This window comes from Campylobacter corcagiensis (assembly GCF_013201645.1).
Lineage (GTDB): Bacteria > Campylobacterota > Campylobacteria > Campylobacterales > Campylobacteraceae > Campylobacter_B > Campylobacter_B corcagiensis.
Genome location: NZ_CP053842.1, coordinates 1 through 57,671 on the forward strand (window position 1 = coordinate 1; position 57,671 = coordinate 57,671).

Annotated in this window: 57 protein-coding genes, 2 tRNA genes, 1 other RNA gene and 2 pseudogenes (1 of these 62 running past the window's edge); 42 read left to right on the forward strand and 20 right to left on the reverse strand. The window is 31.9% G+C overall.

What is annotated here, in order from left to right; all coding sequences use genetic code 11:
• Positions 1–9: 9 nt before the first annotated feature.
• The 6 genes and pseudogenes from dnaA to CCORG_RS00030 form a co-directional block, all read left to right on the forward strand.
• Positions 10–1,335: a chromosomal replication initiator protein DnaA gene (gene dnaA, locus CCORG_RS00005; protein ID WP_034971359.1), complete on the forward strand. Its 1,326-nt coding sequence runs from the start codon at positions 10–12 to the stop codon at positions 1,333–1,335.
• A 120-nt stretch (positions 1,336–1,455) separates the two neighbouring features.
• On the forward strand, positions 1,456–2,529 hold the full coding sequence (dnaN, locus tag CCORG_RS00010) for a DNA polymerase III subunit beta (RefSeq protein WP_025802199.1): 1,074 nt from the start codon (positions 1,456–1,458) through the stop codon (positions 2,527–2,529).
• Between the two features lie 10 nt (positions 2,530–2,539).
• The gene (gene gyrB, locus CCORG_RS00015) at positions 2,540–4,849 is read left to right on the forward strand and encodes a DNA topoisomerase (ATP-hydrolyzing) subunit B (RefSeq protein ID WP_025802201.1); all 2,310 of its coding nucleotides are present in this window, start codon (positions 2,540–2,542) and stop codon (positions 4,847–4,849) included.
• On the forward strand, positions 4,849–6,255 hold the full coding sequence (locus CCORG_RS00020; RefSeq protein ID WP_025802203.1) for an EAL domain-containing protein: 1,407 nt from the start codon (positions 4,849–4,851) through the stop codon (positions 6,253–6,255). The genes gyrB and CCORG_RS00020 overlap by 1 nt, the downstream gene beginning before the upstream one ends.
• Positions 6,256–6,277: 22 nt before the next feature.
• Positions 6,278–6,655 (forward strand): annotated as a pseudogene (queF, locus tag CCORG_RS08880) (preQ(1) synthase); the annotation flags it as partial.
• Positions 6,656–6,899: 244 nt separating this feature from the next.
• A pseudogene (locus tag CCORG_RS00030) lies at positions 6,900–8,114 on the forward strand (HD domain-containing protein); the annotation flags it as partial.
• A 6-nt stretch (positions 8,115–8,120) separates the two neighbouring features.
• On the opposite strand, the gene ffs reads toward CCORG_RS00030, so the two are convergent.
• An RNA gene (gene ffs, locus CCORG_RS00035) (signal recognition particle sRNA small type) lies at positions 8,121–8,218 on the reverse strand.
• Between the two features lie 48 nt (positions 8,219–8,266).
• On the opposite strand from ffs, the gene CCORG_RS00040 reads away from it, so the two are divergent.
• From CCORG_RS00040 to CCORG_RS00060, 5 genes are all read left to right on the forward strand, one after another.
• Positions 8,267–8,689, forward strand: a complete 423-nt coding sequence (locus tag CCORG_RS00040) for a hypothetical protein (protein ID WP_025802209.1) — start codon at positions 8,267–8,269, stop codon at positions 8,687–8,689.
• A gap of 2 nt (positions 8,690–8,691) precedes the next feature.
• Positions 8,692–9,042 carry a rhodanese-like domain-containing protein gene (locus CCORG_RS00045; RefSeq protein WP_025802212.1) on the forward strand — a complete coding sequence of 117 codons (351 nt, stop codon included), beginning with the start codon at positions 8,692–8,694 and terminating at the stop codon, positions 9,040–9,042.
• 75 nt (positions 9,043–9,117) lie between these two features.
• The gene (gene typA / locus CCORG_RS00050; protein ID WP_025802214.1) at positions 9,118–10,923 is read left to right on the forward strand and encodes a translational GTPase TypA; all 1,806 of its coding nucleotides are present in this window, start codon (positions 9,118–9,120) and stop codon (positions 10,921–10,923) included.
• 228 nt (positions 10,924–11,151) lie between these two features.
• Positions 11,152–11,664: a pyridoxamine 5'-phosphate oxidase family protein gene (locus CCORG_RS00055; RefSeq protein WP_025802216.1), complete on the forward strand. Its 513-nt coding sequence runs from the start codon at positions 11,152–11,154 to the stop codon at positions 11,662–11,664.
• Positions 11,665–11,691: 27 nt separating this feature from the next.
• Complete coding sequence (locus tag CCORG_RS00060) at positions 11,692–12,357, forward strand: hypothetical protein (protein WP_025802218.1); 666 nt, start codon at positions 11,692–11,694, stop codon at positions 12,355–12,357.
• 504 nt (positions 12,358–12,861) lie between these two features.
• Here the strand turns inward: CCORG_RS00060 and CCORG_RS00065 are convergent.
• Together CCORG_RS00065 and purB are read right to left on the reverse strand one after the other, a co-directional pair.
• Complete coding sequence (locus CCORG_RS00065) at positions 12,862–15,237, reverse strand: ribonucleoside-diphosphate reductase subunit alpha (RefSeq protein ID WP_025802220.1); 2,376 nt, start codon at positions 15,235–15,237, stop codon at positions 12,862–12,864.
• A 96-nt stretch (positions 15,238–15,333) separates the two neighbouring features.
• Positions 15,334–16,665, reverse strand: a complete 1,332-nt coding sequence (purB, locus tag CCORG_RS00070) for an adenylosuccinate lyase (protein WP_025802222.1) — start codon at positions 16,663–16,665, stop codon at positions 15,334–15,336.
• 64 nt (positions 16,666–16,729) lie between these two features.
• Between purB and CCORG_RS00075 the strand changes: the two genes are divergently transcribed.
• Positions 16,730–17,632, forward strand: coding sequence for an RluA family pseudouridine synthase (locus tag CCORG_RS00075; RefSeq protein WP_025802225.1), 903 nt, complete (start codon positions 16,730–16,732; stop codon positions 17,630–17,632).
• 84 nt (positions 17,633–17,716) lie between these two features.
• Here CCORG_RS00075 and rlmN read toward each other — a convergent pair whose 3' ends face one another.
• The 3 genes from rlmN to hisF are packed head-to-tail and all read right to left on the reverse strand — an operon-like array spanning position 17,717 to position 20,054.
• On the reverse strand, positions 17,717–18,784 hold the full coding sequence (gene rlmN, locus CCORG_RS00080) for a dual-specificity RNA methyltransferase RlmN (protein ID WP_025802227.1): 1,068 nt from the start codon (positions 18,782–18,784) through the stop codon (positions 17,717–17,719).
• Positions 18,781–19,308, reverse strand: a complete 528-nt coding sequence (locus CCORG_RS00085) for a purine-nucleoside phosphorylase (protein WP_025802229.1) — start codon at positions 19,306–19,308, stop codon at positions 18,781–18,783. The genes rlmN and CCORG_RS00085 overlap by 4 nt, the downstream gene beginning before the upstream one ends.
• Positions 19,305–20,054 (reverse strand): imidazole glycerol phosphate synthase subunit HisF, encoded by a 750-nt coding sequence (gene hisF / locus CCORG_RS00090; protein WP_025802231.1) that lies wholly within the window; start codon positions 20,052–20,054, stop codon positions 19,305–19,307. Before hisF ends, CCORG_RS00085 begins: the two co-directional genes overlap by 4 nt.
• Positions 20,055–20,136: 82 nt before the next feature.
• On the opposite strand from hisF, the gene rsmA reads away from it, so the two are divergent.
• From rsmA to CCORG_RS00120, 6 genes are all read left to right on the forward strand, one after another.
• Positions 20,137–20,919, forward strand: a complete 783-nt coding sequence (gene rsmA / locus CCORG_RS00095) for a 16S rRNA (adenine(1518)-N(6)/adenine(1519)-N(6))-dimethyltransferase RsmA (RefSeq protein WP_025802232.1) — start codon at positions 20,137–20,139, stop codon at positions 20,917–20,919.
• Positions 20,906–22,906 carry a ribonuclease J gene (locus CCORG_RS00100; protein WP_025802234.1) on the forward strand — a complete coding sequence of 667 codons (2,001 nt, stop codon included), beginning with the start codon at positions 20,906–20,908 and terminating at the stop codon, positions 22,904–22,906. The genes rsmA and CCORG_RS00100 overlap by 14 nt, the downstream gene beginning before the upstream one ends.
• Before the next feature lie 10 nt (positions 22,907–22,916).
• Positions 22,917–23,879, forward strand: a complete 963-nt coding sequence (locus CCORG_RS00105) for a KpsF/GutQ family sugar-phosphate isomerase (protein WP_025802236.1) — start codon at positions 22,917–22,919, stop codon at positions 23,877–23,879.
• A gap of 1 nt (position 23,880) precedes the next feature.
• On the forward strand, positions 23,881–24,642 hold the full coding sequence (locus tag CCORG_RS00110) for a pseudouridine synthase (protein ID WP_025802239.1): 762 nt from the start codon (positions 23,881–23,883) through the stop codon (positions 24,640–24,642).
• 298 nt (positions 24,643–24,940) lie between these two features.
• Entirely contained in the window at positions 24,941–25,762 is an 822-nt protein-coding gene (locus CCORG_RS00115; protein WP_025802241.1) for a transporter substrate-binding domain-containing protein, read from the forward strand.
• A gap of 11 nt (positions 25,763–25,773) precedes the next feature.
• Positions 25,774–26,820 (forward strand): type II asparaginase, encoded by a 1,047-nt coding sequence (locus CCORG_RS00120; RefSeq protein ID WP_025802244.1) that lies wholly within the window; start codon positions 25,774–25,776, stop codon positions 26,818–26,820.
• A gap of 57 nt (positions 26,821–26,877) precedes the next feature.
• Here CCORG_RS00120 and CCORG_RS00125 read toward each other — a convergent pair whose 3' ends face one another.
• Both CCORG_RS00125 and CCORG_RS00130 read right to left on the reverse strand, forming a co-directional pair.
• The gene (locus CCORG_RS00125; RefSeq protein ID WP_025802246.1) at positions 26,878–27,600 is read right to left on the reverse strand and encodes a class I SAM-dependent methyltransferase; all 723 of its coding nucleotides are present in this window, start codon (positions 27,598–27,600) and stop codon (positions 26,878–26,880) included.
• Positions 27,587–27,931, reverse strand: a complete 345-nt coding sequence (locus CCORG_RS00130) for a Fur family transcriptional regulator (protein ID WP_025802248.1) — start codon at positions 27,929–27,931, stop codon at positions 27,587–27,589. Before CCORG_RS00130 ends, CCORG_RS00125 begins: the two co-directional genes overlap by 14 nt.
• Positions 27,932–28,052: 121 nt before the next feature.
• On the opposite strand from CCORG_RS00130, the gene CCORG_RS00135 reads away from it, so the two are divergent.
• From CCORG_RS00135 to CCORG_RS00150, 4 genes are read left to right on the forward strand one after another with little or no spacing between them, the layout of a single operon-like run.
• Positions 28,053–29,000, forward strand: a complete 948-nt coding sequence (locus CCORG_RS00135) for a metal ABC transporter solute-binding protein, Zn/Mn family (RefSeq protein ID WP_025802250.1) — start codon at positions 28,053–28,055, stop codon at positions 28,998–29,000.
• Positions 28,997–30,466, forward strand: coding sequence for a nickel/cobalt transporter (locus CCORG_RS00140; RefSeq protein WP_025802252.1), 1,470 nt, complete (start codon positions 28,997–28,999; stop codon positions 30,464–30,466). The genes CCORG_RS00135 and CCORG_RS00140 overlap by 4 nt, the downstream gene beginning before the upstream one ends.
• Positions 30,463–31,206, forward strand: coding sequence for a metal ABC transporter ATP-binding protein (locus CCORG_RS00145; RefSeq protein ID WP_025802254.1), 744 nt, complete (start codon positions 30,463–30,465; stop codon positions 31,204–31,206). The genes CCORG_RS00140 and CCORG_RS00145 overlap by 4 nt, the downstream gene beginning before the upstream one ends.
• Positions 31,191–31,997, forward strand: coding sequence for a metal ABC transporter permease (locus CCORG_RS00150; RefSeq protein WP_025802256.1), 807 nt, complete (start codon positions 31,191–31,193; stop codon positions 31,995–31,997). The genes CCORG_RS00145 and CCORG_RS00150 overlap by 16 nt, the downstream gene beginning before the upstream one ends.
• On the opposite strand, the gene CCORG_RS00155 is transcribed toward CCORG_RS00150, so the two are convergent.
• Positions 31,984–32,898, reverse strand: a complete 915-nt coding sequence (locus CCORG_RS00155; protein WP_025802258.1) for a DMT family transporter — start codon at positions 32,896–32,898, stop codon at positions 31,984–31,986. The two genes, CCORG_RS00150 and CCORG_RS00155, sit on opposite strands and share 14 nt — an antisense overlap.
• Positions 32,899–33,010: 112 nt before the next feature.
• Here CCORG_RS00155 and CCORG_RS00160 point away from each other — a divergent pair, with 112 nt between their 5' ends.
• Complete coding sequence (locus tag CCORG_RS00160) at positions 33,011–33,565, forward strand: manganese efflux pump MntP (RefSeq protein WP_025802259.1); 555 nt, start codon at positions 33,011–33,013, stop codon at positions 33,563–33,565.
• On the opposite strand, the gene CCORG_RS00165 is transcribed toward CCORG_RS00160, so the two are convergent.
• From CCORG_RS00165 to rpsT, 4 genes are read right to left on the reverse strand one after another with little or no spacing between them, the layout of a single operon-like run.
• Positions 33,541–33,774, reverse strand: coding sequence for a MarR family transcriptional regulator (locus CCORG_RS00165; RefSeq protein ID WP_025802260.1), 234 nt, complete (start codon positions 33,772–33,774; stop codon positions 33,541–33,543). The genes CCORG_RS00160 and CCORG_RS00165 overlap by 25 nt on opposite strands.
• The gene (locus CCORG_RS00170; protein ID WP_025802261.1) at positions 33,764–34,585 is read right to left on the reverse strand and encodes a universal stress protein; all 822 of its coding nucleotides are present in this window, start codon (positions 34,583–34,585) and stop codon (positions 33,764–33,766) included. The genes CCORG_RS00165 and CCORG_RS00170 overlap by 11 nt, the downstream gene beginning before the upstream one ends.
• 40 nt (positions 34,586–34,625) lie before the next feature.
• A complete protein-coding gene (gene prfA / locus CCORG_RS00175; RefSeq protein ID WP_034971333.1) occupies positions 34,626–35,687 on the reverse strand; it encodes a peptide chain release factor 1 in 1,062 nt (353 codons plus the stop codon).
• Positions 35,688–35,690: 3 nt separating this feature from the next.
• Entirely contained in the window at positions 35,691–35,963 is a 273-nt protein-coding gene (gene rpsT, locus CCORG_RS00180; protein ID WP_025802262.1) for a 30S ribosomal protein S20, read from the reverse strand.
• A gap of 158 nt (positions 35,964–36,121) precedes the next feature.
• Here rpsT and glmM point away from each other — a divergent pair, with 158 nt between their 5' ends.
• The 5 genes from glmM (at position 36,122) to CCORG_RS00205 (ending at position 39,738) form a co-directional block, all read left to right on the forward strand.
• A complete protein-coding gene (gene glmM, locus CCORG_RS00185) occupies positions 36,122–37,462 on the forward strand; it encodes a phosphoglucosamine mutase (RefSeq protein ID WP_025802263.1) in 1,341 nt (446 codons plus the stop codon).
• Positions 37,455–37,907 (forward strand): signal peptidase II, encoded by a 453-nt coding sequence (gene lspA, locus CCORG_RS00190; protein WP_025802265.1) that lies wholly within the window; start codon positions 37,455–37,457, stop codon positions 37,905–37,907. The genes glmM and lspA overlap by 8 nt, the downstream gene beginning before the upstream one ends.
• Positions 37,904–38,275, forward strand: a complete 372-nt coding sequence (locus CCORG_RS00195) for an NINE protein (protein WP_025802267.1) — start codon at positions 37,904–37,906, stop codon at positions 38,273–38,275. The genes lspA and CCORG_RS00195 overlap by 4 nt, the downstream gene beginning before the upstream one ends.
• A 123-nt stretch (positions 38,276–38,398) precedes the next feature.
• A complete protein-coding gene (nhaA, locus tag CCORG_RS00200; RefSeq protein ID WP_025802269.1) occupies positions 38,399–39,595 on the forward strand; it encodes a Na+/H+ antiporter NhaA in 1,197 nt (398 codons plus the stop codon).
• A gap of 67 nt (positions 39,596–39,662) precedes the next feature.
• Positions 39,663–39,738 (forward strand) — tRNA-Val (locus CCORG_RS00205).
• A 13-nt stretch (positions 39,739–39,751) separates the two neighbouring features.
• On the opposite strand, the gene CCORG_RS00210 is transcribed toward CCORG_RS00205, so the two are convergent.
• Positions 39,752–40,369 carry an MOSC domain-containing protein gene (locus CCORG_RS00210; RefSeq protein WP_051487247.1) on the reverse strand — a complete coding sequence of 206 codons (618 nt, stop codon included), beginning with the start codon at positions 40,367–40,369 and terminating at the stop codon, positions 39,752–39,754.
• Between the two features lie 9 nt (positions 40,370–40,378).
• A complete protein-coding gene (purM, locus tag CCORG_RS00215) occupies positions 40,379–41,368 on the reverse strand; it encodes a phosphoribosylformylglycinamidine cyclo-ligase (protein WP_025802273.1) in 990 nt (329 codons plus the stop codon).
• A gap of 68 nt (positions 41,369–41,436) precedes the next feature.
• On the opposite strand from purM, the gene coaE reads away from it, so the two are divergent.
• From coaE to CCORG_RS00260, 9 genes are all read left to right on the forward strand, one after another.
• Positions 41,437–42,024, forward strand: coding sequence for a dephospho-CoA kinase (gene coaE, locus CCORG_RS00220; protein ID WP_025802275.1), 588 nt, complete (start codon positions 41,437–41,439; stop codon positions 42,022–42,024).
• Entirely contained in the window at positions 42,021–43,220 is a 1,200-nt protein-coding gene (locus CCORG_RS00225) for a replication-associated recombination protein A (protein WP_025802277.1), read from the forward strand. Before coaE ends, CCORG_RS00225 begins: the two co-directional genes overlap by 4 nt.
• 97 nt (positions 43,221–43,317) lie before the next feature.
• Positions 43,318–45,144, forward strand: coding sequence for a threonine--tRNA ligase (thrS, locus tag CCORG_RS00230; protein ID WP_025802279.1), 1,827 nt, complete (start codon positions 43,318–43,320; stop codon positions 45,142–45,144).
• Positions 45,141–45,659 (forward strand): translation initiation factor IF-3, encoded by a 519-nt coding sequence (infC, locus tag CCORG_RS00235; protein ID WP_025802281.1) that lies wholly within the window; start codon positions 45,141–45,143, stop codon positions 45,657–45,659. Before thrS ends, infC begins: the two co-directional genes overlap by 4 nt.
• A 113-nt stretch (positions 45,660–45,772) precedes the next feature.
• A complete protein-coding gene (gene rpmI, locus CCORG_RS00240; protein WP_025802283.1) occupies positions 45,773–45,967 on the forward strand; it encodes a 50S ribosomal protein L35 in 195 nt (64 codons plus the stop codon).
• Positions 45,968–46,053: 86 nt separating this feature from the next.
• Positions 46,054–46,413, forward strand: a complete 360-nt coding sequence (rplT, locus tag CCORG_RS00245) for a 50S ribosomal protein L20 (RefSeq protein WP_025802285.1) — start codon at positions 46,054–46,056, stop codon at positions 46,411–46,413.
• 349 nt (positions 46,414–46,762) lie between these two features.
• The gene (locus CCORG_RS00250; RefSeq protein WP_025802287.1) at positions 46,763–47,140 is read left to right on the forward strand and encodes a hypothetical protein; all 378 of its coding nucleotides are present in this window, start codon (positions 46,763–46,765) and stop codon (positions 47,138–47,140) included.
• Positions 47,137–48,771, forward strand: coding sequence for an FAD-binding oxidoreductase (locus CCORG_RS00255; RefSeq protein ID WP_025802289.1), 1,635 nt, complete (start codon positions 47,137–47,139; stop codon positions 48,769–48,771). Before CCORG_RS00250 ends, CCORG_RS00255 begins: the two co-directional genes overlap by 4 nt.
• Positions 48,768–49,118 (forward strand): c-type cytochrome, encoded by a 351-nt coding sequence (locus tag CCORG_RS00260; protein ID WP_025802291.1) that lies wholly within the window; start codon positions 48,768–48,770, stop codon positions 49,116–49,118. Before CCORG_RS00255 ends, CCORG_RS00260 begins: the two co-directional genes overlap by 4 nt.
• Positions 49,119–49,147: 29 nt before the next feature.
• Here the strand turns inward: CCORG_RS00260 and ung are convergent, their stop codons facing one another.
• From ung to CCORG_RS00280, 4 genes are all read right to left on the reverse strand, one after another.
• On the reverse strand, positions 49,148–49,840 hold the full coding sequence (gene ung / locus CCORG_RS00265; protein WP_034971334.1) for a uracil-DNA glycosylase: 693 nt from the start codon (positions 49,838–49,840) through the stop codon (positions 49,148–49,150).
• 20 nt (positions 49,841–49,860) lie between these two features.
• Positions 49,861–51,027 (reverse strand): SGNH/GDSL hydrolase family protein, encoded by a 1,167-nt coding sequence (locus CCORG_RS00270; RefSeq protein WP_025802295.1) that lies wholly within the window; start codon positions 51,025–51,027, stop codon positions 49,861–49,863.
• The gene (locus CCORG_RS00275; protein ID WP_025802297.1) at positions 51,027–52,343 is read right to left on the reverse strand and encodes an MBOAT family O-acyltransferase; all 1,317 of its coding nucleotides are present in this window, start codon (positions 52,341–52,343) and stop codon (positions 51,027–51,029) included. Before CCORG_RS00275 ends, CCORG_RS00270 begins: the two co-directional genes overlap by 1 nt.
• Before the next feature lie 110 nt (positions 52,344–52,453).
• A tRNA-Glu gene (locus CCORG_RS00280) sits at positions 52,454–52,528 on the reverse strand.
• A gap of 55 nt (positions 52,529–52,583) precedes the next feature.
• Between CCORG_RS00280 and CCORG_RS00285 the strand changes: the two genes are divergently transcribed.
• The 5 genes from CCORG_RS00285 to CCORG_RS00305 all read left to right on the forward strand — a co-directional run bounded on the left by CCORG_RS00285 (position 52,584) and on the right by CCORG_RS00305 (position 56,665).
• The gene (locus CCORG_RS00285) at positions 52,584–53,045 is read left to right on the forward strand and encodes a hypothetical protein (protein WP_025802299.1); all 462 of its coding nucleotides are present in this window, start codon (positions 52,584–52,586) and stop codon (positions 53,043–53,045) included.
• Positions 53,042–53,884 (forward strand): deoxyribonuclease IV, encoded by an 843-nt coding sequence (gene nfo, locus CCORG_RS00290; protein ID WP_025802301.1) that lies wholly within the window; start codon positions 53,042–53,044, stop codon positions 53,882–53,884. The genes CCORG_RS00285 and nfo overlap by 4 nt, the downstream gene beginning before the upstream one ends.
• 1 nt (position 53,885) lies before the next feature.
• Positions 53,886–55,577, forward strand: a complete 1,692-nt coding sequence (locus CCORG_RS00295) for an AAA family ATPase (RefSeq protein WP_025802303.1) — start codon at positions 53,886–53,888, stop codon at positions 55,575–55,577.
• An 81-nt stretch (positions 55,578–55,658) separates the two neighbouring features.
• Positions 55,659–56,060, forward strand: coding sequence for a Rid family hydrolase (locus CCORG_RS00300; RefSeq protein WP_025802305.1), 402 nt, complete (start codon positions 55,659–55,661; stop codon positions 56,058–56,060).
• Between the two features lie 11 nt (positions 56,061–56,071).
• On the forward strand, positions 56,072–56,665 hold the full coding sequence (locus CCORG_RS00305) for a nitroreductase family protein (protein WP_025802307.1): 594 nt from the start codon (positions 56,072–56,074) through the stop codon (positions 56,663–56,665).
• A gap of 10 nt (positions 56,666–56,675) precedes the next feature.
• On the opposite strand, the gene CCORG_RS00310 is transcribed toward CCORG_RS00305, so the two are convergent.
• On the reverse strand, positions 56,676–57,671 hold the 3' portion of the coding sequence (locus CCORG_RS00310; RefSeq protein ID WP_025802309.1) for a coproporphyrinogen III oxidase family protein. It continues 300 nt past the right edge of the window; only the last 996 of its 1,296 coding nucleotides appear in the window; its start codon lies beyond the right edge, outside the window; it ends in the stop codon at positions 56,676–56,678.

Sequence of the window (57,671 nt, forward strand, 5' to 3'; positions counted from 1 at the left end):
TTGTCAGAGATAACTGTAGAGGTTTTTAAAGAGCTTGAAAAGAGCATTTTGCCAAATGAATTTAATAAATATATAAAAAAACTAGCTCTTGATAAAACTCTATCAAAACCAAGTTTTATAGTATTTAAAACTTCAAATTTATTGATGGCAAAATTTATTCAGACAAAATATGCTGAAACTTTAAGTGAAATTTATGCTAAAAAAACAGGTATAAAACCTGAAATAATCATAACAACTAATGAAAAAAAACTAAACTTAAAAGATAAAAAAACTGCTAAGAAAGATCTTGAAAAGCCAAATTCTACTATACTTATAGAATCATATAACTTCTCAAATTTTATAGTTGGTGATTCTAATCGTTTTGCTTATGAGTGTTCTAAAAGTGTAGCAAAAAACCCAGGCAAGGACTTTAACCCGCTTTTTATTTACGGTCCTAGTGGGCTTGGTAAAACCCACCTTTTACAATCCATCGGAAATTTCTGTATTGAAAATGGAAAAATAGTTATATGCGTAACAAGTGAGCAGTTTATGAATGATTTTCAGTTTCACATAAGAAATCAAACTATGGATAAATTTCGCCTAAAATATAGAAAAACAGATCTTTTATTAGTTGATGATATACAGTTTTTAGGAAATACAAAAGGTGAAAAAACTCAAGAGGAATTTTTTAATACCTTTAATGAATTAAGGCAAGCTGGCGGTCAAATAGTTATGACAAGTGATAAACCACCTAAAATTTTAAAAGGTTTTGAAGAGCGATTACTAAGCCGATTTGAAAGTGGAATCATCACTGATATTACTCCACCAGAGTTAGAGACAAAAATAGCTATTATTAAGAAAAAAAGCGAAGATAATAAAATCGTTCTTAGTTCTAAAATAATAGAATACATCGCAACAAATATGGGCGATAACATTCGTGAAATAGAAAGTGCTATAAACAAACTCAATGCATTTTCTAACCTTATGAGAAGTGAGATAACTTTAGAATTTACAAAAAGTGTTTTACAAGATCAAATTCGTGAGAAAAAAGAGAGCGTTACTATAAATGATGTAATTGAAACGATATCAAAAGAGCTAAATATAAAGCCTAGCGATATTAAATCAAAATCTCGCCGCAAAAACATAGTAGAAGCAAGGCGTATAGGAATTTATCTATCAAAAAAGTTAACAATCAACTCTATGCCAGCAATTGCTAGCTTTTTTGGACTAAAAGATCATAGCGCAGTTAGTCACAACATTAGAAAAATTAAAGAACTAATGGATGAAGATGGATTTTTAAAAATTCGCGTTGAAGAGTTAGAAAATAAAATTTTAAAAGGAAAAAACAGTGAATAGTTGTGAACAATTAGCTTTTTTTATAGCAAACAAAAAAAGCCATGTAGCGAGCTTTGATATATTTATTCACATAAAAAGCTCACCTACTACTAATACTACTAAATTAAAAAAGGATAATGTATGAAATTTGTCATAAGCAAAAACCTACTATCAAATATAATAACAAATGTAAGCTCATATATTGACAAAAAAGATATAAGCTCAATTACATCTCATATCTATATAGAAGCTAAAAATTCAAACCTTAGCATAAAAGCAACTGATTATGAAATAGGTCTAACTTACAATATAAAAACCTTAAATATAGAAAGCGAAGGTGCTGCAACAGCTAATGGAGCTACTATTTTAAATGTTTTAAAAGGTTTAAAAGATGAAGATATTATAGTTGAAACTATGAATGATTTTCTTTTTCTAAGACAAAAAAAGGCCAAATTTAAGCTTCCAATGTATAACTCACTTGATTTTCCAGAATTTCCAAGTACAGATGATAAGGCTAAATTTGATATAAACTCAAATCTTTTTAGTAGAAGTCTTAAAAAAATAATGCCAACAATTGATAATAATAACCCTAATTACGCTTTAAATGGAGCTTTTATAGATCCAAAAAATGGTTATATAAATTTAGTTGGAACAGATGCTAAAAGATTAGGTCTTTATAAATTAGAAACAAATTCACTAAATAGTGAAAATTCAAACATCATAATACCTAAAAAAGCTATATCTGAGATGCAAAAGCTTAATTTTGAAAATGCTGAAATTTACTACGATGATGCAGTTTTTATAATAAAAAGTGAAAATTTTGAGTTTTATACAAAACTTATAAACAAAAAATTCCCAGATTACACAAGAGTTATACCAACTGAATTTAAAGAAACAATTACTATTCCTAGAGATAAATTTGTAGATGGTATAAAAACAATAAGTATGATTTGTGATAAGATGAGTATTACTATAAAACAAAATTCAATTGTGTTTGAAAGTTTAAGTGATGATAATAACGAAGCAAGAACAGAAATAGAGTGTGAAACAAAAGTTATAAATGATATAGTTTTAAGAATTTCAAATAAATACATACTTGACTTTTTAAACTCAGTTGAGTCAAATAGTTTTGAACTAAATTATAATAATCAAGAGTCGGCATTTGTAGTTAAAACTGATAATTTAATAAATGTAATAATGCCTACGATAATATAGAAGGAAAAAAATGGAAAAACATTATGATGCGGGAAATATTAAGGTTTTAAAGGGTCTTGAAGCAGTTAGAAAACGCCCTGGAATGTACATCGGAGATACAAACGTTGGCGGACTTCATCACTTAATATATGAAGTTGTAGATAACTCGATAGATGAGGCAATGGCTGGATATTGTGATACGATAGATGTTGAACTAACAAGTGATGGTTCAGCTATCATAAGTGATAATGGTCGTGGAATTCCAGTAGATATGCACCCAACAGAAAAACTTCCAGCTGCTACTGTTGTACTAACAGTTTTACACGCTGGTGGTAAATTTGATAAAGATAGTTATAAAGTAAGTGGTGGACTTCACGGTGTTGGAGTAAGTGTTGTAAATGCTTTGTCAAAAAAACTAGTTTTAACTATCAAAAAAGATGGAAATACCTATAGACAAGAGTTTGAAAAAGGAATTCCAACTTCAAATTTAGAAGTTATTAAAACTACAAATAGAACTGGAACTACGATAGAATTTTATCCAGATGATGAAATTTTTGAAACAGTTGAATTTCAAAGAGAAATTTTAGAGAAGCGTTTTCGTGAAATTGCTTATTTAAACCCAAAAGTTAGGATAAATTTTAAAGATAACCGTGATGGTTATAAAGAAGTTTTTCACTTTGAAGGTGGTCTTGATCAGTTTGTAAATGATCTAAATAATAAAGAAGTAGTTGCAAAATCGGTTAGTTTTAGCGAAAAAGTAGATGATTTAGAAATTGACTTTGCACTTTTATATAACTCAGGTTATACAGAGAATTTACTATCATTTGTAAATAATATTAAAACTCCTGAAGGTGGAACTCACGAAGCAGGATTTAGAGCTGGATTAACAAGAGCTATAACTAGCTATATAAATGAAAATGCAAACGCTAGAGAAAAAGATATAAAAGTAACTGGCGATGATGTTAGAGAGGGTTTAATAGCAGTTGTTAGTGTAAAAGTTCCAGAACCTCAATTTGAAGGTCAAACAAAAGGAAAACTTGGATCAAGCTATGTTCGCCCACTCGTTCAAAAAATGGCTTATGATAATCTTGTAAAATACTTTGAAGAAAATCCAAATGAAGCAAAAGCTATAATGGGCAAAGCTTTAATGGCAGCTCGTGGTAGAGAAGCAGCTAAAAAGGCTAGGGATTTAACTAGAAAAAAAGATAATTTTAGTATTGGAACACTTCCTGGAAAACTGGCTGATTGTCAAAGTAAAGATCCTGAAATTAGTGAAATTTACTTAGTTGAGGGCGATAGTGCAGGTGGATCTGCAAAACAGGGTCGTGATAGAGTTTTTCAAGCTATTTTGCCACTTCGTGGTAAAATTTTAAATGTTGAAAAAGCTAGACTTGATAGAATTTTAAGTTCTGAAGAGATTAAAAATATGATAACAGCCTTTGGTTGTGGTGTTGGACCTGAATTTGATATAGAAAAGCTTAGATATCATAAAATCATAATCATGACAGATGCTGATGTTGATGGAAGTCATATTCAAACTCTACTTTTAACATTTTTCTTTAGATTTTTAAAACCTATGGTCGAAGCAGGGCATGTTTATCTTGCTCAACCACCTCTTTTTAGGTATAAAAAAGGTAAAAAAGAAATTTATTTAAAAGATGAAAAAGCTTTAAATGAATTTTTGATTGAAACAGGAATTGATGGCGTTAGTTTTGAAGGAATTGGAAATAAAGATTTAATAAGCTTTTTAAAATTAGTTGCTAGATATAGAACTTTACTAACTCAACTTAGAAAGCGTTATAGCGTTATTTCAGCTATAAGATATATGATAGAAAATGAAGATTTAGCAGGGTATGAATATAGTGAAATTTTTGAAAAAATAAAAGAATTTCTACTTAGCAAAAACTATAATATTTTAAACCACTATGTAAATAGTAGTGGCGTAACAATCTATGTTCAAACTGAAAATGGTTTAGAAGAGCTTGTTATTAATGATAAACTTTTTGAAAACTATATCTTTGAAGAGGCCCTTTATGTGTTTAATCAAATAAGATCTAGAGATTTGAAATTTGATAAAGATTTTATTGAAATTTTAAATGATATTGAATCAAATGCTAAAAAAGGTGCTTATATTCAAAGATATAAAGGTTTAGGTGAGATGAATCCTGAACAACTTTGGGAAACTACAATGAATCCTGAAAATAGAACTTTACAGCGTATTAAAATAGAAGATGCTCAATCAGCAAGTGAAACATTTAACCTTTTTATGGGTGATGAAGTTGAACCAAGAAGAAACTATATCCAAGATCACGCAAAAGATGTAAAGAATTTGGACATATAATGGCTATTTTATTTAGCGAAGAAAAAGAGCGTTCAAAGCGTTTTATGCTATCATTAAAGATAGCATTTCCTCTTGTTTTAGTTCTTACAACACTTATTTATACGATTGTTTCTAAAGATATGTATGAGTGGCAAGATACTATTTTATTTATAATTTTGATAGTATGTTATGTTTATTATATAGTTTATCTTATATATTTTGGATTTAAAAATAGCAGTATTGATCAAGTATCTGGAGCTTTTATTAGAAAAGAGATAACAAAAATTATAAAAAATGAGCTAAAAAAAGAGAATAATAAAAATATATCTTTAATTACTATTACAAATATCCAAGATATAAATTTAAGATATGGATATAGAAATGGCGATAGACTTCTTCAAAATTTTGTTTTAAGCTTGTCTGAATATTTTGAAAAAAATGGATATAAAGAGATTCCTATTGGGCGTTATAGTGGTGGAAATTTTATATTTTTAGTTGATGCTAAAAGCACTCATTTAAGCCATATGCTTAGAACTTTTGAAAGAAAACTATCAAATGAAGGCATTAATAATATAGAAGTTAAGATTAAATTTGCTACTGTTGAGACAACTTTTGATAAAAATATAGAAAATATTATGAACTATCTATTTTCTAAAATTTTATATGATGAAGATGAGATAGAAAAACCACAAACAATAAAACTTGATGTTTTAGATGAGATGGTATGTTATGCTATTGATAAAGCTAAATTTGAACTAAAAAGCCAAACTATAAAGAGCTTAAAAGATGACAAAGATATGCTAAATTTAAGCATTAGTATAGACTCTTTTGAGGTTGGAAATATAACTAAACTAAAAGTTATGGAGATAGCTGCTAGAAATAACTACGAGATAAGATATGACCTTCAAATCATAAAATTTATAGCAAAGCACTTTGATTTTAACTCTTTTGATGGAAAAGTTTTTATAGAAATTTTACCAGTTAGTCTTAGAAATCAAGAGTTTAAAAACGAAATTTACCGCCTTATAACTAATGGTATAATAGATCCAAAACGCATAGTTTTTGAAATTTTTGAAAAAGATATCTATGATGAAATACTTAGATTTACTGAGATTGTAAATCAATTTAAAAGCTATGGTTTTGAATTAGCGATTAATCAATTTTTAGGAAATAATGCTAGTTTTGAGTATTTTAAACATATAGATTTTGACTATGTTATTTATGATTTAGAGCTAAATAAAAATTTTAGTTCCCAAAATAAAATAAGAACTTTATTTGACATTATAAATGAAAATTCAAATAGATTAAACACTAAAACTATCGTTCGCTTTGTAGATAAGGCGAAATTTTATAATGAGTTAACTAATACAAATGTTGATTTTGTTCAAGGTTTTTATATAGATAAACCAAAAAAAGTTGAAATTTAAAGCTAAATTTAAAAGGAAAAAAATGTTAAGATATGGAGAAAAAGAGATACAAGAATTTGACCCACAAAAAGACCTTGAAATTTGGGAAAATAAAAACAAAAGAGATTATCTTATCAAGATGACTCTGCCTGAGTTTTGTTGTTTATGTCCTAGAAGTGGATATCCTGATTTTGCTACAATTTATATAGAATATACACCTGAAAACTGGGTTGTGGAACTAAAAGCTATAAAGCTATATATAAACTCATTTATGAATCGTCACATAAGCCATGAAGATAGTATAAATGAAATTTACACTATTTTAGAAGAGAAATTAAAACCAAAATATATGAAAATAGTTGGTGATTTTAATCCTCGTGGAAATGTTCATACTGTTATAGAGATTGATTCTAATAAATTGATAAAAAATAATGATAAAGTAGAAATTTCTGAAAAAAGTGATATTATTGAAGCTATTAAAGAGGAATTTAGAGTCCAAAAAGAGAGTAAAAAAACAAAAATAAAAGAAAATTTTCACAATAAAAGAGAATCTTTTAAAGATAAAAAAGAATTTAGCGATAAAAAAAGAGATGGTTTTAATAAAAAACGAGACTCTTTTACTAAATTAAATACAAAAGGTCTAAAGCCAAAATTGGTAAAAAAAGATGATAAAAGCTAGTTTAGTAGATCAAATTTTTAAAGCCGCTTCAATTGCAAGGTGGAATGATTACCCAAAAATGGTTGATTTAGTTGAGCTTGATAAACAAGCTCATAAATTTGTTATTGCATATTTTATCGCAAAATATGAGAGCGATGTAGATATGAAAAAAATCATCGAAGGTGGGATATTTGACTTTTTAGCACGCGTTGTTGTTACAGATATCCGTCCTGATGTTTACCACCAAATTCAAAAAACTCGTTCATTTGAAGTATCACAGTGGATGATAAGTCAGTTAGAAAATCAGATAAAAGATGTTGAAAATGGTGCATTTTTTGAGCGGTTTAAGGATTATTTGCTAAATCCAAATTTTAGTAAAGAAAAACTTATCTTAAAAGCTGCTTCATATCTTGCTACAAAGTGGGAATTTAATATCGTTTATCAAACAAGCCAGTTTTTAAGTGATATTGAAGAGCTTAAAAACGCAGTAGAAGAAGAGATTGAAGATTATTACGAGTTAATTGGTGTTCGTAAAATTATAATGAATAAAAAGCTCTCAAGAGTTGTTGATTTAGCAGGAAGACTTCGCTTTCAAAAACGCTGGGCTCAAACTCCACGAATTCCTGAAACTTCCGTTTTAGGACATATGTTAGTTGTTGCTCTTCTTGGTTATTTTTACTCTTTAAAGGTAAAAGCTTGTGATAAAAGGCTTGAGTTTAACTTCTTTTGTGCTTTATTTCACGATCTTCCAGAAAGCCTTACAAGAGATATAATAAGTCCAGTAAAATACGGCGTTACAGGGCTTAGTGAGATATTAAATGACTATGAGATGAGACTTATTGATGATAAAATTTTACCATTTGTACCAGCTCATATTAGAGATGAGTTTAGTTATATTTTAGGTATTAAAGAGAGTGATGGTTGTAAATTTGTCAAAGATGAGTTTGAAAATCGAACCTTTAAAGATCGTCCTAAATTTCATGAAGGAAGCCTTAGTAGCGTAAATAGTGATGAATTTAGAGCAATAGATGGCAAAGCACTTAAATATTGTGATAAACTTGCTGCGTTTTTTGAGGCTGGAATTTCTATAAGTTATGGAGTTAAAAGTAAAGAGTTAGAAAATGGTTTTGTTGGAATGCTTAAATTTTTTATGGAAAAACCAAAGATAGAAGGCGTTGATTTTAGTAAAATTTGTTTGGATTTTATGGATCATTTTAGTTTGAAAGACCCCTTCCCAGATGGCTGCGGCACACACAAGTAAAAAGTGCTCTGCTGTATTCCTACCCTGAAGCGATGCTTAAAACAAGCGTTGCACAGGTCTAAGAAGAGGCGAAATAGAAATATACCTAAAATTTACTTAAAAAAGGCTGATAGTTGGGCATAAGAGTTAAATTTTTATCATTTTTTAGAGAACTTTTTTTGTATCACTCAAGTTCACTTGAATTTAGAGCTAAAATTTATGCTGCCATTTTACTTCCAAAAGGTCAAATTAGCGATAAGGATTATAAAATTTTAAAGGAATTAGCTGATGAAATTTATCCTAAACAACCCCTTAGAGCTGACTTGTTAGTAAGCATTACAAAAGAGTATGTTTTTAGGGTTAATACCTATAAAGAGTACACGCTTGATAGGCTTTTAAAAGATATTGATTATGACCTTAAACACAATAAAAAATTTATCCAAAAGATAAATTTTCAAAGGTTAAGATGTTTGATAAATGCCGATAGTAAAGGTTATGCTTTAGTTCAACAAAGAGTTTATGAATTTTTACTAAAAGAGGTTGAAATTTACTCATAATTATGCTGTTTACTTTTGACTCAATAGATGCAACTTATGAAAATATCGTAGGCGATAAACAAATTATTGATGTAAGAACACATAAAGAATTTGATATTACAGGAACTTTAAAAGGTGCATATAAAATTCCACTTACAACAGAAGATCATAGTCAAATAAGAACTGAATTTTTAGATGATGTTTTAAGCAGTGGCATTGATAAAAATAAGCCTGTTTATGTTATTTGTAGAAGTGGGGTTAGAAGCAGATACGCAGCCCAAATTCTATCTAAAAATGGCTTTAAAAAGGTCATAAATTTAAATGGCGGTATATTAAAACTCTATATGGATGGATATAAGAATTTTGTTAAGTAGAAATTTATGACCATTTATTACCTATTTATAAGTGAAATTTCAGTATAATCAGCAAAATTTTTTACGGAGATAAATTTGGAAGATATTAGAAATATAGCAGTCATCGCACACGTTGACCACGGCAAAACCACTATGGTAAATGAACTCTTAAAACAATCAGGGACTTTTGATGAACATAAAGGTATAGCCGATAGAGTTATGGATAGTGGCGATATAGAAAAAGAGCGTGGGATAACAATTCTTAGTAAAAATACAGCGATTCGCTATAAAAATACAAAGATTAACATAATTGATACTCCAGGACACGCTGATTTTGGTGGTGAAGTAGAGCGTGTTTTAAAGATGGTAGATGGTGTTTTGCTTCTTGTGGATTCTCAAGAAGGCGTTATGCCTCAGACTAAATTTGTATTAAAAAAGGCACTCTCATTTGGTCTAAAACCAATAGTTGTTATAAATAAAATAGACAAACCAGCAGCCGATCCAGAACGCGTAATAGATGAAATTTTTGATCTTTTTGTAGCACTTGATGCAAATGATGAGCAACTTGATTTTCCAGTTATTTATGCTGCTGCAAGAGATGGTATCGCAAGAGAGTCTATGGATAGTGATAATATGAATATGAATCCACTTTTTGAGATGATTATAAATCACGTTCCAGCCCCAAAAGGAAGCGATGATGAGCCTTTACAACTTCAAGTTTTTACGCTTGATTATGACAACTATGTTGGTAAAATCGGTATCGCTCGTATATTTAATGGTAAAATTTTTAAAAATGAAAATGTTATGCTTATCAAAGCTGATGGAACAAAATCAACAGGTAGAATTTCAAAACTTCTTGGATTTTTAGGACTTGATAGAATGGAGATAAATGAAGCAGGACATGGTGATATCGTAGCAATTGCTGGTTTTGATGCACTTGGAGTTGGTGATAGTGTAGTTGATCCAGCAAATCCTATGCCACTTGAACCACTTCATATAGAAGAACCAACTCTAAGCGTTATATTTAGCGTAAATGATGGACCACTGGCTGGAACTGAAGGAAAAAGTGTAACTTCAAATAAAATCGAAGAAAGACTTGCTGATGAGATGAAAACAAATATCGCTATGAAGTATGAAAATATCGGCGAGGGTAAATTTAGAGTAAGTGGTCGTGGCGAACTTCAAATAACAATCTTAGCTGAAAATATGCGTAGAGAAGGCTTTGAATTTTTACTTGGGCGTCCAGAAGTTATCATAAAAGAGATTAATGGTGTAAAATGCGAGCCATTTGAGCATTTGGTGATTGATTGTCCAGATGATTGTACAGGAACAGTTATAGAAAAACTTGGTAAAAAAAGAGCCGAGATGAAGGTAATGACACCAACAGGCGATGGTCAAACAAGACTGGAATTTGAAATTCCAGCTCGTGGGTTAATAGGCTTTAGAAGTCAGTTTTTAACAGATACAAAAGGTGAGGGCGTTATGAACCATAGCTTTTTAGAATTTCGCCCACTTAGCGGAAGTGTAGATAGAAGGGCAAATGGAGCGCTTATAAGTATGGAAAACGGCGTTGCACTTGCGTATAGTTTGTGGAATTTGCAAGATAGAGGTGTGCTTTTTATTGATCCTCAAACAAAAGTTTATGTTGGAATGATAATTGGTGAACACAGTCGTCCAAATGACCTTGATGTAAATCCTATCAAAGGTAAAAATTTAACAAATGTTAGAGCAAGTGGAAGCGACGATGCTATAAAACTTGTTCCACCTAGAATTTTAACGCTAGAAAGAGCTTTGGAGTGGATAGAAGAGGATGAATTAGTTGAAGTAACACCAAAAAGTATCCGTGTAAGAAAACGCTACCTTGATCCAACAATGCGTAAAAGAATGTCTAAAAAAGACTAAATTTAAGTTGAGATTTTCTCAACTTAGGTAATATACTTCATAAAAGCGTTTTAAAGCCTATTTAAAAGCAAAACAGAATCAAAGTAAACCCATAAAAATATAAAACAAATATAATGGCTTTAAACGCTAAAATTTTGGCTTAGAGCTTATTTAAAATTTAGATATAAGGTTATAATCTATTTGAAAATATAATTTTTACAAAATTTATTATGAAATTTAAGGAAAAATATGCGTAGAAGTGATAGAAGACTAAGCGATGAAAGTGCGTATGAGATCATAGATGAGTGCGAGTATGCGACATTTTCCACTATTGATGATGATGAAATTTTTAGTGTGCCTTTGTCTATTGTAAGAAGTGGGGATTTTATCTACATTCATGGAGCAACTAGTGGAAGTAAAAAAAGACTTTTTCATAGTGGTAAAGAAGTAAGTATAGTTTGTGTATCTCACGCAAAAGTGCCAAATTTAAGCAAAGATGAGTTTTGCAAATTTGCACAAAATCCTAAAAAATTAGGAAGTAATGTTTTTACAACAGAGTATAAAAGTGCTATTTTAAAAACCCTAGCTTATGAGGTTTTAGAAAGTGATGAAAAGATAATGGCTTTAAGACTTCTTTGTGAAAAATACACACCAAAATATATGGAGGCCTTTGATGAAGCTGTGAAATTTAGCCTAAATAAAACAAATATCTATAAATTTAAAATAATTTCTATGAGTGCTAAGGCTAAAATTTTAAAGTAAATTTAAAATTTAACTAAAAGAGTGAAAATGATAAATAAAAATCAGACAAATTTAATTAATAAGAGAATTTTTTTAGTTAAAATTCAAGCTGTTATATTTTTAGTCGGTATGGCTTTGGCTATGTATTTTAGTTGGCTAAAATTTGATTATTTTAGTTACGAAGCAGTACAAATTCTTGCAATTCCAATAGGGGCTTTAGCTGAACCTATTTTTTATAAAATATATGTTTTACTTTTATCTTTGATTGTATTTTGTAAAATATTTTATTTTACAAATTTTTACAATAAAAAACGGCTTTTTTTATCATACATTTTTAATATTTTTCCATTATTTATAGTTTTTTTAGACGTGAATGAAAACAATTTACAATTTGCAAATATTTTATATTTTATCTCTATTTTAATTTATATTATCTCTATATGTCAAATTAAAAAATTTTATAAATTACTAAATGAAAAAGTGCTATATAAGGAGTTTTATTTTGTAATTTTTCCAGCAATTAGTATGTTTATATATTATAAATATAATTTGATACATAGTACTAATTACTCTGATAATATGACAGAAGATAATCCTTTTCATATATTTTATGTATTTTTTGCATTAGGTTTTGTTGTATATTTACCACTATCAGTCTGGTTATCAATACCGCTAAATCTAATAAATGAATATAGATATTTTAAAAAAAGTTAATTTAAATTTAAAAGAGTGTTGTAGGTTAATGTCAAAATAGGCAATGTTTACTAAAATTAATAATAGAAAATTCGCTTAAATTATCTTGTTTTTAGATATTTTTCTATAATTTGCATAATGGTTTTGACTATATCTATTTTTATTTAAAGTTATAAGTTTTTTATTTTATAAACTAAATTTTTTAGCAATTTATTAAGTAATATGGACAATTTAAGGGTATTTTGTTTATATATCTATATTTTTAGTTATGATATCTATTGTTTTGATAAGTAATTTTAGCAGTAAAAGGTATAAAAATAAAGGATTTTAAAATTTTAGAAATGATAATTATGGGGTATTTATCAAAATAGATAAGAATTTTTCTAAGCTTTAAATTTAGCAAAATTTAAAACCAAATGGAATAAAAACCTAAACATATAACCACACTTTAAGTCTCTTTTGTTAAGACTTAAAGTTAAAATAGTTATAAATTTAAAAACTTCCTAGTTTGAAAAGATATAAAATTTATTGACAACTAAAACACTCTATACTTCTATCCATTGCTGCTTTTTCGGCTTTTGATGTATCTGGGCTTTCACTCCTTAGATAGTATGTTGACTTTACGCCAAGCCTCCAAGCAAGAGTGTAAATTTGATTTAGCGTTCCACCAGTTGCCTTATCAAGTGTCATAAAGATATTTAAGCTTTGACCTTGATCTATCCATTTTGTGCGAACAGCAGCAGCTTTTACAAGCAGTCTTTGGTCTAACTCATAAGCAGGAATGTAGTAATTCCAGTTGTCGATGTTTAAATTTGGTACAACAACAGGAATCATTCCGCTAAGGTTGTGTTCAAACCATTTGCGTTTATAAACTGGCTCTATAGTTTGAGTGGTACCAACTAAGATGCTTATGCTTGAAGTTGGTGCTATAGCCATTAAATAGCCATTTCTCATACCATCTTTTTTTACCTTTTGGCGTAAACTTTCCCAATCACATGCGGCGTCATCAAACAAAGATCCTCTAACTACTAGTTTTTTTGCCTCTTCGTTTGCTGTATCAATTGGCATTATTCCTTGACTCCATTTTGAGCCGTCAAAATCAGGATATTTACCTTTTTCAAGTGCTAAATTTGAACTAGCATAAATGGCTTCATAGCTTATATTTTCCATGATTTTATCAATTAACTCTAAATGCTCATAACTTCCCCAACTTACACCTTTAATGGCTAGCATTTCACTCTCACCCATTATTCCAAGCCCTATTGAGCGAGATTTTAGATTAGTATGTTTAACTTTAGCGTGAGGATAGAAATTTAACTCTATAACGTTATCAAGCATTCTAATGGCTGTTGGCACAACTCTTTTTATATCTTCTTTATTGTTTATACGACCTAAATTTATACTAGCTAGGTTACAAACAGCTGTTAGACCTTCATCCATCTCTTTTTCAACGATAAAAATTTTTTTGTTATTTAAAGTATCAAGTGAGGTTATTTTTTTAGCTTTTTTGGTTATACCATTATCTGTTGTGATGATATCGCTTTCTTCATATAGCTCTATGCTGCCATCTTCAAAAACAACTTTAATTTTGTAGTAATTTGGCTCTGTATTTTGGAAAATCTCAGTGCATAAATTTGAGCTTCTAATTATGCCTGTGTGAGAGTTTGGATTTCTTCTGTTTGCTGTATCTTTAAAGCAAAGAAATGGCATTCCTTCTTCAAAGTAGCTAGTTAAGATCTTTTTCCATAAATCCTTTGCTAAAACGCTATTTTTAGCAATCTTTTCATCTTTTTCATACTCAAGGTATCTTTTTTCAAACTCATCACCATATAAATTTGGTAAATCAGGCGTATCATATGGATCAAAAAGAGTCCATCTTTGGTTATTTTCAACTCGCTTCATAAATAGATCATTTATCCACAAAGCTGGGAAAATTTCATGAGCTCTACGCCTTTCTTCGCCTGAGTTTTTTCTTAAGTCTAAAAAGTCGCTTATATCCATATGCCAAGGTTCTATATAAACAGCGATCGCACCTTTTCTAGTGCCTAGTTGATCAACGGCAACGGCGATATCGTTTGTGATTTTTAAAAATGGTATGATGCCACCAGCTGCGTTTTTATGCCCATCAATGCTTCCGCCCATTGCTCTAACTTTGCTCCAGTCCCAGCCAATTCCACCGCCAAATTTAGATAGTAATGCCATTTCTTTATAGCTATCAAAAATTCCTTCGATATTATCAGGAGTTGAGCCGATATAACAAGATGAGAGTTGGTGGCGAGTAGTTCTAGCATTTGATAGAGTTGGAGTTGCTGGCATAACTTCAAATTTAGAGATTAAATCATAAAATTTCTTAGCCCAACTTTGACAATCAAGCTCATTACTAGCTAAAAACATAGCAATCGCCATAAACATATGTTGTGGAAGTTCGATTGGTTTTGCGTCTTTATCTTTTAAAAGATATCTATCATACAAAGTTTTTACACCCAAATAGTTAAACTGTAAATCACGCTCTGGTTTGATGTATGAGTTTAAATCATCCAAATCATACTTCTCTTTTAGTCCTAAAACTATACGCCCAGCTTCTTCACCGCGTTTAAAATACTCCATTAAGGTGTTATATCCGCTAAATCCCGTGACTTTATGATAAAGGTCATATAAAAAGAGTCTTGCCGCTACAAATGTCCAGTTTGGGCGGTCTACATCTATCTTATCAACTGCTGTTTTTATTAAAGTTTGCTGAATTTCTTCAGTTGTTATCATATCACGAAACAGAATTTTAGCATCTACTTCAAGTTCGCTAAGACTTACATTTTCAAGCCCAGCAACAGCTTCAGTAGTGTATTTTTTAATTTTACTGATGTCTAATTCTTCAGTTCTACCACTTCTTTTAATTACTCTCATCTATTTCCTTACTTTATTATCTTGTATCTTATACTACTGTTAAATTTTTAATAAATTTTACTATACAAATTTATAGTTAAATTTAAGACATAGATTTTATTTATTAAACACTCTAACAAAAATTTTATCTACATTTTTAGTGTAGTAATCGTAGTTAAAACACTCTTTTATCTCATCTACACTTAATTTTTCACCTAGTTCTTTATCGTTTAATAAATTTTGTAAAAACAGGCTATGACCTTCATCATCCATGGCTTTTTTACCTTCTTGTAAATCAGCCCATACTTTCATAGCATTTCTTTGAACTATTTTATAAGCATCTTCTCTACTAACATCTCTTTTTGGTAGTTCTAAAAGCACTCTTTGAGAAAAAACTAACCCACCTGTTAAATTTAGGTTTTTCATCATATTTTCAGGATAGACTAGAAGCTTTTCTATAACTCCTGCGAGTCTGTTTAGCATAAAGTCAGCTGTAATAAACATATCAGGCATTATAAATCTCTCAACTGAACTATGACTTATATCTCTTTCATGCCATAAAGCTACATTTTCCATAGCAGGAACTACATATGATCGAAGCACTCTACAAAGTCCTGTGACATTTTCTGTTAATACAGGGTTTCGTTTATGTGGCATGGCACTTGAGCCTTTTTGACCAGGACTAAAGTACTCCTCAGCTTCATAAACTTCAGTTCTTTGAAAATGGCGTATAGCTATAGCTATTTTCTCACAAGATGAAGCAAGTATAGCAATAGCACTTACAACCTGAGCATATCTATCTCTTTGTATGACTTGGTTTGAAACAGGGGCTGGTTTTAAGTCTAAATTTTCACAAACTAACTCTTCAAGTTCAAGTGGTGCGTGAGCAAAATTTCCCATCGCTCCACTTATTTTGCCATAACTTATGACTTTTTTAGCGTGATTTATAAGCTCTAAAGCACGGTTTATCTCATCATACCATATCGCTAAAACCAGACCAAAAGTTATTGGTTCTCCATGAATTCCATGACTTCTACCGACCATGAGTGTAAATTTATGCTCATTTGCTCTAGCTTTTATTGCATCTTTTAAGTGGTTAATATCTTCTATAATGAGCTCTAAGCTATCTTTTATCTGAAGCGCCATAGCTGTATCTATACAATCACTCGATGTCATTCCGTAATGAACAAAACGGCTCTCTTCCCCAAGGCTTTCGCTTACACTTGTTAAAAATGCTATAACATCGTGTTTTGTAGTTTTTTCTATTTCATCAATTCTGTTTATGTTAAATTTAGCATTTTCACAAATTTTTTTAGCATCATCATCTGGAATAAATCCAAGTTTATTCCAAGCTTTTACAGCTGCTTTTTCAACCTCTAGCCAAGCATCATACTTTGCTTGAACGCTCCATTTTTCACTCATTTCCTTTCGTGCGTATCTTTCTACCATTTTTTACCTTTTGTGAAATTTTATGTTAAAATAATCATAAATTTTAACATAAAAAGGGTAAAATTTGCCTTATATTAAGAAAAAAATTGCAACTTCAAATGGTAAAAAAGCTTATGAAATTTTATTGAATTTAGGATACTCCATGAAAGAGAGCCAAAGACTAATAGATAAAAGAAGGCTATTTTGTGGTGATGAAATTTTATCTAAAAATACCATAGCCTTTGGTGATATTTTTTTGATTGATTATGAGTGTGAGAGCAGGGGGCTTGAACCGATATTTGAAGATGAGTATTTTGCTGCATATGATAAACCAAGCGGAGTTTTAACTCATCCAAATGGTAGAAAATCTCTTTACTCTATGAATGATGAAATTTGGTCTAAATTTGGACGAAATGCAAGTGTGGCACATAGGCTTGATAGAGAAACAAGTGGAGTTTTGTTAGTAGCAAAAAATTTAGAAGTTGAGCGTGAAATTAAAGCTAAATTTGAGCATGGCAAAGTAAAAAAGTGTTATATGGCGTTAGTTAATGGAGTTATAGAAAATGACTTTGTTGTTAGTGAGCCGTTAGCTTTGAAAAGTGGTGCTAAAACTTTAAAAAACAAGATGTTTGTTAGTAAGTTAGGTAAAAAAGCAGTTACTAAATTTGATGTTGTTAAAGTGTATCAAGATTTAGGTGTTACACTTCTAAAATGCTATCCATTAACAGGTCGTCAACATCAAATAAGAGTTCATATGTTTCACGTGAAACATAATATAGTTGGTGATGCTTTGTATGGTGTTAGTGATGAGTTTGCTTCTAAATTTTTGGATGGATTAGTTAGTGTTAGCGAGCGTGAGTTAGTAACAAAAGCTAGTAGGCTTTTGTTACACTCTGTTAGTTTAAGCTTTGAATTTAGAGATAAAATTTATAATATAAATACTAAAGTCAATGTAGAATATGAATTCATAAATTCACTAGTTATTTAAAGCTATTTATCTTCTATAATAACTTTTAATATTAGTCCCATTCCAAGAACAACAACTACGACTATAAAAACTATTTGGGCTATATCAAGCGTTGTCATTTCTCTCCTTTTCTCTTAGTTGTCCACATGCTGCTGAGATATCAAGGCCTTTTGACTCTCTGATGGTGCAAGTTACCCCTTTACTTTGTAAAAAATCACGAAATGCTACCATATTTTGCTCTGTTGGACGAGTAAACTCACTTCCTTCATGCGGATTAAAGTAGATTAAATTAACTTTAGCCTTTATGCCGTGAAGTAATTTAACCAAAATTTTAGCATCTTTTAGACTATCGTTTAATCCATTTATCATTAAATACTCAAACATCACTCTTTTTCGCATATCTATAGGAAATTCTCTTACAGCATCCATTACTGAAGCGATATTATATGCTTTGTTTATTGGCATTAATCTTGTACGAAGCTCATCAGTAACAGCATGAAGTGATATGGCTAGAAGAACCCCCAAATTTAGATCTCCGAGCTTTTTTATCTGTGAACTAAGACCGCTTGTACTTATGGTTTGACGGCGTGGCGAAATGGCCAAACCATCATTATTGGTAAAAATTTTAACTGCTTTTGCAACATTTTCAAGGTTATTTAGTGGTTCACCCATTCCCATATAGACAATATTTACTCGTCTATGATGAGGGATATTATTCTCTTTTTTAAGATATAAAACCTGAGCAACTATCTCTCCAGCTGTAAGATTTCTAACAAATCCACCTTTTGCTGTAAGACAAAATGAACAGCCCATTTTACAACCAACTTGCGAACTAACACAGACTGTATATCGTGTATGGCGGGTGATTTCACCATTTTCATCAACTTCTTTATCTTTCATAGGAAGTAAGACAGTTTCAATTGTTTTACCATCTTTTAAAGCAAATAGATATTTTATGCTTCCATCTCTGCTCTCTTGAGATTTTACCTTTTTTAATGGATCAAAATAGAAATTTTCTCTCAATTTTAATCTTAGATCTTTTGGTAAATTTAACATCTCATCAAAAGAATTTACATCTTTTTTATAAATCCACTCATAAATTTGCTTAGCCCTAAAGCTTGGTGAAATTTTAGCTTCTAGCTCTTCTTTTGTTAAATCAAGTAAATTTATCATATAAGCCCTTTTGATTTGACATACTCTTCTAATCTTTTCTTAGCATCATTATGGTTTTTTATAAAATCAGCATGAGCGTTTTCATCACAGAAATTTGTAGCACACAAAATTCCATAACTTGGAATTTCAAATTTTTTTCCAACCTCTAAAATAGAATATAGCTCCATATTTTCCATAAAAAAACCAAAATCATAAAATTTATGAGCTAACTCTTTGTTAGTTGTTATAAAATTTGACGAATTTGTTAGTATTGTTTCACGTGAAACATTAGTTAAATTTTGCCCCTGCAGTGGGGAGTAAGAAAAGCCTAGAATTTTAGAAATTTCAAGATTTCTAGCTTCAAAACTCTCATAAATTTCTAAGATTTTTCCACTTTTATAAAGCCCAGCAGTACCAATAAAGACTAACTCCTTTGGCTTGTTAGTTAGTACTAGCTTAGTTAAATTTATAGCAGCATTTACTAATCCAATACCAATAGGAGTGGCAAAACTAAAGCTTTCACACTCTCCAGCACAGACGATCAATCTCTAACCTTTATACCATTTTCTTTAAGATATGCTTTAAGTTCTGGAATTTTAACTTCGCCAAAGTGAAAAATTGAAGCCGCTAAAGCTGCATCAATACCAGCTAGTAAAGCTTCTTTTACATCATCCATTGATCCAGCTCCACCACTTGCTATTGTAAAAAGCCCAGTTTCATCTTTCATAGCTTTAGTTATTTCTAAATCATAGCCATTTTTCATACCATCTCTATTAAGCGAAGTAGGTAGTAGTGCACCAGCACCTCTATCTTTCATCTCTTTTGCATGAAGTAGAGCGTCTTTTTCTGTATCAACCATACCACCATTTATTAAAACATGATAAATCTCGCCAACTTTTTTAACATCAATAGCTATTGTTATCTTATCGCTTCCAAAGCATTTTGCTGCTTCATCAATTAGATTTGGGTTCTTAACAGCAGCTGAGTTTATGCTAACCTTACTAACACCACCTTCTAAGAGTCTCTCAATATCGCTAAGTTCAGCAATACCGCCACCAACAGTTAGTGGAATTTTAATAGAATTTGCTACTTTTATAGCCATATCAAAAGTAGTTTTTCTACCTTCAGTTGTAGCTGAAATATCTAAAAAAGCAAGCTCGTCAGCTCCAGCTTCTTCGTATTTTATCGCAGTCTCAACAGGATCTCCAACATCGCGTAAATTTACGAAATTTATACCTTTTACAACTCTACCGCCGTTCATGTCTAAGCAAGGAATGATAAGTTTTTCCATATTTTCACCTTTTTAAAAATTTAAATAATTATATCTCAATTTTCCTTAACTTTTGTTAACCATTTTAGGGTATACTAACCCGATGATTAAGGCAAAAAAGCAGTTTGGACAAAATTTTTTAAAAGACCAGACAGTATTAAATAAAATCATCCAAGCGATTCCCAACAACCATAATTTTATCATAGAGATTGGGCCTGGCTTAGGTGATTTAACAGAAGAGTTGGTCAAAAACTTCACTGTTATAAGTTATGAGATTGATAGAGATCTTTACCAAATTTTAAGTAATAAATTTAGCAAGGAGTTGCAAAACGGCTCTTTAGAACTTGTCATGGGCGATGTTTTGGAGACTTTTAGTAGCGAAAAAAGCTATTTTTTAGTCTCAAATTTGCCATATTATATAGCGACAAAAGTTATATTAAATGCCCTAAAAGATGATAAATGCTTGGGTTTTGTCGTTATGGTTCAAAAAGAAGTTGGACTTAAATTTTCAGCTAGCAGTGGCGATAAAGAATTTAGTTCACTTGCTATTTTGGCGTGGTTAGAAGGAGAGTGTGAGTATCTTTTTGATGTAGCGCCAACTGCTTTTGAGCCCCCACCAAAGGTAATCTCAGGAGTTATAAGACTTAAAAAAAATAAAAAATTTCCTCTTTTAGATAGGGAGGAATTTGGCAGTTTTCTTAAGATTTGTTTTTCAAGTCCAAGAAAAACTCTTTTTAAAAATTTAACCACTAATTACTCTAAAGAGTTAGTTAGTGAGATTTATTTTGATCTAGATTTAAAGCCAAATTTAAGACCTCATCAAATTCATAACGCCTTATTTGTAAAAATATATGAAAATTTAAAGGCTAGAAATGGAAAACAATAATCAAAATGCAAATGTAGAAAATTCTACAAATGCTCCAAAAATAAATAAAAAACCAAATAGGTTTCAAAATAGAAGAAAAAATCTTCAAAAAGAGAGTGGAAAGGTAGAGCAAAAAAGCACAACGCACAATAGTCCTGCTTCTCAAACCAACTCTCAAAACCACCATAACCACCAAAATAGATCAAAAAATAAAAATAGAAAAAAAAGATCAAATGTTACAAAAACTCTAGGTGGTAGCGAGCAGTGGCAAAAAGATATCAAAGAGTCAATTCACGCAAATAAACTAATGCATGAAAAAAGGCTAAAACCTCTTAAATTTTTACCAGCTTCAAAGGGTAGAGTTAGGGTTACGCCACTGGGTGGACTTGGTGAAATAGGTGGTAATATTACTGTTTTTGAAACAGCAACAAGTGCGATTATCGTTGATGTTGGCATGAGTTTTCCTGATGAAAGCATGCTTGGAGTTGATATTTTAATTCCTGATTTTGACTATATAAGAAAGATAAAAGATAAAATTAAAGCTGTTATTATCACTCACGCTCACGAAGATCACATAGGTGCGATGCCATATTTTTACAAGGAATTTAACTATCCGATTTATGCAACTCCGCTCTGTCTTGGTATGATATCAAATAAATTTGATGAGCATGGGTTAAAAGCTAAAAGATCACTTTTTCGCCCAGTAGAAAAGCGTAAAATTTATCAAATAGCGGATTTTGAAGTTGAATTTATACATATAACTCACTCTATTATTGATGCTTCAGCTTTAGCTATCACAACTGATGCTGGAACGATAATCCATACAGGTGATTTTAAAATTGATCATACCCCAATAGATGGCTATCCAAGCGATCTTTGTAGACTTGCTTATTATGGCGATAAAGGGGTTTTACTTCTAATGAGCGATAGTACAAATTCTCACCGTGATGGCGTTACAAAAAGCGAAAAAACTGTAGGAAAAACCTTTGATATGATATTTGAAAAAGCTAAAGGTCGGGTCATAATGAGTACTTTTAGCTCAAATATCCATAGAGTTGCACAAGCCATTGAAAGAGGGATGAAATTTGGAAGAAAAGTCGCTGTTATCGGTAGAAGTATGGAAAGAAACCTTTTTACTGCTATGGAGTTAGGTTATGTGGAATTCCCAAGAGATATTTTTATAGATGCTGATGAGGTGTCAAAATACCCTGACAATCAAGTTTTAATCGTAACTACAGGAAGTCAGGGCGAAACGATGAGTGCACTTTATAGAATGGCAACTGATGAGCATAAATATATCAAAATAAAACCAGGCGATCAAGTTATCATCTCAGCTAAAGCAATACCTGGAAATGAAGCAAGTGTATCAACTATCTTAAACTATCTTATCAAAAGCGGTGCTGATGTGGCTTATCAAGATTTTAGCGAGATCCATGTATCAGGTCATGCTTCACAAGAAGAGCAAAAGTTAATGCTAAATTTAACAAAGCCAAAATTTTTCTTGCCAGTTCATGGCGAGTATAATCACATACACAAGCACGCTAAAACGGCTATTGACTGTGGTGTTGATGAAAGAAATATCTATTTAATGAGCGATGGCGATCAAGTAGAAATTACCCATAACTACATGAAAAGGGTAAAAACAGTAAAAACTGGCAAAGTTTATGTTGATAATCAAATCAACAAACAAATCGGTGATGATATCATTAAGCACCGTCAAAACCTAGCAGATGCTGGCGTTGTTATGATAATAGCACAAATTGGAGCAAATGATAAAAGTCTTCTAAAAACTAGGGTTGTTACTTATGGTTTGGTCGAATCAAAAGATCAAAAGGAATTTACTAAAGATATGGAAGCAGTTTTGATACAGTTTTTATCAAATTTAAAAGATGATATTTTAAAAGATCAAAGAGCTTTAGAGGTTCAGATAAGACAAGCAATTAGAAAGCATATCTTTAGAAAGCTAAAAAAATACCCAACAATCGTTCCAGTGATTTATCTGATGTAAAGGCTGTAAAATGAGTGAAATTTTAGAGGTTGCAAGAAAGGTTTTAGATCTTGAAGCAAGTGAGCTTTTAAGACATAAAGATCTTCTTGATGAAAAATTTAAAAAGGCCCTAAATTTGATATATAATTGTAAGGGTAAGCTGATAGTCACAGGCGTTGGAAAAAGTGGTCATATCGGGGCAAAAATGGCTGCAACTTTTGCAAGTACTGGAACGGCTAGCTTTTTTTTACACCCAACTGAAGCCTTGCATGGCGATCTTGGCATGGTAGAAGGCGATGATGTCATACTTGCTATAAGTTATAGTGGTGAAAGTGATGAGTTAATAAAAATAATGCCACATTTAAAAAGATTTGGTGTTAAAATCATAACTATGACAAGTAGCATTGATAGTTCACTTGCAAAATTTGGTGACACAAATATAGATCTTAATATAATTAAAGAAGCTTGTCCGATAGGAGCTGCTCCAACGGTATCAACAACTCTTACTTTAGCATTAGGTGATGCTTTAGCAGTGTGTCTTATGAAGATGCGAAATTTCACAGCTGAAAATTTTGCAAATTTTCATCCTGGCGGAAGTTTAGGCAGAAGGCTTTATACAAAAGTTAGTGATATTATGAGAGTTAAAGATCTACCAATTGTTAGTTATGATGTTAGTTTAAGAGTTGCTATAGATGCGATGACTCACGGCAAACTCGGAGCTGTTTTACTCACTGATAAAAATAAAAAGTTAGTGGCTATTTTAAGTGATGGGGATTTAAGAAGGGCTTTGATGGATAAGGAGTTTAATATAGAAAAACTAGCACTTGACTATGCAACTAAAACTCCAAAAGCTATCACAAATAAAGATATGTTAGCAAGCAAGGCATTAGAGATTATAGAAAAGTATAAAATTCAGCTTCTAGTTGTGGTTGATAACACTAACAAACCAGTCGGGATTTTACATATCCACGACCTTACAAATTTAGGAATTTAAGGTGAGAATCAATAAATTTATATCACACAATACAAGCTTTTCTAGGCGTGAAGCAGATGAGTTAGTAAAAAATGGCAAAGTTAGTATAAATGGACGAACTATAAAAGAATTTATAGAGATAAAAGATGGCGATAAAGTTCGTATAAATGGTCGTTTGGTTAAGCTAAAAACAGAATTTACAATGATAGTTTATAACAAACAAAAAGGCGAGTTAGTTACAAAAAAAGATGATAGGGGTAGAAAAACTATATATGACACGCTTCCAGATGGCTTTAAAAGTTTTGTAAGCATTGGAAGGCTTGATTTTGCAAGTGAAGGTCTACTTTTACTAACAGATGCCCCAGCCATTGCAACTGCTCTTATGACAAGCGATATAGAAAGAATGTATTATCTAAAAGTAAAAGGCGAAGTAACAGATGAGGTTATAACTGCGATGAGAGAGGGGCTTTTTGCAGCAGATGCTACAAAAGGGGCTCATGCTAAAACAGATATAAAATCTATGGAATTTAAGCCATTTTTAGCTTACTCAGTGCTTGGCTCAAGTGGGGGATATACAAAGCTTAAGGTAATTATAAACGAAGGCAAAAATCGTGAGCTTAGACGATTTTTTGGCTACTTTGACTTAGAAGTTGTAGATTTAAAACGAGTTAGCTTTGGACGGGTTGATTTAGGTATGTTAAAACCAGGAAAATGGAGATATTTGTCAAATTCAGAATATAATGACTTAAGAGATTTCATGAAACAAAATGAAATTCATTACTAAAATTTAGCAAGATATTTTGCATTAAAGTGTTTAGAAGAAACTCCTTTGAATGGCTAAATTTTGGAATATAGTTTAATTTAAATACAAAATATAGATAATTATAGATGATAAATACTAGTAATTTATAAGAGTTATTAGTAAAAGTTTATTTTAATATAATATTAAAAATTAAATACAAAAATATAAAATTAAGTAAAATATATTTTATCTTTTAAGTTTTTCTACAGGAACTGTGTGATAGAATAACCCAATTTTTATATAGCTATTATGCTATATAATATTTTTATGGAGGTTTGATTTGAGAAAAATAATTTTTCTAGGGCTTTATATTTTATTATCTATTCAGGTTAGTCAAGCAAAAAGTTTAGATGAGATTAAAAATAGTAAAACTATAAGGATAGGTGTATGGACAAATCAGCCACCATACAGTAATTTTGTTGATGGTAGGTTTGAAGGATTTGAAGTTGATATGGCAAAAACTATTGGAAAAAACATTACAGAAAATGGAAATGTAGAACTCGTTGGTATAACAAATGGTAGCCAAAGGATAGAATTTTTAGAACAAGATAAAGTTGATTTGGTTATAGCAAGTTTTACAGATACAAAAGAGAGAAGGGAGCGTGTAAATTTTTCTTTACCATATTTTTCTGTGGCTATGGGTGCAATTGTAAATAAAAATAGAGGCATAACAAAAGAAAGTGATCTTATAGGTAAAAGAATAGTTATTCAAAAAGGCACAACAATGGAGCAATATGTTCCAAGCTTAAGAAGCTCTGAGCTTATAAAAACTGATGGCTCTATTGATGCGTTTGCTATTTTAAGAGAAGATAAAGCAGATGCATATATAGATGATAACTTAGTTGTGATGGCTTATGCTATTATAGATAGAGAGTATATCACTCCATCTGGATTGAGAAATTTAGGCTTTAGTAGCTACTTAGGTGTTGGTATTGCTAAAGATAATAGCGAACTTTTAAAAGCAGTAAATCAAGAAATGATAAAACTTAGTAAGGAGGGCTTTTTTAGGAAAGTATTTAACGAGACATTTGTACCATTTTACAAGAACGAAGTTGAAGCAAAATATTTTTTGCTTGAAGATCTATATAGTATCTATGGATAGGAGATAAAATTATGAGATTATTAAAAAGAGCATTTGTTATTATGGTTTTAGGAGCTAGTATGTTGGTGGCAAAACCTACTATTTATATCTTAGCAACAGGTGGAACTATAGCTGGAAGTGGCGATAGTGCTTTAAGTGGAAGTTATACTTCAGGAACAGTTACAGTTGATAAGCTTATAGCTGCAGTTCCTGAGATAAATGAGATAGCAACTATTAAAGGTGAGCAAATAGCTCAAATTGGCTCTCAAGCTATGAATGATGAAGTTTGGTTAAAACTTGCTGATAGAGTAAATGCACTTTTAAACGATGGCGGTGTTGATGGTATAGTTATAACTCATGGAACCGATACAATGGAAGAGAGTGCTTATTTTTTAAATTTAGTAACAAAAAGCAAAAAACCAGTTGTTTTAGTAGGTGCGATGAGAAGTGGAACTTCAATGAGTGCTGATGGCCCACTAAATATCTATAATGCTGTAAATGTAGCTATGGATAAAGCAAGTGCTGGTAAGGGTGTTTTGGTTGTAATGAATGATAAAATTCACGCAGCTAGAGAGGTAACAAAAACAGCTACAACCGCAGTTGATACTTTTAAATCTCCAAATACAGGAAATATCGGAACTGTAAACTACGGTATAGTTAATTACTATTTGCAACCAACTAGAAAACACACAGTAAGTTCTGACTTTAGTGTTAAAGGTTTAAAAGAGTTACCAAGAGTTGATGTTATTTTTGGTCATACTAATCAAACAGCTGATTTTGTAGAAACTGCTATAGAAAAAGGAGCAAAAGGTATCGTTTTGGCAGGTGTTGGTAACGGTAACCCATATCCAAGCGTAGAAGAAGCTTTGATAAAAGCAGCAGCACAAGGTATTGTAGTTGTAAGAACTTCAAGAACAGGTTCAGGCTCAACTAGTGTTGGTGCTGAGGTAGATGATGCAAAATATGGCTTTGTAACAAGTGACAACTTAAACGCTGCAAAAGCTAGAGTTTTACTACAACTTGCTCTTACAAAAACAAACGAACCATCAAAAATTCAAAAGTTTTATAAAGAGTATTAAAATTTAAGGGGCAAAATCTTTGCCCCAACTTTAAAATTTCTAAAATAAACTAAATTTCTAAAACACCAAAACCCTAAGTGTGCTAACTATTTCATCGCTAATTATGCCATTTTTTTCTAGATTTTTTAGATATTTTATAAGTTCATCATCTGAAATCTCAAGTTCTGATATATTTAGATGCCACTTTGCATTTTCTAAAGCTTCATTAAATTCTCTACTTTCAACTCGCTTTTCTTCTAAAATTTTAGTTTTAAAAGCTATATTTTTAGCTTTTAAATGCTCCTTTAATAAAAACGCATCTGAAGTTTTACTTTTTTTACCAAGCTTAGTAAAAAGCGGTGATAAAACAGATGAATAACGACTAATTTCCCAGTTTAGATAGACTCTAAGTGAGGCTAAATTTATAAATTTATCAAACTCATCAGGTCTAACAGCAGGACTCATAGTTAGAAATGCTATGTCAAATTTCTTACTAGTTTGAAACTCATCAAAGCTAACACATTTTGTGCTAACATTTGTTAGACCTAAATTTTGACGCTTTGTTTCTAGTTTGTTAAGCATGCCTTCTGAGCTGTCAACGCCTAGAATTTCCTTACACTCTTTAGCTAAATGTAGCGTATAATTTCCAGTTCCACAGCCAACATCTATAATGCTTTTTTCTTTAAAATCAACGCCCCAGCTTTTGATAAGTTCTAAAAAATCAAGCTGAAATTTAGTAAGTTTGCCGCTATTTTTATCATAAGTTTTAGCTCTTTTATCCCAAGGATTAGCTACAATCATCACAAACTCCTTTTACAACTACGCTTTTTATATTTTTTATCTCAAAATCAGGCATATCAATTTCCTCTTTTTTATGACACTTATCACAGATAAAGTAAGCTTTAGCGTGATCTGCTAACTCATAGTATTTTTTACCAGAAATTTCAGTTACAATGACGATATTTTGACTTTCAAAAAGATCTAAATTTCTATATATGGTAGTTTTGTTTGCCCCTGTTAAATTTACAAGTTCATCATAGCTTGTTTGAGAATTTGAAAGAGCTTTTATCATCGTTTTTCTTAGACTTGTAGGCTTTATATCATGAGTTATTAGAAATTTTTCTATATCCATTAAGTCTCCTTTAAATTTTAGCTATAATACCAAAAATTTGGTTTATAAATTCTGAAAATTTTAAGTAGCAACTAAGTTGCATTTGGTAAAATATCGCAAATTTTATATCAAAAGGATTCTCATGAAGAAGATTTTATTTGCAGTAGCACTTTGTAGTGCTTTGTTTGGTAAGCCACTAGTTACTACAACTATTTTACCTACGCAGTATTTTGTTGAGCAAATCGCAGGCGATACTCTTGAAGTTGAGGCTTTGGTTGGCAAAGGCGCTGATCCGCACACTTACGAGCCTAAACCAAATCAAATGAAAAGTGTTGAAAAAAGTGAACTCCATTTCGCTGTTGGTATGGAATTTGATGAAATTTGGTTACCAAGACTTAAAAAGCAGTTTCCAAATTTAGAAATAGTTCAAACTCAAAAAGGAATAGAAAAAATAGCTATGGCTCCGCATAGCCATGCACATCATGATCACGACCATAATGACCATGATAGCATAGAAGCTATCAGCGATAATCATCACGACGAACATCACCACCACAATCACGAAGGTCACGACCATGCACATCACCACGATCATGATCACTCTGGACTTGATCCACATGTCTGGTTAGATCCAGTTTTAGTAAAAACTCAAGCTAAAAATATTCTTGATGCTTTAAAGGTAAAATATCCTGAAAATTCTAAAATTTATGATGAAAACTATGCTAAATTTATAAAAGTTTTAGATGAATTAGATAGTGATATCAAACAAAAACTTTCAAATTTAAAAACAAACAAATTTGTGGTTTATCATCCAAGTTGGGGATATTTTGCAAAAAGATACAATCTAGTTCAAATTTCTATTGAAATAGAAGGAAAAGAGCCAAAACCAGCTGATTTAAAAGAGTTAATCGATGAGATAAAAGAAGAGAGCATTAAAGTAGTTTTTGTAGTTCCACAGTTTTCTAAAAAATCAGCAAAAGTTATCGCTAGTGAAGCAAATGCTAATGTTGTTGAGATAGATCAACTTCCAAAAGAGTGGCTAGATGAGATGAAAAAAACGGTATCAGTTTTTGAGAAAGCATTAAAATGAGACCTCTTTTAATAGCCTTTTTGGTAATGCTGGGTGCAAAAACCCAGCTTCTATCTTGTGCTTTGTGTGCGATGATGACGCCAACAGCGCATATTTATATGGAGTTTGTGGCACAAAATAATACCCTTAAAAAGCTTAATATATCTTGGATATTTTCAGAAAATTTTACTAAACTAACACTTCAAAGCTATGATTATGATGTAAATGGCGTTTTAGATAGCGATGAAATTTCAGATATAGAATTTGCGATGGTTGATTATCTAAAAGATAGAAATTTTTTGATGAAATTTGAACACTATAAAATTCCAAATGGTAAAACTTATAGCATCGATGGCAATTTTACTAATCCTAAATTTTTAATAAAAAACTCCCGTTTAGTGTTTAAATTTGAGCAAAATTTAGATCTTGCTATAGAAGATGATCTGGTTTTAAAAACTGAGGCTTTTGATGAAGATGGATACTTTAACTTTACTTTTTTAAATAGTGGTGCAAAAGAGATAGATGATAAATTTCACGCTGTTTTTAACTCAAATTTAGGGGCAAATTTTACCACTTTTAGTAGTGGCAAGATGCCAGAATTTAAACAAAAAAGTCTAAAAGATCTATTAAAAAATAGCCAAATAGATAGCGTTGATAATTTAGGTTTTATAAGTAATAAAACAATTAGCTCACTTGAGAAGCTAAAAGAGCTTTTATCAAGTAAAGATATAAGCCTTAAAACGGCTCTTTTGATAATTTTTCTCTCGTTTATATATGGCTTTTTTCACGCTGCTGGACCAGGACATGCTAAGGTATTAACTACGAGTTATTTTTTAGCAAATGGTGGAAATGCTTATAAGGCCTTTAAATTCGCACTAAAGATCGGTTATTTTCACATAATAGGGGCATTTTTTGTTGTGATAATAAGCATGTTAGTAGCTGAGTTAGTTGCAAATATGGTTAGTTCTGAAACCATAGCTTTTACTACCAAAATTTCAGCCATTATGGTTATATGCGTTGCTATTTTTATGCTTATTTCAAAGATAAAGGCTTTAATGTTAAAATTTAAAGCAAAACCAAAATGGCAAGTATCAAATTCTTTAAAAATCTTAAACGCACCAACTTTAAAGAATACTCACGAACATAGCTGTTCTTGTTCGGTTTGTATGTCAAAAAAAGATAGAGGTTTAAGTGAGTGGGTTATAGCTTTAAGTGCTGCTATAATACCATGTCCAGGAACTATTTTGGTTTTTCTTTTAGCTTTTAGCGTTGGAAGCTATTTTATAAGCCTAATAAGTGCTATTTTTATGGGTCTTGGAATGGCTAGTGTGATATTTCTAGCAGCTATTTTTGGCGGAGCGGTTAATAAATTTAGCTCTAAAAAACTAGAGAATTTTAGGATATTTGTGGAGTTTTTTGGTATAGCTGTGATGATAATATTAGGAATTTTTATGTTTATAGTAAGTGATAGTTTGAGTGTTTTATGATAGAAATTAAAAATTTAAGTTACGGCTATGATCAAAGCCTTGTTTTAGATGGTATAAATTTAAGCTACGATGAGAAAGAATTTCTAGCTATAATAGGGCCAAATGGTGGCGGTAAAAGCACACTTTTAAAGCTAATGCTAGGAATTTTAACCCCTAAAAGTGGTGAAATTTTACTCTTTGGTAAAAGCCCAAAAGATGTTTGTAAATTTATTGGCTATGTTCCGCAGTTTATTCCGATAAATAAAGCATTTCCAATTAGCGTTTTAGAAGTTGTGATGATGGGTAGGATTGATAAAAAACGCTTTGGATTTTACTCTAAAAATGATAAAAAAGAGGCATTAAAAGCTCTTGAAATAGTAGGAATTTCTCATCTTGCAAATCGTCGTATAATTATGCTAAGTGGCGGTCAAAGGCAAAGAGCTTATATAGCAAGAGCTCTTTGCAGCGACGCTAAGGTGCTTTTTTTGGATGAGCCAACAGCAAGCATTGACACTCGTGGACAAATAGAAATTTATGAACTTTTAAGCCGTTTAAATAAAAGTGGAATTGGCATTGTTTTAGTAAGTCATGATATTAATATGGCTATTCATTACGCTACAAAAGTAGCTTATGTGGCAAGAAATTTAGTTATGCATGATATAGATACAAAAGATAACTTTTTAAAGCACCTAAAGCAAGAACATAGCCATTTTTGCGATGTAGAGCTTATATTAAAGGAGTGTTCATGCAAGAAATCTTAAGCTATACATTTATGCAAAATGCTCTTATTGGCGGACTTTTAGTAAGTGTGGCGTGTGGAGTTATAGGTTCACTTGTGGTGATAAACCGTATGACTTTTATAGCAGGTGGCATATCTCACTCAGCATATGGTGGCATCGGTATAGCTGCTTTTTTAGGATTTGCACCACTTTTTGGAGCTACTATTTTTACTATATTTGTTGCTTTTATCATTGCTTTTTTAACCCTTAAAGATAAAGAGAGATTTGACTCTGTAATAGGTGCTATGTGGGCTTTTGGAATGGCGTTAGGAATTATATTTATAGATATTACGCCTGGATATAAGGGCGATTTAATGGGTTATTTGTTTGGATCAATTCTTACTATTGATAATGGGGCTTTGAAATTTGTAACTATTGTAGATATTTTTGTGGTTATGCTTGTGGTGGTTTTTTATAGACAGTTTTGTGCAGTAAGCTTTGATAGTGAGTTTGCAAGGCTTAGAGGTGTAAATAGCACGCTCTTTTACTATATACTGGTTTTATTAACAGCACTTTGTGTATCATCAGCTATACAAGTTGTTGGGCTTATTTTAGTTATTGCTTTAATGACCATACCGCCATATATAGCTGAGATTTTTAGTAAAAATTTAGGCGTGATGATGATTTTATCTAGCGTGATTTCAGCAGTTTTTTGTATATTAGGTCTTATGATAAGCTATAAATTTAACCTAACAAGTGGTGCAAGCATCATAATGGTAGCAGCTGTTACATTTTTTATCATTATGGGCTTTAAAAACTTTAAATTTTCCTAGTGAATTTGCCTATAAATTTAGTAAAATTTAGCTCACTTATAAGTATAGAAATTATTATCAAAACAGCTCCAAATATCTGAGCTTTTGTAAGCAACTCTTGACCGATAAAATAACCAATGAATCCAGCACTAACAGGCTCTAGCGATAAGATAAGAGCAGTTTGAGTAGGACTTAAGTAAATTTGTGCCTTTGTTTGAACAAAAAAGGCGATGATAGTTGCAAAAATTACTGTAAATATTAAGATATAGATGAAGTTTAGGCTTAGCCAAATTTCAAATCCACCTAAAATTTTGTACGAGTTGGGTGTTGTTTTTGCAAAAAGTATTGCATAAATCAGCGTTAAAAAACTAACGGTGAAAAACTGTACAACAAGCAGAGCATAAATATTACAGTTTTTTACAAATTTGCCAGTATAAACTACATGAAAAGCATAAGCAAATGCCGATATTAAGGCCAAAGCTTCGCCTAATCCTAGTCCAAAGCCTTTTGTGTTGCTAAGTAAAAAAAGCCCGACAACAGCTAAAAATGCACTTAAAATAGCCTTTAGGCTTAGCTTAACTTTAAAGAAAAAACAGACCAAAAACGGCACTATTACGATATTTAACCCGATGATAAAAGCTACGGTTGAACTGTATGTGAATTTAAGAGCATAAATTTGAAATATAAAGTCAAGAAACATAAAAAAGCCTAAAATCACCCCAAAAATGAGCGAATTTTTGTCAAATTTAAGCCCAAATTTTAAACTTGCAAGATACATGAAAATGCCAGAAAATAAAAACCTAAAAAATAAAAAGCTTGGTACATTTATATAGTATAAAGCTTTTTGTATAGGCAAAAAAGTTGCTCCCCAGCCAATAGCGATAATAATTAGTGAAATTTTAGCTATTAGAGTTTTTGACATCTGCCTTCCTTTTGAAAGGGCTTATTATACCAAAATTTATATAAGCTAGAAATATTTTTAATCTATAACTTTCTATTTTTTAGATATAATTATCTCTTTTTAAGGATAGAATTTGGAAATTTTTCTCATAGCTTTTGCTCTGTCTATGGATAGTGTTGCTTTATCTATCGCAAATGGAGCAAAGTGTAAAGACTTAGAACTAAAAGGTGTTTTTACTTTAGCTTTAATCTATGCATTTTTTCAAGGACTTATGCCTATTATTGGCTATTTGCTCGGTGCAAGTTTTGCTTATTTTATAGCAAGCATTGATCACTTCGTAGCATTTGGTATTTTGCTTTTTTTAGGCATTAAGATGATAAGAGAGTCTAAGGATTTTAGCGAAAGCTGCGTGCTAAATTTAACACCTAAAGAGCTTGTATTTGGAGCTATTGCTACAAGTATAGATGCGCTTGCTGTTGGCGTGACATTTGCTTTTGAGGGCGTAAATATTATAAAAGCTGGAGCTATTATAGCTCTAACTTGCTTTGTGCTGTGTTTTTTGGGCTGCTATTTAGGCAAAAAAGCCTTTGGTTTTTTAGAAAGAAAAGCTCTTATTTTGGGTGGAGTTATACTTATTTCTATAGGTGTAAAAATCTTAGTAACTCATTTAGGAATACTTAGTTTATAAACACCATTTTTAATTTTTTTTAGAATTTTTTTAGTTTCTAGGGTTTTAAAGATTTTAGATAGCGTTGGTTTGCTAACATCTGCTAACTTACAAATTTCATCTTGTGTTAGTGTGATAAAGCCCCCTTTATCGGCATTTTTAAGTAAGAATTCAATCACACTAACAAATTTTTGACCTAAAATTTCTTTACAAATTTTATCAACTAACAACAAAAACAGGCACCAGTGAGTTTTGAACTATATCTTTTGAAGTACTTCCAAAGATTAAGGTTTTGAAAATTCCTTTTGTGTATGAACCAAGCACATAAATATCAAGGTTGTTGGCACGTCTGTATTTGATTATCTCATCAGCTGCTGAGCCGCTTAAAGTGACAAATTTAGCATTTTCACCACTTAAAATCTCTCTAGCACTATCTAATATCTTGGATGATTTTTCTTCATTGTCGTTAACATTTACGACATGATACTCTAAATTTTCGCCAAAAATTTTATCTTCTTTTATGCTTCTTAGTGCTTTTATGGCATTATCGCTACCATCAAAGGCTACCATGGCTGACTTTGGAGCTTTGTACTCGGTTTTAACAAAAAGTATTGGAGTTCCAGCTTCTCTAACTAAGGCAACTATATTATTTTCTATCTCTTCACCTTCATCTTTTACGGCTGAGACTATTAAGTGAGCATTTTCATAATTGATAAGTATCTCTATTAGATCGCCATTTTGAAGATCTGTTGTAGCTTTTATGCTCTCTTTTTGGGCGATTTTAAGAGCATCATTTAGTATGGCTTCGCTTTCATCGATTTGTTCTTTTGTGGGTTTTAGCTCATCTAAATCGCAAGCCATTTCACTTCCTACGACAAGACCACCTGCAGCTAAACCCATAAAATTTGGCGTAAAAAGTGGAGTTTTTATAACTCTTAGAAATACCACTTCTTTGTTTAAATTTTTAGCAATACTTAATCCATACTCAATAACAGCTGAATTTAGCGGATTTTTATCTACACATATTATAATTTTACTCATAAATAGCTCCTTTTTAAAATTAGCTAATTATAGCAAAATTTCACTCATCTGTCACTATTTTGGCTTGATATGAAGCAATAAGTGGATCTATAATTTCATCAAAAAGTCCAGCAGACATTATAGCATCAAGTCTATAAAGGGTTAAATTTATGCGGTGATCTGAGATTCTGTTTTGTGGATAGTTGTATGTGCGAATTCTACCACTCCTATCGCCTGTTCCAACTTGTTCTTTTCGTTCGGCTCTCTCTCTTTCAAGGCGTTGTTGTTCTTGCATCTCATAAAGTCTTGACTTTAAAACTTTAAGAGCGGCATCTTTGTTTTTATGCTGGCTTTTGCCATCTTGGTTAACAACTACAAGTCCTGTTGGTATATGAGTTACTCTTACAGCACTATCAGTTGTATTGACTGATTGTCCGCCATGACCTGAACTTCTCATAACATCAATTTTAACATCATTCATATTAAGTTCTATATCACTATCTTCTGCTTCTGGCATGATAGCAACTGTGATAGCTGAAGTGTGGACTCTGCCTTGAGATTCAGTTTCTGGAACACGCTGAACTCTATGTGTTCCACCTTCAAATTTAAGTCTTGAGTAAGCACCTTTTCCTTTTACTAATAAAATAATCTCTTTAAATCCGCCGGCTGAGCCTTCACTTTGAGATACAATCTCAACTTTATATCCTCTAATCTCAGCGTACCTTATATAAGCCCCAGCTAAATCGCCAGCAAAAAGAGCAGCTTCATCGCCGCCCGTGCCAGCTCTTAGCTCAAGAAATATGTTTTTGTCATCATTTGGATCTTTTGGGATAAGTAAAATTTTTATCTCTTCTATAAGTTTTTCTTTTCTTACTTCAAGCTCTTTAAGCTCATCTTTTGCGAGTTCGCTAAGTTCAGGATCTCCAAGAAGATTATTGTTTTCTTTTATGCTTTGTTCTATGCTAAAATACTCTTTAGCAGAGTTATAAAGCTCTTCTAAGTTACTTTGCTCCTTTGAGAGCTCAGTCATTTTAGATATATCGCTGATAACTTCAGGGCTTACAAGAGCCTTTGTTATCTCGTCATACCTTTCTATAAAGGGCCTAAGTTTATCAGCTAACAAAATTTATTCTGCTTTATCTAATGCGTTTACTGCTTTTGCTAGACGGCTTACTTTTCTCGAAGCTGTCTCTTTTTTAAGTACACCACGACTTACGAAGCTATGAATGCTTTTATTTGCTACTTTTAATGCTTCTAAAGCTGCTTCTCTATCGTTTGCTTTAACTGCTTCTCTTACTGCTCTAGTTATATTTTTTATTCTAGTGCGGTAAAATCTATTTCTTTCTGTCCTTTTTATCGTCTGCCTTGCTCTTTTGGCAGCTGACTTGTGATTTGCCATTTTTTCACCTTTTTATGTAAATAGTTTAAGGAGTGGATTATACATAAGTTCACTTTAAAAAAAGCTGAATTTAAGTAAAATTTAACCTTAAATTTCAACTTATGTTATTGTTTGCTAAGTTGTGATAAAATTTCTAAATTTTTTAATTTAGGATGATTATGAAATACTTTGGAACTGATGGCGTTAGAGGGCTTGCAGGTAAAGAACTCACCGCTGAACTTGCTATGAAGATCGCTGTAGCAGCTGGAATTTATTTTAGAGAAAATGGTAGTACAAATATGGTCTTGCTTGGAAAAGATACAAGAAGAAGTGGTTATATGATAGAAACAGCCATTGTAGCTGGACTTACGAGCATTGGTTATAATGTCCGCCAAATTGGTCCCATGCCAACTCCAGCAGTTGCATTTCTAACAGAAGATATGAGATGTGATGCAGGTATAATGATAAGTGCTTCGCATAATCCTTACTATGATAATGGTATAAAGTTTTTTGATAAATTTGGCTTTAAGCTTGATGAGAGCGAAGAGGCAAAAATAGAAGAGATTTTACATGATAATAACCTTATGACTAGAGCTTTAAAACAGGCTATGGATATTGGTGCAGCTAAAAGGGTAGATGATGTTATAGGACGCTATATAGTTCATATAAAAAATTCATTTCCTAGAAATAAAACCCTTAAAAATTTACGTATCGTTCTTGATACGGCAAATGGTGCTAGTTATAAGGTGGCACCAACTGTGTTTAAGGAGCTTGGTGCTGAGGTTTTTGTACTTAGTGATAAACCAAATGGTCAAAATATAAACGATAGTTGTGGAGCACTTCATCCTGAAAATTTATCATCTGAAGTTAGAAGGCTTAGAGCTGATGTTGGATTTGCTTTTGATGGAGATGCTGATAGATTAACAGTTGTTGATGAAAATGGTAGTATGGTAAATGGTGATGCTCTGCTTGGAATTTTAGCTATCTATCTAAAAGAAAATAACAAACTAGCAAATAATAAAGTAGTAGCAACTGTGATGAGTAATCAAGGTCTAGATGATATGCTAAAATCTCACGGTATAGAGCTTTTAAGAAGTAAGGTCGGTGATAAATATGTTTTAGAAATGATGAGAGAGCACGAGCTAAATTTCGGTGGTGAACAAAGCGGACATATTATATTTGCAGATTACGCTAAGACTGGTGATGGGCTTACAAGTGCACTTCAGTTTGCAGCTTGTATGCTTCAAGAGAAAAAATCAGCCAGCCAACTTGCTTCAAAACTTAAGCCATATCCTCAAATTCTAAAAAATCTTAAAATTTCAGAAAAGAAAGATTTGGCAAATTTAGATGGTCTTAGAGAATTAGAAAATGAGTTAAAAAAGGCTAAAATTCGCTCACTTTTTAGATACTCTGGAACTGAAAAAGTCATAAGACTTCTTTTAGAGGGCAAGGATGAAATTTTGCTAGCTGATAAGATGAACGAAGTTGAAAATTTCTTTAAAAAAGCTTTAAATGGTTAAATTTTGGAGTAAATTTATAGCCGTTTTTTTGGCTGTTGTGGTTGCAGACCAGTTAATAAAGCAGATTTTTTTAAACGGTTTTAGGTGGGAAGGTGAGTTTTTTTCACTTATTCTTACATACAATACCGGAGTTGCTTTTTCTATGTTTTCTTTTTTGGGTGAGCATTTAAAAGCAGTTCAAATAGCTTTGCTTGGACTACTTTTTGTCTATTTGCTTTATGATAAAAAGCTTTTAAAAGCTCACTGGGTGGCTTTTGCGCTGCTTTTAGGAGGCGGGGTATCAAATGTCATAGATAGATTTTTTCATCCTGGCGTGGTGGATTATGTGTTTTGGCATAAATGGTTTGAATTTGCGGTGTTTAATTTTGCCGATGTGATGATAAATTTAGCAGTTGCTATAATATTTTTACAAATTTTATTTGATTATATAAAGGAAAAAAGATGAGAAGAAATATCTATATCGCTTATGCATTGTGGTTTTTTTGTTTTCCAATCGGAGCTGGAATTCATAGAATTTATTGTGGTAAATTTGTAAGTGGCTTTTTAATGCTTGGGCTTTACTGGCTTGGACAAATTACTATGTGGTTATTAATCGGCTTTGGATTTTTGGCTATTTGGGCTATTTGGTGGATAGCTGATGTTTTTTTAACTCAGGGAATGGTTGAAAGGGCTAATAGCGATTTTATTTACGAAAACGATATAAATAGTGCAAATAAAATAAAAAGCATAGAGGCTTTATATGAACTTTATAAAAGTGGAGCTATAAGCGAAGCTGAGTATGAAGTTAGAAAAGACATAATAATGCGTGGATAGTGTTACTAAAAGTTATAAAAAAGAGAAATATTAGAGATTTCACCACTGATTATGGTTTTTTTGCCAAAGTGTAAGCTAAATTTCAATAAAATCAGAAAATATTTAATATAAAAAGGGTGAAGAGTGGCTTTTAAATTTAAAGAATTTATATCAAGTGAGAGCGGTGGCGGTATGCTGCTTTTAGGCTGTGCATTTTTAGCACTAATATTTGTAAATACTCCAGGACTTAGTGCTTTTTATGATTGGTTTATTCACTTTAAACTAGAACTAGGCGTTGTTTTAAATGAAGGTCTTGGGCTTAAGGAAAATGTACATTTTTGGATAAATGATTTTCTTATGGCTTTTTTCTTTTTTTCTGTTGGACTTGAGTTAAAAAAAGAGATGAAAGAGGGTCAGCTTAAGTACCTATCTCAGGTGGTTTTGCCTATATTTGCAGCCATTGGTGGCGTTATAACACCAGCTTTAATTTTTGCTTTATTAAATTGGGGTGGACAGCCTGATATTAGAGGTTGGGCAATACCTACTGCTACTGATATAGCTTTTGCCGTTGGGGTCTTAGCTCTTTTAGGTAGAAGAATTCCCGCAAGTCTTAAAATATTTGTTTTAACTTTAGCGATTATGGATGATTTGTGTGCTATTGTTATCATCGCTCTTTTTTACTCTGGAAATTTAAGCTTTTTATTTTTGGGTTTAGCGTTTTTAATTGTTCTTGCCTTAATCGGTCTAAATTTAGCTGGAGTTAGTAAAAAAACTCCATATATAATTTTATCTTTAATTTTATGGTTTTTTGTATTAAATTCAGGAATTCATGCTAGTATTGCTGGAGTTGTAGCAGCCTTTACTATACCGCTTTACAATGATGACAAAAGTTCGATGCTAAAGGACTTAGAACATATCCTAGCAAATCCTGTAAATTTTATAATCCTTCCACTTTTTGCGTTTACAAATGCTGGTGTTAGTCTTATTGGGCTTGAGCCATCACATATTTTTGGTTCAGTTCCTATGGGAATTTTCCTAGGTCTTTTTCTTGGAAAACAGATTGGAATATTTTTATTTAGTTTTATTGCTATTAAAATGGGCTTTGGTTTTATGCCAGAAAGGGCAAACTGGAAGCAGCTATACGCGGTTGCAATAATTTGTGGTATTGGCTTTACGATGAGTCTTTTTGTTGATAATCTTGCATATGGAGAGGCTTCAATGTCACTTTATCACGGTGCTGATAAACTTGCTATTTTGGTTGGGTCTTTTGTCTCTGGTGTGGTTGGGTACTTCTTTGCAAAAGCTGTAGGAAATAATCCAGACGGAACGCCTAAAGCTTAAATTTAGTAAAAATCTGATATAATAACGCCCCTTAAGCTAAGTTAAAGGGCGTTTGTATTTTAGGTTTGGTCTCGTAGCTCAGTTGGTAGAGCACCACCTTGACATGGTGGTGGTCGATGGTTCAAGTCCATTCGGGGCCACCATTTTTATATGATTTTAACTTCTACTTACTTTGTTGATTAAATTTTGTGAGACACTTTTTTGCATCATTAGTTTATCAAAGATATCGTCATTTCCGTTTGGTTCAAAAAGTAGTTTATTTAACTCCATTATGGATAGTTTTACATTTTCAGTACTTTCTATCTCTATGATATCTCCAGTTTTTATTCTTCCACCTTCAAGCACTCTATAGCACCATCCAGTTAGTCCAGAGCTAAGGATAAATTTAGCAAATCCACCATGTTTATGGATTTTATAAAGCTTATCAGATGGTTTTCGTGGCTGGCTTACTTGAAGTATAGCTGAGCCGATTTTGTGTATATCACCTATAAAAACACTTCTTTCATCAAGTCCTTTTATGGTCAAATTTTCACCCATTTGACCAAATTCTAGCTTTTTATTAAGAAAATTATTCCATATAGCATAGCTACTTAATGCACTGGCAAAAACAGCCTCATCAGGATTTGTTCTATCTGAAACTTCATCACCCTTTATGCCGGTGTTTGTTACTGAAATCTCAATTCTACGGATATCTTTTATAAAATCACTATAAAAAGGATTTCCATCATCACTAATATACTTTTTAGTCTTGCCAACCTGTATGGAAAAAATCATAATTTACTCCTATATTAAGTTTACTCTTTTTTCGCCTTTTACTATCTCGCCGATCTGGTAAGCATCGGAATTTTCAGTGATAAATTTAGCATTTTCCTTACTTGCTATTATGACCATTCCAACGCCCATATTAAATGTCCTAAACATCTCACTTTGCTCAACATATTTGCTCATATACCCAAAAACATATGGAATTTCTAAGTTTTTAAGATATATGTTTGCACCAAGACCATCAGGCAATACTCGTGGTAAATTTTCAACCAAACCGCCACCTGTTATGTGTGCTAGTGCGTTTATTTTATCTTTAAATTTTAAAAACTCAGGCACATAAATTCTAGTTGGCTCAAGTAGCGTATCTATGAGATTTGACCTATCAAATTTATCATCAAATTTCATATTAAGCTTTTCAAAAAATAACTTTCTTACAAGCGAGTAGCCATTTGAGTGAATTCCACTACTTTTAAGAGCTAAAAGAGTATCGCCTTCATTAACAAATTTCGTTCTATCTACTTCATCATTTTCAGCAATACCAACTGAAAATCCAGCCAAATCAAAATCGCCTTTTTTATAAATTCCTGGCATTTCAGCAGTTTCGCCACCTATTAAAGCACATTTTGCTATCTTGCAACCCTGACTTATTCCTTTTACAACTTCGCTTGCATTTTTTATATCAAGGTGTTCGCTAGCATAATAATCAAGAAAAAACATCGGCTCTGCGAAGTTACATATCAAGTCATTTACACACATCGCAACCAAATCTATACCAATGGTATCAAATTTACCCGAGTCAATCGCAAGCCTAAGCTTTGTGCCAACGCCATCAGTTGATGCTAAAAGTACTGGGTTTTTATATCCGCTTGGTAAACGATATGCCCCTGAAAATGAGCCTATACCTCCAACGACATTTTCATTAAATGTTGAGCGAACAAATGGTTTAATACGCTCTACAAATTCATTTCCAGCTTCGATATCAACGCCTGCATCTTTGTAACTTACCATAAATTTATCCTTTGAAATTTTCACTATTTTAGCTAAAATTTGATAAAAGCAGACTAAAAGGGCTAAATTTGGATAAATTTAAAAACGCTATTGTTGTAACTGGTTGTATTGGAAGTGGAAAAAGTAGCGTTTGTGAGATTTTAAAGAAAAAAGGCTACGAAGTAATAGATGCTGATAAGATAAGCCATGAAATTTTAGACTCTTTGGGTGATGAAATTTCAGCTGTTTTTGGAAGCGAGTTTGTAAAAGATAGCAAACCTGATAGAAAAAAGCTTGGCGTTTTGGTTTTTAAAGATAGAAAAAAGCTTAAAATTCTAGAACAAATTTTACATCCTAAAATCAAAGCTGAAATTTTAAGAAAAGCTAAGATTTTAGAAAAGCTTAACAAAGTTTATTTTGTAGATATACCACTTTTTTATGAGAGTTCTAACTATCCTGAATTTAAGCGTGTGTTAGTTGTTTATGCCCCAAAAGAGCTTATTGTAGAGAGGATTATGAAGCGAAATTTACTAACAAAAGATGAAGCGTTAGCTAGGATAAATTTACAACTTGACATAGAAAAAAAGCGAGATTTGGCAGATTTTGTGATAGAAAATACCAGAAATTTAGATGAGTTAAATTCCAAAGTAGATGAGTTTTTAAGGGGTGATTTATGAGTTTAGCAAATGATTTTCGCCCTAAAAATTTAGATGAAATTTGTGGTCAAAAGCACATCATAGCTAAAGACAAAGCTCTTTATAAGCTTATAAGGGGTGGAGAAATTCCACATTTAATGTTTTTTGGACCAGCAGGAAGCGGAAAAACAACTTTGGCTAAGGTTATAGCAAATGAGCTAAATATGGAGTTTTACGAACTTGATGGCACAAGTTTAAAAGTAGATGAAATACGCAAAATTTTAGATAAGCACAAAGGCACTCTTTTAAAGCCACTTATTTTTATAGATGAGGTTCACCGTTTATCTAAAACCCAACAAGAAGTGCTTCTTATCCCGATGGAAAGTGGTGTGGCTACCATTATTGGTGCAAGTACAGAAAATCCATATTTTGTTTTAAGTAGTGGAATCCGCTCTCGTTCTATGCTTTTTGAATTTAAGCCACTAACTAACGATGATCTAACAGAGCTTTTTAATAGAGTTCAAAACACCTTAAAATTCACTACAGATAACGATGCTAAAAATTATCTTATAAGCTCATCAGCAGGGGATGGAAGGGCTATGTTAAATTTGCTTGATTATGCTTTAAAAATCGATACTAACATATCACTAACAACATTAAAAGAGTTAAGAAGTCACCCTTTAAAAGATGGCGTAAGTAGCGATGATACTCACTATGATTTAGCAAGTGCGATGATAAAAAGCCTAAGAGGAAGCGATATAAACGCTTCGCTTTATTACGCTGCAAGGCTTATAGATGGTGGCGAAAGTGCTGATTTTATCGCAAGAAGGCTTGTGATATTTGCTAGTGAAGACATTGGAAATGCTAACCCAAATGCTTTAAATTTAGCCACTAACACTCTAATAGCTGTTGGCAAGATTGGTTATCCAGAAGCCAGGATAATCATCGCTCAATGCGTAGTTTACCTAGCAAGTTCTCCAAAATCAAACTCAAGTTATAAAGCGATAAATGAGGCTTTGGATTTTGTATCAAACAAGCCAAAACTAAAAATACCCAACTATCTAATAAACACAAATCCAGCAAAAAAAGATTATCTTTATCCGCATGATTTTGGTGGCTGGGTTAAGCAAAACTATACAGAAATTCCATTAAATTTCTACCACTCTAAAGGCATTGGTTTTGAGAAAAATCTCAATGATTGGCACGAAGCTCTTTTAAATCTAGATAAACAAGAGTAAAAATTTAACTGTTAAGTTTAGCTTAATAAATAATAAGCTAAAATGTAGTGTTCTTTTATTGTAAAAAAGACAAATTTGGTAAATTTAAGGAAATAAAATGGATCGCGAGATAATCGCATATAAATTAAATGGGGAAGTTATAGACACTCACTCGATAAATGGTAGAGAAAAAGATGCTAAACCGATATATTTTGATAATAGTGATGAGAGCTTAGATGTCATCAGACACTCAACAGCTCACTTAATGGCAGAAGCTATTTTATCTTTATACCCAGATGCTAAATTTTTTGTAGGACCTGCGATTGAAGATGGCTTTTATTATGATTTTAGAGCTACAAAAGAAGATGGTCAAAAAATAGGCGAAGATGATTTAAAAGATATAGAAAAGAAGATGAAAGAGCTTATAAAAGCTAAGAATGATTTTGTTAAGATAAACTCTACAAAAGCTGAAGTGTTAGCTAAATTTGCTAATGATGATTTAAAGCAAGAAGTTCTAAAAAGAATTCCAGAAGGCGTTGTAAGCATCTACACTCAGGGCAACTTTGAAGACATTTGCCGTGGGCCACATGTGCCAAACACACGCTTTTTACAAAATTTTAAGCTTACAAGAGTAGCTGGAGCCTATCTTGGTGGTGATGAAAATCGCGAAATGCTTACACGAATTTATGGTACTGCTTTTGCTGATAAACAGAGCTTAAATGATCACCTAAAAATGCTAGAAGAGGCTAAAAAAAGAGATCATAGAAAGCTTGGAAATGAGATGAAGCTTTTTACATTTGATGAGCAAGTTGGAGCAGGACTTCCTATTTGGTTACCAAATGGAGCAAGGCTTAGATCAAAGCTAGAGCACAAGCTTTTTGGCGTTCACAGACGCCGCGGTTATCAGCCTGTTCGTGGTCCAGAAATTTTAAAAGCTGATGCTTGGAAGATAAGTGGACACTACGACAACTACAAAGAAAATATGTATTTTACTCAAATAGATGAGCAAGAGTATGGAATAAAACCTATGAACTGTGTTGGACATGTTAAGGTTTATGAAAGCGATATAAGAAGTTATCGCGATTTGCCACTTAAATTTTTTGAGTATGGCGTCGTTCATAGACATGAAAAAAGTGGTGTGATGCACGGGCTTTTTAGAGTTAGAGAATTTACCCAAGATGATGCTCATATTTTCTGTGCTCCACATCAGATAAAAGAAAACGTTATAGAAATTTTAGATTTTGTAAATCATATAATGAAAGCTTTTGACTTTACTTATGAGATGGAAATTTCAACTCGTCCTGATAAAGCTATCGGCGATGATAGTGTTTGGGAAGTCGCTACAAGTGCACTTAAAGAAGCTCTTGATGAGCATCATTTAAAATACGGTATAGACGAAGGTGGCGGGGCTTTTTATGGTCCAAAGATTGATATTAAAATAACTGATGCGTTAAAAAGAAAGTGGCAGTGTGGAACAATCCAAGTTGACTTTAACCTACCACAACGCTTTGATTTAACTTACATAGATGAAAATAATGAGAAAAAGCGCCCTGTTATGATTCACCGTGCTATTTTGGGTAGTTTTGAGAGATTTATAGGAATTTTGATTGAACATACTGCTGGTGAACTTCCATTTTTTATCGCTCCAACTGGCGTTGCTATAGTGCCTATTAGCGATAGCCATTTTGAGTATGCAAAAAGCATTAAAAAAGAGCTTGAGAATTTAGGCGTAGATGCTGAAATTTATAGCAAAAACGAAACACTAAACAAAAGAATAAGAACAGCTGAAAAAGCTCATATACCATATATTATTGTTTTAGGTGATGAAGAGGTTAGTAATAAAAGTGTTGCTCTGCGAGATCGTAGAGCTAGAGAGCAGTCAAATCTAAGCTTTGATGAGTTTATTAAATTTATAAAGGAGAAACTAAATGAGGTGGATTTTTGAGTAAAGACAAAGTTGTTTATCTAAACGAAGACATACGCGCAAAAGAGGTTAGGTGCGTAGGAGATGATGGGGAGGTTTATGGAATCATATCAAGAGATGAAGCTCTTGATATAGCTAACAAAATGGGGCTTGATTTAGTTTTAATAGCACCAGATGCAAAGCCGCCAGTTTGTAAAGTAATGGACTATGGTAAATTTAGGTACCAACAAGAAAAAAAGCAAAAAGAGGCTAAAAAAAAGCAAAAAACTATTGACATTAAAGAGGTTAAGCTATCAGCTAAAATCGCTCAAAATGATATAAACTACAAAATAAAACATGCTAGAGAATTTTTAGAGTCTGGTAAGCATGTAAGATTTAGAGTGTTTTTAAAAGGGCGTGAAATGGCTAATCCTGAAGTTGGAGTTGAGCTTTTAAATAGCGTTTATGAGTTAGTAAATGATATCGGCCAAAGAGACAAAGAGCCAATCTTTGAAGGTAGATATGTCAATATGTTGGTCGTTCCTAAGAAAAGTTAAACTGTAAATTTATAAAAATTTTAGGGCTGAAGTATAAATTTTTAGAAATTCAGCCCTATTTTATTAAATTAAGATATAATCAAGCTTCATTTTAAAAAGAAAGGATTAGTTATATGCCAAAGATGAAAACAGTTCGTGGTGCAGCTAAGCGTTTTAAAGTGGGTAAAAATAAGATTAAGAGAGGCTCAGCTTTTAGAAGCCATATCTTAACTAAAAAGTCACAAAAACGCAAAAGAGACCTAAGACAAGAGCAATTTGTAGATTCTACAAATGTTAAAGCTGTTAAAAAAATGCTAGGAAAAGCATAAGTTGACGATAAGTCCAAACTCCCCTAAATTTAGAGAATTTAAGGGCAAGATCTGCTAAGCAGACGCCATCTTTGAAAGGATAAAACATGGCAAGAGTAAAAACAGGCGTAGTTAGAAGAAGACGCCATAAGAAAGTTTTAAAGTTAGCGAGAGGCTTTTATAGTGGAAGAAGAAAACACTTTAGAAAAGCAAAAGAGCAACTTGAAAGAAGTTTATGTTATGCATATAGAGATAGACGCCAGAAAAAAAGAGATTTCAGACGCCTATGGATAGTAAGAATTAACGCAGCTTGTAGATTAAATGACATAAGCTACTCAAAATTTATCAACGGACTAAAATTGGCAGGTATTGAACTTGACAGAAAGATACTTGCAGATATGGCTTATAACGATCCAGAAGCATTTAGCGTTGTTGCTACAAAGGCAAAATCAGCTCTAAAGGCTTAAGATTTAGGAGCGAATCTCGCTCCTTACTCTCTAAAACCACACAAATACTGCCCAATAAAGATAAGCAATCTCCCCGGCTAGTCTTTAAAATAGAATATTCTATATTACGAATTAAGATATAAAATTATCACAAAAACGTATTTTTTATATTTGTTTGGCTTAATCTATATTTTCGTATAAAACTTTGTTGTCTTAAGATTATTTCTATATAGATACATTTTTTCTAAGATTAAAGTGCCATTTCTTGGTAAATTTTACATAATCTTATATTTTTTATATATTTTAATTTTATTTAATACATACTCAGTATAATAATTTTACAGAAACATTTTAATATAAAGGTGAGAAAATGGCTGAAATTTCAAGACGAACTTTTATCAAAGGAAGTTGTGCTGTTTTACTGACAAATTTCTCTTTTGCTGCCCCTTTAAAAAGTGAAAATGTAGATACTATTATCTATGATTTAAACTTAAAAGGAAGTAGCGAGTATGCAAAAACTTTTGTAAATTCAAAGAAATTTGCCATAAATGGTGATATTAGCGATGTTTATTTTGATCTTAAAAATGATCTTAGAAATAAGCAAATAATCTCTGGTCTTACGAGCAAAGAGACCTTTTTTGTGGTTGAAAACATTGCAAAAGACTATGGCTACACAGCCCAAAATCTAAAACATGATGAACTTATTTCATGGATTTTAGTACCAAATTTAAAAAGGAGTTTAGTATGATACTGCCAAACGGGGTAAAAGAGAGCGATTTTAAAACTGCTATAAGTAAATTTGAAAACATTTTAGGAAAAGAAAATGTCTTTACAGATGAAAAAGATGTTTTTTTATACAGAGATGCCTACTCTTCTGAATGGAATGAAGAGAGTGAACCAATTCCATCTATCGCTGTTGCACCAAAAACAGTAGAAGAAGTTCAAGAGATAGTAAAAGTGGCAAATGAGTTTAAAATTCCACTTTTTCCAATCTCAACAGGTAAGAATTTAGGTTATGGCTCATCAGCTCCAAATCGCCGCGGTGATGTGGTTGTTGATCTAAAAAGAATGAATAAAATTATAGAAGTTGATGATAAAAGAAATTTCTGTATTTTAGAACCAGGGGTTAGTTATTTTGACTTTTATAAATACTGTGAAGATAATAACTTAAATGTCATGATGGATATACCAGATCCAGGTTGGGGAAGTCCTGTTGGAAACGCACTTGACCACGGTTGGGGTTATACTTATGGAATGTATAGAGATCACTTTGGTGCTCACTGTGGAATGGAAGTAGTGCTTCCAAATGGCGAAGTTATGAGAACAGGAATGGGTGCACTTCCAGGGGCTAAAACATTTGCTGAAAACAAATACGGTTATGGTGCATATGTAGATGGTCTTTTTGCACAATCAAATTTTGGAATAGTTACAAAAATGGGCTTTTGGTTAATGCCAAAACCTGAGTATTATGCACTTTACTCACTAACTACCAAAAGAAGAGAAGATATCATAAAAATGGTTGAAATTTTAAACTATTTAGAAGACTCTTTTATCATCGGTTGGCCGCTTTATAGAAGTCCATTAAACCCTCCACATGGAAAACCTATGAATCCTGAGTTAGAATCATACTTAACATCAAAAAATGGTAAGCCTGACCTAGAAAAAATCCAAAACTACGCCTTAAAAAACAAAATTCCTTACTGGCAGATAGATATTCCGATTTATGGAAATAAAGAGGCTGTTTATGCAAACGCTAAGTATGTGGAAAATCGCTTTAAAGAGATAGATGGTTCAGAATTTAAATTAGTGCAAGAATTTGCTCTTCCACTAAGCAAAGAAGATATTTCTAAAATGAAACACAAAGTATCTCTTGGTATTCCAAATATGGAAATTTTCTGGCTTAGCACAAGAGGTGAAGTATTAGAACCACAAGATGGACACGTTTGGTTTTCGCCTATTATTCCAAGAGATGGAAAAGAGCTTTTAAAATGTCAAGATGTCTATATAGATGTTTTCCATGAACTAGGTATGAAATCTCCTATTACGCCATTTGCACACCCAAGAAGCTGGATGTATCACGCATTTTGCTTTATGCTAAATTTTGGAAACTCAAGAACTGACATTGAGCATAATAAAAAATTAAGAGCTGCTTATAGAAAGATGATAGAAGTAGCCGCTGAGAATGGCTGGGGAGATTATAGGGCTGCGCCAACTTTCCAAGATGATGTTTATAATGTTTATTCGTTTAACAATCACATCCTAAGACGCTTTGTTGAGAATTTAAAAGATGCAATAGATCCAAATGGAATAATCGCACCAGGAAGAGGTGGAATTTGGCCTAAGCATGCAAGAGAGGCAAAAAAAGGAGGCACAAAATGAGAAATTTAACTAAAACTATACTATTTTTAGGAGTTATCTGTTTTGCAAATGCTAACGAAAAAGATATCTTAAGCGGTGGCAAAAATGCAAAAGCTCCAAAAACAGGAGAGGAAATTTATAACTACTGGTGTCTTCCATGTCATGGTGCAAATAAGCCTGGCACAAAAGCTTTAGAAGTACTTTATCAAGGAAGTCTTCCAGCTGAGCTTACTAAAAGAGAGGATTTGGTGCCTGAAGTAGTTGAGTTTTATGTAAGAGAGGGAAAACATAGTATGCCATTTTTTAGAAAAACTGAGATAAATGATAAAGATTTAGAGAGTTTAAAAGCATATCTTTCTAAACAATAACATAAAAGCTCTCTAAATTTAGAGAGCTTTTACACCGTATAATTTTTTAAATCCCAATCAATAGGGCTTTTACCAACTTGCCTTAAAATTTCATTTGTTTTTGAAAAGTGTTTGCAACCAAAAAATCCACCCCTTGCAAGTGGGCTAGGATGAGGTGCGGTTAATATAAAATGCTTAGAATCATCTATCAAATTTGCCTTAGCTTTGGCAAAATTTCCCCATAGTAAAAATACAAGTCCGCTTTTTCTATCACTTAAAGCTTTAATTGCTGCATCTGTAAATCTTTGCCAGCCAAAATTTGAGTGTGAGTTTGGCTTGCCTGCTTCAACTGTAAGAGTTGCGTTAAGTAGTAAAACTCCTTGTTTTGCCCAGTATGTAAGATCGCCATTTTCTGGCTGTAAAATGCCCAAATCATCATAAATTTCTTTATATATGTTTTTAAGGCTTGGTGGAACTTTTATGTCATTTGGCACGGAAAAACTCAAACCCATAGCTTGATTTTTACCATGATATGGGTCTTGACCTAAAATCACAACTTTAACTTCATCAAAAGGCGTAAGATTAAAGGCGTTAAAGATTAAAGCACCTGGTGGATAAATTTTAGCTTTTTTCTTTGCATTTATTAGATTTGTCTTTAAATTTTCAAAATAAGAACTTTCAAATTCAGCCCTTAAAACTTCCTTCCAACCAGCTTCTATATTAACATTATCAAGATTTATCATTTTATTTCTTTATTTTGAACTTAGTTTTTATTATACGAGAGATTTTTCATAACCTCATTTGTGATAAGCCTTGAGCCATTCATAGTAAGATGTATGCCATCGTTTGCTCTTACGCTTACTCTTTTGCCATTAATTGTTAGTATTTTATTATAATTTCCATCGCCACAAAGAATATCAGTTGATGAGACATAAGTTTGATTAGAGCTTTTTACAACGCTTTTATAAAGCGTATTTAGATGAGAAACTTTGCTGTTTAAATCGCTTTTTCTCATACAAGGAATTCCTATCCAAATAAGCTCTTTATCTTTGGCTGTAGTTAAAATTTCAGCTATTCTTAAACGGTAAATTTCATCCCAAGAAGAGGTTCCATAGCTTTTGTATTTTCCGCTACTATCTTTTATAGACCACGGATCATTTGCTCCAAGCATGACAAAAACTATATCAACATCGCTATTTTTTAGCTCTTGTTCTAGTCTATTTTGCCAGTTAAAGAATTTTTTATTAGTAAGACCTGTGCTAACTTGCCCTAAATTTATAACCTTAAATCCATCTTTTTGAAGTGCGTTTGTTAGTGTAAAAGCAACCCCTTGCATTAGAGAATCGCCTATAAAAAGGGCGGTTTTGTTCTTTTTGTCTAACAAAGTTGTTTTGTTAGTATCGTTTGTTGTTTGGCTAAATTCTTGAGTGGTTATGTTGGCTTCTAAATTTTCAGTCTCTTTTGGTTTAAAGGTTTTATTTTCATCTAAAATTTTAAACTTAACACTACTTTTATTAGTATCAAAAATTTCATATTTTTTAGGCTTAATGCTTTTGTTTGTATCTAAAATTTCAAATTTATGAGTTTTATTTATATCTGAAGTTTCTTTTTTCTCAGGCAAAGTCTCGCTTAAAGTAGGAGTTTGTAAACTATCTTCATAAATACTTAACTCAAGTGTTTTTATCTCTTCTAAAAGTCTTGAAATTTCAGCTTCTTTTTGGCTATTTTGCTTTTCATTTAAAATTTCATCTTTTGATACAGGTTTTGTGGCTTTAAGAAATTGTGTATATTTTTGACTAAGTTTTACGATCTCATTTTGGCTGATATTTAGCGGAACTTGATATTTTTGTTCAGCTTGAAGAAGCAATGGATATGAAAAAAGTGCTAAATTTAGTATAGCAATAGCAAATATCGTAAAGCTATTTTTCATTAAAACCCCTGATAGATGAAATTTGGCATACCACTTGGCATAAATTTGTATAAAATGCTAAATATTATAGCAAAAATAAATGGAAGTAGGTAGGAAGGAATTTTATCAAAAATGCTTTTTAGTAAATTTAAGGTGTTAAATTTCGGATATATATAGATAAAAATAGCCATAAAAGCCATAATGCCAATGTTTACAGGCGTGTATAAAATCTCAGAATTTATTAAAGACTCTATATACAAAAAGCTATTTTCAGTAGCGAAAAATACCCAAGCAAGACTAACAAATATAAATGTTGTTAGCATTTTTAAGTAGTCAAATTTAGGGATATTGTAGTTTTTTGTAATGTTATTAAAAACAACAAAAAGCCCATGACAAAGCCCCCAAATGATAAAGCTAAAAGTATTTCCATGCCAAAACCCAGAAACTAAAAAAACTAACAAAACATTTAAGTTAGTTCTAAAAGCCCCACGCCTATTTCCTCCAAGTGGAATGTATAAGAAATCTTTAAAAAACCTTCCAAGAGTTATATGCCATCTATTCCAAAATTCCTTAACATTTAGCGAAACAAAAGGTTTATTAAAGTTTTTTGGTAGGGTTATTCCAAGCATTAAAGCAAGTGCTGTTACTAAATCTACATACCCACTAAAATCACAATACAAAAGAAAACTATAACCAAAAAGCGTGTTTATAAGAGTTAAAAAGTCACTATTTGCTGGTGAGATTAGAGTTGGATTTAGTATGCTAAAAAGATGGTTAGCAACTAGGAGTTTTTTAAAACATGCTAAAACAATCAAAGCTAAAATAAGGTTTAAATCACCAAATTTTGGGCTTTTGCTAATCTCTTTTTCAAACTCATCATATCTAAAAATCGGACCAGATGTTATGGTTATAAAAAAGCTTAGATAAAGAAGAGTGCTAGTTAATTTTAGCTCTTTTATCTCATTTTTATAGCAAAGAACTAAAAGGGTTATAGAACAAAATGAGTAAAATGATATTCCAAGCGGCATAATAATCTCACAAAGAGCAAAATTTAGCATAAAAAATTCATTGTATTTAAAAAAACTAAGAGTTAGTATGACAAATGCTATGCTTAAAAATAGTAAAATTTTAGAGTTAAAAAGCAAAAGTAGCCGCCCAAATATATAAACAACTAGACCAAATACGAAATTTATAAGTAGAAATTCTGGTTTTATTAGATATAGCATAGTGTAGCTAAAAACTAGAAGTAGTGGCTTTTTAAAGCTATCTAAAACTACCCAATACAGTGACAAAAACAGTAAAAATAGCACTAAAAATTCAGCCGAAAAGAGACTCATAACTACCTTATGAAATTTTTGAGTTATTATACAGTGTTGATACTTTATTTTTGGTAAGTTTTGTTATATTCAGGAGAATTTAAATAGATAAATTGTATAATTTTTGGCTTTGGTGACCCCTACGAGACTCGAACTCGTGTTACCGCCGTGAAAGGGCGATGTCCTAACCACTAGACGAAGGGGCCAACAAAATAAGCGAAATTGAATTATACAAAAACTAAACTTAAAGGTTACTGAAATATGAAAATAAAATATTCTATGCTATTTTGTGCTGCTTTATTAGTGGGCTGTGCTACGACCGGACTAGCCCCAACAAAGGCTTTGAATTTTACAATGATAAGTCCTGATTTTAAGATCAGCGATGCTGGATTTTTAAAAACTAGCTCAAATTCTACAAATTTACAAGTTTATAGTAGTGGCATGAGTTTGCTTGATGTAAATATAAAAGATAAAGTTTGTTATAACAGTGTTTGTAAAGAGGAGCTAGAATTTAACCAAAATTTCTTTAAAAGAGAGCATTATAGAGGGTTTTTTAAAGATTTATTAACAAAAAAACCTATATATGAAAGTAGGAATTTAGTTAAAACTAGCTGTGGGTTTGATCAAAACTTAACAAATTTAAGCTATCAAATTTGTGATAACACGATGAGTTTTAAAGATACAAAAAATGGAGTAAAGATTATAATTAGGGAGCTAAATTGAAAAGAGTAGGAGCTCATGTAAGTGCAAGTGGTGGGGTAGAAAATGCCCCCTTAAATGCTATGAGTATAGGAGCAGATGCTTTTGCTTTATTTGTTAAAAATCAACGCCAGTGGAGTGCTAAGCCACTAAGTGATGAAAACATTGTTAAATTTAGTGAAAATTTAGCTAAAAGCGGGATAAAAAAAGAGCATATTTTGCCTCATAATAGCTATCTTATAAATCTTGGTCATCCAGATGATGAAAAAAGAGAAAAAAGCGTGGAAGCTTTTAAAGACGAAATAGATAGAGCCTCTCTGCTGGGGCTTAAGATGATAAACTTTCATCCTGGTTCACACCTTAGACAGATAAGCCAAGAGAAGTGCTTAACTCTAATAAGTGAAAGTATCAATTATTTACTTTTAAATACAAGTGGCGTAAGGCTAGTGATAGAAAATACCGCAGGGCAGGGCTCAAATTTAGGATATAAGCTAGAGCATTTAGCGTTTTTGATAGATAAAGCTGTGGATAAAAACCGTATCGGTGTGTGCATAGATACTTGCCACTTTTTTGCTGGCGGATATGATATCAGAAGCAAAGAGGCATATGAAAAAACAATGAGTGAATTTGACAGACTCATCGGTTATAAATTCTTAAGTGGAATGCATCTAAACGATACCAAAAACGAACTTGGAGTTAGAAAAGACAGGCACGATAGCCTTGGAAAAGGGCATTTAGGACTTGAAGCGTTTGAAAACATAATGCGTGATCCAAATATAGATGAAATTCCACTTATCCTAGAAACGATAGATGATAGCATATGGCAAGATGAGATAGAAATTTTAAGACAAATGGCGGTTTAGATTGAAATATTTACGAGATTTTTTAGAAAACAGTGTTGAAAATAGTGAAATTTTTAAGCTTTTAGAAATTTCAATTGATGAGGCTAGGATACTTAAATTTATGACCACATCTTATATGGATTCAGTTCCGGCAAATAGCGTTCATAGCATGCTTATAGCGCTTTATGGTGAGAGAGATTTTGCTTATCTTGAAGGGCTTGAAAGTATTAAAAATTTGCTTGATTATGGCTATATTGTTAGAAATTTAAGCATTTTTAAAAGTGAAAAAATAAGCTCAAAACTTATGCTTTTGCATAGCGAAGTAGAACTTAGCGAGCTTTTTTTAAGTATTTTAGAATTTGGCATAATAGATGCAAAATTTCCTGAAATTTCAGCTTATAGCGATCATCTTGAGTATTTGCAAGATCAGTTTTTATTAGTTGAGCTTTACAGTAGGCGTAAAAATTCTAGAGTTGATAAGAAAATTTTAAGCCTAAAAGATATCATCGCTAAAAGAGTAGCGCTAACTAAATTTAGCCTTAGTGTTGAAGAAATTTTTAAAACTTACAGGCTTAATCAAAAAGAAAAAATAATATTTTTAGCTATCTTAAAAGAGGAGTATTCTAATGAAAATGATGATCTTAGGGATCTAAACACGCTTATTTCAATGGTAAGTGATGATGATATGGATAGGATAAAAAGTAGGGGGCTTTTAGAAGATGGCTCAAAGCTTTTATCATCTGGACTTATTGATTATGATGAGGTTTTAACTGGGCTTGGAAATATCACAAAAAGCTACTTTATAAGTGAAGATATGCTTCAAAGCATCATGCATCCAAAAGGAAATGATAAAAAAAGTAGAGAAATAGCACTTGATAATATCGTAAAAAATAGTGAGATTTTTGAGCTAATTGAGCCAAAAACTGATATAAATGATGTTGTTTTAAACCCAAAAATAAAAGAAATTCTAAACTCAATCTTAAAGCAACTTGATAGAAATGTCATTTCTAGGCTTAATTCTTGGGGTATTAAAAAGCGAAAAGGAATTGACGCAAAGATTATATTTTACGGACCGCCAGGTACTGGTAAAACCATGAGTGCAGTTAGTCTTGCAAAGAGTTTAAAAAAACGCGTATTAAGCTTTGATTGTTCTAAAATTTTATCAAAATATGTTGGTGAAAGTGAGCAAAATGTGCGTAAAATCTTTGATACTTACCGTGAAATTTGTAAAGAGAGCAAAAGCGAGCCTGTACTTCTTTTAAATGAAGCAGATCAGTTTTTATCAAGTAGAGTAGAAACAAGTGCTAGTGGGGCTGAGAAAATGCACAACCAGATGCAAAATATATTTTTAGAACAAATCGAGCAATTTGAAGGGGTTTTAATAGCAACTACAAATTTCTTAGAAGGGCTTGATAGAGCTTTTTCAAGGCGGTTTGATTTTAAGATAGAGTTTAAAAAGCCTGATTTTAATGAAAGAGTTAAAATTTGGCAAAAGATAATGCCTGAAAATGCAAATTTTGAAGAAGATTTTAGCATTAACGAACTTGCTAAATATCCACTAACTGGAGCCGGGATTGTCCTAGTGCTTAAAAATACAGCTCTTAAAGTTGCCGTAAGAGAAGATGATATATTTACTATGGATGATTTTATAGAAGAGATAAAAAGAGAGCAAGCCGCCGCTTTTGAAGATGATAAAAAAGTGGGGCTTTTATAAATTTCTTATATTGAAATAAAATATTTTATTTATTTACTTTATGAAATTATAATAAAGTAATTTTATAAAAAAGGAGAAAAAATGAAACCAAATTTAATCCTTGGAAAAGGCGGCATAGGCGATACTCAAAAAAGTTTTGGTTACACAACTGCTGTTAAAATAGGAAATATTGTAAAAATTTCTGGTCAAGGCGGCTGGGATGAAAGTGGTGTAAATTTTCCACACAAAGACATAAAAGATGAGATAATTCAAGCTTGCGATAATGTCGAGTGGGCGTTAAATTCAGCTGGTGCTAGCTGGAAGGATGTATATAGTGTAACGAGTTATTTTACCGTTCCTTTTACAGATGAAATTCATATGGTTTTATCATCTGAGTTTAACAAAAGATGTGGAAAATCTCCCATCTGGACGCAGCTTGGCGTGAGGGAGCTTGGAAATAAACCAATGAGAGTTGAGATAGTTGTCGAGGCATTTGTAGAGTAAAGGATAAAATTATGGAATATATAGAAAATATTATGCAAAACCGCTACTCTTGTAGGGAGTATAAGACTAAAAAGATTGATGATGAAGTTATTAAGGAGATTATAAATTTAACCAGACTAACCCCTAGTTCGCTTGCTTTGGAGCCTTGGAAATTTGTAGTAATTAGTAAAAATTTAGATAAGCTTGGTGAGATTTGTTACAATCAATCTCAAGTGAGTAACTGCTCACATGCTGTTGTTATAATGGCAAGAACTGATCTAAAAAGCACGGATGAGTATATTATGAATATTGCTAAAACAAGACTTAGGGGAAGGGATAAATTTCTATCCATGATAGCTAGCAAAGCAGATAAAAAAAGCAAAGATGAACTCGAAGGGTATGCCTCTCTTCAGTGCTATATGGCATTAGCAAATTTGGTAAATATAGCTTACTCTAAAGGTGTAAAAAGCTGTATAATCGGAGGCTTTGATAAAGAAAAACTTACTAAATTTCTAAATCTAGGAGATCATTTAAGCCCTTGCATAGTAGTAAGCCTAGGACTTAGTGATAAAGAAAGCCCAAAAAAGATAAGAAAAAGCTTAGAAGATGTTTTGATATGGAAGTAGGCAAATAAGCCTACTCTTGCATTATTTTTACTTTTCTAGCTCTGTTTAGTTTAGCGCTGTCTTTAAAATAAGCTCTAACTTTATCCATACCAGTGTAAAAATCCTTCATCAAAACCAAGCATAAATAGCTACCAAATTCAGTTGGTTTTATCTTGCCATTTTCTTCGTATATGGCTTTTACAAATTTTAGTGCATTTAGTTCAAACCATAGCTCTTTTTTGATATCGCAGTTATTTTGAGCATTGTAGTTAGCTATATCTACGCCGCCATCAAAAAGCTGGGTTAGAAATATATATTGAAGTCTATCTTTGGTTTTAAACTCACAAGTTGCCATTACGGTACTTTGTTCGTTTTTTACCCTTGAGTTGTACTCATCTAAGTTAAAAGCATTTATCAAAAGTTTGCCATTTAAGAAGCTAAAAGCACCACTTCCAACGCCCACATACTCATAGTTTGATCCTACATATTCATCTGATAAGCCACTATCAAGCTTAGAAAATGCCCAAGCATTATTTTGGTGATAGTCTTTAAATTCATCTCTTATAATCTTGTAAAACTCATACTCATTATCTTCATTGCTTACACCAAGAGTTTTAGCAATGTTTTCTCTAGTAACTTCTGACTTCATAAGTGGATAGAGTGTAATTTGTTCTGGGTTTAGGTTTTTGGCTATATTTATATCTTTTAAAAGCTGCTCTTTTGTTTGAAAAGGGAAGTTAAATATGAGATCCAAACTCATAATAGGTAAAATTCCAATCGCATTTTCAAGTCTATCTATTAGTGACTTTTGATCTCCAAATCTCTCTAACCTTGAGACCTTTCTTAAAATATCATTATCAAAGCTTTGAACACCAACACTGAGTCTATCAATAACGCCTTTAAATCTCTTAAGCTGTTTTGGGTCTATGTGATTTGGATCTGTTTCGCAAGATATCTCTTTGACATTAAATAATTTTTTTATAAGTTCAAGTGTTTTTAATAGTTCATCTTCATCTATTAGTGTCGT

Bases quoted from the DNA above. Each gene is read 5' to 3' on its own strand.
- dnaN (WP_025802199.1), top strand. From the start codon at position 1,456: ATGAAATTTGTCATAAGCAAAAACCTACTATCAAATATAATAACAAAT.
- gyrB (WP_025802201.1), top strand. From the start codon at position 2,540: ATGGAAAAACATTATGATGCGGGAAATATTAAGGTTTTAAAGGGTCTT.
- CCORG_RS00020 (WP_025802203.1), top strand. From the start codon at position 4,849: ATGGCTATTTTATTTAGCGAAGAAAAAGAGCGTTCAAAGCGTTTTATG.
- CCORG_RS00045 (WP_025802212.1), top strand. From the start codon at position 8,692: ATGCTGTTTACTTTTGACTCAATAGATGCAACTTATGAAAATATCGTA.
- CCORG_RS00055 (WP_025802216.1), top strand. From the start codon at position 11,152: ATGCGTAGAAGTGATAGAAGACTAAGCGATGAAAGTGCGTATGAGATC.
- CCORG_RS00060 (WP_025802218.1), top strand. From the start codon at position 11,692: ATGATAAATAAAAATCAGACAAATTTAATTAATAAGAGAATTTTTTTA.
- CCORG_RS00065 (WP_025802220.1), bottom strand. From the start codon at position 15,237: ATGAGAGTAATTAAAAGAAGTGGTAGAACTGAAGAATTAGACATCAGT.
- purB (WP_025802222.1), bottom strand. From the start codon at position 16,665: ATGGTAGAAAGATACGCACGAAAGGAAATGAGTGAAAAATGGAGCGTT.
- rlmN (WP_025802227.1), bottom strand. From the start codon at position 18,784: ATGATAAATTTACTTGATTTAACAAAAGAAGAGCTAGAAGCTAAAATT.
- hisF (WP_025802231.1), bottom strand. From the start codon at position 20,054: ATGGAAAAACTTATCATTCCTTGCTTAGACATGAACGGCGGTAGAGTT.
- rsmA (WP_025802232.1), top strand. From the start codon at position 20,137: ATGATTAAGGCAAAAAAGCAGTTTGGACAAAATTTTTTAAAAGACCAG.
- CCORG_RS00100 (WP_025802234.1), top strand. From the start codon at position 20,906: ATGGAAAACAATAATCAAAATGCAAATGTAGAAAATTCTACAAATGCT.
- CCORG_RS00105 (WP_025802236.1), top strand. From the start codon at position 22,917: ATGAGTGAAATTTTAGAGGTTGCAAGAAAGGTTTTAGATCTTGAAGCA.
- CCORG_RS00120 (WP_025802244.1), top strand. From the start codon at position 25,774: ATGAGATTATTAAAAAGAGCATTTGTTATTATGGTTTTAGGAGCTAGT.
- CCORG_RS00125 (WP_025802246.1), bottom strand. From the start codon at position 27,600: ATGATTGTAGCTAATCCTTGGGATAAAAGAGCTAAAACTTATGATAAA.
- CCORG_RS00130 (WP_025802248.1), bottom strand. From the start codon at position 27,931: ATGGATATAGAAAAATTTCTAATAACTCATGATATAAAGCCTACAAGT.
- CCORG_RS00135 (WP_025802250.1), top strand. From the start codon at position 28,053: ATGAAGAAGATTTTATTTGCAGTAGCACTTTGTAGTGCTTTGTTTGGT.
- CCORG_RS00140 (WP_025802252.1), top strand. From the start codon at position 28,997: ATGAGACCTCTTTTAATAGCCTTTTTGGTAATGCTGGGTGCAAAAACC.
- CCORG_RS00145 (WP_025802254.1), top strand. From the start codon at position 30,463: ATGATAGAAATTAAAAATTTAAGTTACGGCTATGATCAAAGCCTTGTT.
- CCORG_RS00150 (WP_025802256.1), top strand. From the start codon at position 31,191: ATGCAAGAAATCTTAAGCTATACATTTATGCAAAATGCTCTTATTGGC.
- CCORG_RS00155 (WP_025802258.1), bottom strand. From the start codon at position 32,898: ATGTCAAAAACTCTAATAGCTAAAATTTCACTAATTATTATCGCTATT.
- CCORG_RS00170 (WP_025802261.1), bottom strand. From the start codon at position 34,585: ATGAGTAAAATTATAATATGTGTAGATAAAAATCCGCTAAATTCAGCT.
- rpsT (WP_025802262.1), bottom strand. From the start codon at position 35,963: ATGGCAAATCACAAGTCAGCTGCCAAAAGAGCAAGGCAGACGATAAAA.
- glmM (WP_025802263.1), top strand. From the start codon at position 36,122: ATGAAATACTTTGGAACTGATGGCGTTAGAGGGCTTGCAGGTAAAGAA.
- lspA (WP_025802265.1), top strand. From the start codon at position 37,455: ATGGTTAAATTTTGGAGTAAATTTATAGCCGTTTTTTTGGCTGTTGTG.
- CCORG_RS00195 (WP_025802267.1), top strand. From the start codon at position 37,904: ATGAGAAGAAATATCTATATCGCTTATGCATTGTGGTTTTTTTGTTTT.
- CCORG_RS00210 (WP_051487247.1), bottom strand. From the start codon at position 40,369: ATGATTTTTTCCATACAGGTTGGCAAGACTAAAAAGTATATTAGTGAT.
- purM (WP_025802273.1), bottom strand. From the start codon at position 41,368: ATGGTAAGTTACAAAGATGCAGGCGTTGATATCGAAGCTGGAAATGAA.
- CCORG_RS00225 (WP_025802277.1), top strand. From the start codon at position 42,021: ATGAGTTTAGCAAATGATTTTCGCCCTAAAAATTTAGATGAAATTTGT.
- thrS (WP_025802279.1), top strand. From the start codon at position 43,318: ATGGATCGCGAGATAATCGCATATAAATTAAATGGGGAAGTTATAGAC.
- rpmI (WP_025802283.1), top strand. From the start codon at position 45,773: ATGCCAAAGATGAAAACAGTTCGTGGTGCAGCTAAGCGTTTTAAAGTG.
- rplT (WP_025802285.1), top strand. From the start codon at position 46,054: ATGGCAAGAGTAAAAACAGGCGTAGTTAGAAGAAGACGCCATAAGAAA.
- CCORG_RS00250 (WP_025802287.1), top strand. From the start codon at position 46,763: ATGGCTGAAATTTCAAGACGAACTTTTATCAAAGGAAGTTGTGCTGTT.
- CCORG_RS00255 (WP_025802289.1), top strand. From the start codon at position 47,137: ATGATACTGCCAAACGGGGTAAAAGAGAGCGATTTTAAAACTGCTATA.
- CCORG_RS00260 (WP_025802291.1), top strand. From the start codon at position 48,768: ATGAGAAATTTAACTAAAACTATACTATTTTTAGGAGTTATCTGTTTT.
- ung (WP_034971334.1), bottom strand. From the start codon at position 49,840: ATGATAAATCTTGATAATGTTAATATAGAAGCTGGTTGGAAGGAAGTT.
- CCORG_RS00270 (WP_025802295.1), bottom strand. From the start codon at position 51,027: ATGAAAAATAGCTTTACGATATTTGCTATTGCTATACTAAATTTAGCA.
- CCORG_RS00275 (WP_025802297.1), bottom strand. From the start codon at position 52,343: ATGAGTCTCTTTTCGGCTGAATTTTTAGTGCTATTTTTACTGTTTTTG.
- CCORG_RS00285 (WP_025802299.1), top strand. From the start codon at position 52,584: ATGAAAATAAAATATTCTATGCTATTTTGTGCTGCTTTATTAGTGGGC.
- CCORG_RS00300 (WP_025802305.1), top strand. From the start codon at position 55,659: ATGAAACCAAATTTAATCCTTGGAAAAGGCGGCATAGGCGATACTCAA.
- CCORG_RS00305 (WP_025802307.1), top strand. From the start codon at position 56,072: ATGGAATATATAGAAAATATTATGCAAAACCGCTACTCTTGTAGGGAG.